The sequence below is a fragment of the Arachnia propionica genome, assembly GCF_003932785.1.
Classification (GTDB): Bacteria; Actinomycetota; Actinomycetes; order Propionibacteriales; family Propionibacteriaceae; genus Arachnia; species Arachnia propionica_B.
In genome coordinates, this window is record NZ_RQYT01000025.1 from 1 (window position 1) to 57,671 (window position 57,671).

At 69.0% G+C, this 57,671-nt stretch carries 45 protein-coding genes and 1 tRNA gene (1 of these 46 running past the window's edge); 14 read left to right on the plus strand and 32 right to left on the minus strand.

Annotated elements, in window-relative coordinates; genetic code table 11:
* The 4 genes from EII35_RS10150 to EII35_RS10165 all read left to right on the plus strand — a co-directional run.
* Positions 1-2,628 (plus strand): DUF4132 domain-containing protein (locus EII35_RS10150; protein WP_148098941.1); only part of this gene is annotated, 2,628 nt, incomplete at its 5' end.
* A gap of 408 nt (positions 2,629-3,036) precedes the next feature.
* Positions 3,037-4,098 (plus strand): DNA integrity scanning diadenylate cyclase DisA, encoded by a 1,062-nt coding sequence (gene disA / locus EII35_RS10155; RefSeq protein ID WP_260465093.1) that lies wholly within the window; start codon positions 3,037-3,039, stop codon positions 4,096-4,098.
* An 81-nt stretch (positions 4,099-4,179) separates the two neighbouring features.
* Positions 4,180-4,920, plus strand: coding sequence for an ABC transporter ATP-binding protein (locus tag EII35_RS10160; RefSeq protein WP_125228358.1), 741 nt, complete (start codon positions 4,180-4,182; stop codon positions 4,918-4,920).
* Positions 4,920-7,451 carry an FtsX-like permease family protein gene (locus tag EII35_RS10165; protein ID WP_125228359.1) on the plus strand — a complete coding sequence of 844 codons (2,532 nt, stop codon included), beginning with the start codon at positions 4,920-4,922 and terminating at the stop codon, positions 7,449-7,451. Before EII35_RS10160 ends, EII35_RS10165 begins: the two co-directional genes overlap by 1 nt.
* Positions 7,452-7,527: 76 nt before the next feature.
* On the opposite strand, the gene EII35_RS10170 is transcribed toward EII35_RS10165, so the two are convergent.
* The gene (locus tag EII35_RS10170) at positions 7,528-10,032 is read right to left on the minus strand and encodes an ATP-dependent Clp protease ATP-binding subunit (RefSeq protein WP_125228360.1); all 2,505 of its coding nucleotides are present in this window, start codon (positions 10,030-10,032) and stop codon (positions 7,528-7,530) included.
* Positions 10,033-10,226: 194 nt separating this feature from the next.
* Between EII35_RS10170 and EII35_RS15950 the strand changes: the two genes are divergently transcribed.
* Positions 10,227-11,543, plus strand: coding sequence for a hypothetical protein (locus tag EII35_RS15950; RefSeq protein WP_185744273.1), 1,317 nt, complete (start codon positions 10,227-10,229; stop codon positions 11,541-11,543).
* An 86-nt stretch (positions 11,544-11,629) separates the two neighbouring features.
* On the opposite strand, the gene EII35_RS10180 is transcribed toward EII35_RS15950, so the two are convergent.
* Positions 11,630-11,956 (minus strand): histone-like nucleoid-structuring protein Lsr2, encoded by a 327-nt coding sequence (locus tag EII35_RS10180; RefSeq protein WP_125228361.1) that lies wholly within the window; start codon positions 11,954-11,956, stop codon positions 11,630-11,632.
* 284 nt (positions 11,957-12,240) lie between these two features.
* Here EII35_RS10180 and EII35_RS10185 point away from each other — a divergent pair, with 284 nt between their 5' ends.
* Positions 12,241-13,143 carry an NADH-quinone oxidoreductase subunit D-related protein gene (locus tag EII35_RS10185; protein WP_185744274.1) on the plus strand — a complete coding sequence of 301 codons (903 nt, stop codon included), beginning with the start codon at positions 12,241-12,243 and terminating at the stop codon, positions 13,141-13,143.
* A 20-nt stretch (positions 13,144-13,163) separates the two neighbouring features.
* Here EII35_RS10185 and EII35_RS10190 read toward each other — a convergent pair whose 3' ends face one another.
* The 9 genes from EII35_RS10190 to EII35_RS10230 form a co-directional block, all read right to left on the minus strand.
* A complete protein-coding gene (locus EII35_RS10190; RefSeq protein WP_125228363.1) occupies positions 13,164-13,820 on the minus strand; it encodes a hypothetical protein in 657 nt (218 codons plus the stop codon).
* 77 nt (positions 13,821-13,897) lie between these two features.
* Positions 13,898-14,389 carry a DUF3180 domain-containing protein gene (locus EII35_RS10195; RefSeq protein WP_125228364.1) on the minus strand — a complete coding sequence of 164 codons (492 nt, stop codon included), beginning with the start codon at positions 14,387-14,389 and terminating at the stop codon, positions 13,898-13,900.
* Positions 14,386-14,949, minus strand: coding sequence for a 2-amino-4-hydroxy-6-hydroxymethyldihydropteridine diphosphokinase (gene folK / locus EII35_RS10200; RefSeq protein ID WP_125228365.1), 564 nt, complete (start codon positions 14,947-14,949; stop codon positions 14,386-14,388). The genes EII35_RS10195 and folK overlap by 4 nt, the downstream gene beginning before the upstream one ends.
* The gene (folB, locus tag EII35_RS10205; protein ID WP_260465094.1) at positions 14,946-15,308 is read right to left on the minus strand and encodes a dihydroneopterin aldolase; all 363 of its coding nucleotides are present in this window, start codon (positions 15,306-15,308) and stop codon (positions 14,946-14,948) included. Before folB ends, folK begins: the two co-directional genes overlap by 4 nt.
* Positions 15,309-15,402: 94 nt before the next feature.
* Positions 15,403-16,179, minus strand: coding sequence for a dihydropteroate synthase (gene folP / locus EII35_RS10210; protein WP_125228406.1), 777 nt, complete (start codon positions 16,177-16,179; stop codon positions 15,403-15,405).
* A gap of 8 nt (positions 16,180-16,187) precedes the next feature.
* Positions 16,188-16,760, minus strand: coding sequence for a GTP cyclohydrolase I FolE (folE, locus tag EII35_RS10215; protein ID WP_125228366.1), 573 nt, complete (start codon positions 16,758-16,760; stop codon positions 16,188-16,190).
* The gene (gene ftsH, locus EII35_RS10220; RefSeq protein ID WP_395858241.1) at positions 16,757-18,769 is read right to left on the minus strand and encodes an ATP-dependent zinc metalloprotease FtsH; all 2,013 of its coding nucleotides are present in this window, start codon (positions 18,767-18,769) and stop codon (positions 16,757-16,759) included. Before ftsH ends, folE begins: the two co-directional genes overlap by 4 nt.
* A 66-nt stretch (positions 18,770-18,835) precedes the next feature.
* A complete protein-coding gene (hpt, locus tag EII35_RS10225; RefSeq protein WP_125228368.1) occupies positions 18,836-19,387 on the minus strand; it encodes a hypoxanthine phosphoribosyltransferase in 552 nt (183 codons plus the stop codon).
* Positions 19,388-19,595: 208 nt separating this feature from the next.
* Entirely contained in the window at positions 19,596-20,744 is a 1,149-nt protein-coding gene (locus EII35_RS10230) for a glycoside hydrolase family 16 protein (RefSeq protein WP_125228369.1), read from the minus strand.
* Between the two features lie 274 nt (positions 20,745-21,018).
* Between EII35_RS10230 and EII35_RS10235 the strand changes: the two genes are divergently transcribed.
* Positions 21,019-21,867, plus strand: a complete 849-nt coding sequence (locus EII35_RS10235; protein WP_125228370.1) for a glycosyltransferase family 2 protein — start codon at positions 21,019-21,021, stop codon at positions 21,865-21,867.
* Here EII35_RS10235 and EII35_RS10240 read toward each other — a convergent pair.
* From EII35_RS10240 to EII35_RS10285, 10 genes are read right to left on the minus strand one after another with little or no spacing between them, the layout of a single operon-like run.
* The gene (locus EII35_RS10240) at positions 21,794-23,257 is read right to left on the minus strand and encodes a lipopolysaccharide biosynthesis protein (protein WP_260465096.1); all 1,464 of its coding nucleotides are present in this window, start codon (positions 23,255-23,257) and stop codon (positions 21,794-21,796) included. The two genes, EII35_RS10235 and EII35_RS10240, sit on opposite strands and share 74 nt — an antisense overlap.
* The gene (locus EII35_RS10245) at positions 23,254-24,114 is read right to left on the minus strand and encodes a beta-1,6-N-acetylglucosaminyltransferase (protein ID WP_125228371.1); all 861 of its coding nucleotides are present in this window, start codon (positions 24,112-24,114) and stop codon (positions 23,254-23,256) included. Before EII35_RS10245 ends, EII35_RS10240 begins: the two co-directional genes overlap by 4 nt.
* Complete coding sequence (locus EII35_RS10250) at positions 24,111-26,330, minus strand: hypothetical protein (protein ID WP_125228372.1); 2,220 nt, start codon at positions 26,328-26,330, stop codon at positions 24,111-24,113. The genes EII35_RS10245 and EII35_RS10250 overlap by 4 nt, the downstream gene beginning before the upstream one ends.
* Positions 26,327-27,391 carry a transferase gene (locus EII35_RS10255; protein ID WP_125228373.1) on the minus strand — a complete coding sequence of 355 codons (1,065 nt, stop codon included), beginning with the start codon at positions 27,389-27,391 and terminating at the stop codon, positions 26,327-26,329. The genes EII35_RS10250 and EII35_RS10255 overlap by 4 nt, the downstream gene beginning before the upstream one ends.
* Positions 27,392-27,420: 29 nt before the next feature.
* Positions 27,421-28,440 carry an NAD-dependent epimerase/dehydratase family protein gene (locus tag EII35_RS10260; RefSeq protein ID WP_125228374.1) on the minus strand — a complete coding sequence of 340 codons (1,020 nt, stop codon included), beginning with the start codon at positions 28,438-28,440 and terminating at the stop codon, positions 27,421-27,423.
* Positions 28,437-29,081: a PIG-L deacetylase family protein gene (locus EII35_RS10265; protein ID WP_125228375.1), complete on the minus strand. Its 645-nt coding sequence runs from the start codon at positions 29,079-29,081 to the stop codon at positions 28,437-28,439. Before EII35_RS10265 ends, EII35_RS10260 begins: the two co-directional genes overlap by 4 nt.
* Positions 29,078-29,815: a sugar phosphate nucleotidyltransferase gene (locus EII35_RS10270; RefSeq protein WP_125228376.1), complete on the minus strand. Its 738-nt coding sequence runs from the start codon at positions 29,813-29,815 to the stop codon at positions 29,078-29,080. Before EII35_RS10270 ends, EII35_RS10265 begins: the two co-directional genes overlap by 4 nt.
* A complete protein-coding gene (locus EII35_RS10275) occupies positions 29,812-31,056 on the minus strand; it encodes a class I SAM-dependent methyltransferase (RefSeq protein ID WP_125228377.1) in 1,245 nt (414 codons plus the stop codon). The genes EII35_RS10270 and EII35_RS10275 overlap by 4 nt, the downstream gene beginning before the upstream one ends.
* A complete protein-coding gene (locus EII35_RS10280) occupies positions 31,053-32,054 on the minus strand; it encodes a glycosyltransferase family 2 protein (protein ID WP_125228378.1) in 1,002 nt (333 codons plus the stop codon). Before EII35_RS10280 ends, EII35_RS10275 begins: the two co-directional genes overlap by 4 nt.
* Before the next feature lie 10 nt (positions 32,055-32,064).
* Positions 32,065-32,901 carry a glycosyltransferase family 2 protein gene (locus EII35_RS10285; protein ID WP_125228379.1) on the minus strand — a complete coding sequence of 279 codons (837 nt, stop codon included), beginning with the start codon at positions 32,899-32,901 and terminating at the stop codon, positions 32,065-32,067.
* A 316-nt stretch (positions 32,902-33,217) separates the two neighbouring features.
* On the opposite strand from EII35_RS10285, the gene EII35_RS10290 reads away from it, so the two are divergent.
* Both EII35_RS10290 and EII35_RS10295 read left to right on the plus strand, forming a co-directional pair.
* Positions 33,218-33,805 (plus strand): histidine phosphatase family protein, encoded by a 588-nt coding sequence (locus EII35_RS10290; protein WP_125228380.1) that lies wholly within the window; start codon positions 33,218-33,220, stop codon positions 33,803-33,805.
* A gap of 94 nt (positions 33,806-33,899) precedes the next feature.
* The gene (locus tag EII35_RS10295) at positions 33,900-35,171 is read left to right on the plus strand and encodes an ATP-binding protein (RefSeq protein ID WP_125228381.1); all 1,272 of its coding nucleotides are present in this window, start codon (positions 33,900-33,902) and stop codon (positions 35,169-35,171) included.
* Here EII35_RS10295 and EII35_RS10300 read toward each other — a convergent pair.
* Entirely contained in the window at positions 35,117-35,731 is a 615-nt protein-coding gene (locus EII35_RS10300; RefSeq protein WP_125228382.1) for a DUF4291 domain-containing protein, read from the minus strand. The genes EII35_RS10295 and EII35_RS10300 overlap by 55 nt on opposite strands.
* A 253-nt stretch (positions 35,732-35,984) precedes the next feature.
* Between EII35_RS10300 and mutA the strand changes: the two genes are divergently transcribed.
* Together mutA and scpA are read left to right on the plus strand one after the other, a co-directional pair.
* Positions 35,985-37,853 carry a methylmalonyl-CoA mutase small subunit gene (gene mutA, locus EII35_RS10305; RefSeq protein ID WP_125228383.1) on the plus strand — a complete coding sequence of 623 codons (1,869 nt, stop codon included), beginning with the start codon at positions 35,985-35,987 and terminating at the stop codon, positions 37,851-37,853.
* Positions 37,854-37,856: 3 nt separating this feature from the next.
* Positions 37,857-40,046 carry a methylmalonyl-CoA mutase gene (gene scpA / locus EII35_RS10310; RefSeq protein ID WP_125228384.1) on the plus strand — a complete coding sequence of 730 codons (2,190 nt, stop codon included), beginning with the start codon at positions 37,857-37,859 and terminating at the stop codon, positions 40,044-40,046.
* Between the two features lie 88 nt (positions 40,047-40,134).
* Here scpA and EII35_RS16640 read toward each other — a convergent pair whose 3' ends face one another.
* The 7 genes from EII35_RS16640 to EII35_RS10345 form a co-directional block, all read right to left on the minus strand.
* Positions 40,135-40,449 carry a hypothetical protein gene (locus EII35_RS16640; RefSeq protein ID WP_125228385.1) on the minus strand — a complete coding sequence of 105 codons (315 nt, stop codon included), beginning with the start codon at positions 40,447-40,449 and terminating at the stop codon, positions 40,135-40,137.
* Between the two features lie 40 nt (positions 40,450-40,489).
* On the minus strand, positions 40,490-40,795 hold the full coding sequence (locus EII35_RS10320; protein WP_125228386.1) for an Imm53 family immunity protein: 306 nt from the start codon (positions 40,793-40,795) through the stop codon (positions 40,490-40,492).
* The gene (locus EII35_RS10325) at positions 40,792-41,202 is read right to left on the minus strand and encodes a hypothetical protein (RefSeq protein WP_125228387.1); all 411 of its coding nucleotides are present in this window, start codon (positions 41,200-41,202) and stop codon (positions 40,792-40,794) included. Before EII35_RS10325 ends, EII35_RS10320 begins: the two co-directional genes overlap by 4 nt.
* Before the next feature lie 73 nt (positions 41,203-41,275).
* A complete protein-coding gene (locus EII35_RS10330; protein WP_125228388.1) occupies positions 41,276-43,843 on the minus strand; it encodes a DUF7926 domain-containing protein in 2,568 nt (855 codons plus the stop codon).
* Between the two features lie 312 nt (positions 43,844-44,155).
* Positions 44,156-48,865 carry an SdrD B-like domain-containing protein gene (locus EII35_RS10335; RefSeq protein ID WP_125228389.1) on the minus strand — a complete coding sequence of 1,570 codons (4,710 nt, stop codon included), beginning with the start codon at positions 48,863-48,865 and terminating at the stop codon, positions 44,156-44,158.
* 234 nt (positions 48,866-49,099) lie between these two features.
* A complete protein-coding gene (locus tag EII35_RS10340) occupies positions 49,100-50,047 on the minus strand; it encodes a hypothetical protein (RefSeq protein ID WP_125228390.1) in 948 nt (315 codons plus the stop codon).
* Positions 50,048-50,214: 167 nt separating this feature from the next.
* Positions 50,215-50,288, minus strand: a tRNA-Gly gene (locus tag EII35_RS10345).
* A 79-nt stretch (positions 50,289-50,367) separates the two neighbouring features.
* Between EII35_RS10345 and EII35_RS10350 the strand changes: the two genes are divergently transcribed.
* Entirely contained in the window at positions 50,368-51,666 is a 1,299-nt protein-coding gene (locus EII35_RS10350) for an FAD-binding oxidoreductase (protein WP_125228391.1), read from the plus strand.
* Between the two features lie 44 nt (positions 51,667-51,710).
* A complete protein-coding gene (gene ppgK / locus EII35_RS10355) occupies positions 51,711-52,478 on the plus strand; it encodes a polyphosphate--glucose phosphotransferase (RefSeq protein WP_125228392.1) in 768 nt (255 codons plus the stop codon).
* Positions 52,479-52,721: 243 nt separating this feature from the next.
* Here ppgK and argS read toward each other — a convergent pair whose 3' ends face one another.
* The 3 genes from argS to EII35_RS10370 all read right to left on the minus strand — a co-directional run bounded on the left by argS (position 52,722) and on the right by EII35_RS10370 (position 57,544).
* Entirely contained in the window at positions 52,722-54,356 is a 1,635-nt protein-coding gene (argS, locus tag EII35_RS10360) for an arginine--tRNA ligase (protein WP_125228393.1), read from the minus strand.
* A 60-nt stretch (positions 54,357-54,416) separates the two neighbouring features.
* On the minus strand, positions 54,417-56,168 hold the full coding sequence (locus EII35_RS10365; protein WP_125228394.1) for a BCCT family transporter: 1,752 nt from the start codon (positions 56,166-56,168) through the stop codon (positions 54,417-54,419).
* A 98-nt stretch (positions 56,169-56,266) separates the two neighbouring features.
* Positions 56,267-57,544, minus strand: a complete 1,278-nt coding sequence (locus EII35_RS10370; protein ID WP_185744276.1) for an ROK family protein — start codon at positions 57,542-57,544, stop codon at positions 56,267-56,269.
* A 72-nt stretch (positions 57,545-57,616) separates the two neighbouring features.
* On the opposite strand from EII35_RS10370, the gene EII35_RS10375 reads away from it, so the two are divergent.
* Positions 57,617-57,671, plus strand: the 5' portion of a protein-coding gene (locus EII35_RS10375; RefSeq protein WP_221739730.1) for an ABC transporter substrate-binding protein. The gene runs 1,265 nt beyond the window's last position; 55 of the gene's 1,320 nt are visible here — the first part of the coding sequence; its start codon is at positions 57,617-57,619; its stop codon lies beyond the right edge, outside the window.

The following is a 57,671-nucleotide window of genomic DNA, read 5'->3' on the forward strand; positions in this document are numbered from 1 at the left end:
GTGGTCTCGGATGCGGCGGCGGATGATCTGGGGCTGAGGGTGACGCCGTTCGAGTTGGCCTATGACCTGAGCCGGGAGGTCGTCGTCGAGGTGGATGAGGAGCCCTTCGACCCGGAGGCTGAGGCGGAACGCGCCGCCCGGATCCTCACCATCCGGAGTTTCTCCAACGGCTACTGGACCACGGAGTGGACCGTTTTCTCCGAGCCGCTGTTCACCACCGTCCCCCGCCCGGAGCGTCTGCAGTGGTGGCGGGAGCACTTCGCCGCCATGGATGACAAGCGTCGGGTCAAGGACAAGAGCGGATACCCGGAGGAACGCTACATCCAGCTGCCCGGATGGTTGCAGCTGCTGCTGGATGTTCCCTGGCAGGGACGGCTGCTGGAGCAGGCGGCTGGGCTCGGCAACCTCAAGGCCCACGCCCTGGCCGGGAGACCGCTCGTCACCACCCTCACGGCCGAGGAGCGTCAGACGCTTGACCAGCGGCTGACGTCCCCGTTGCTCATCCAGAACCGCTACGGCAACTGGGAGTTGAGCAGCCCGGACACCTACCTCAGGGCCACCTTCGGTCTGCTGGATCCGGAGGAGGCGCGACAGATCACGGCCCAGGTGCCTGCCGGGGCATTGGCCGAGACCTATGACTCCGTCAGCGCGCTCGTCGGCCTGATCCTGCCGACCCCCGAGGAGCGGGTGGCCTTCGCCCGGCGCACGAGCGCCAAGCTCCTGGACTGGGACGAAGCGGTGCCCTGGCTCATCGGCACGGGATCCCACGGCCTCGACCTGCTGCTGAGCTGGATCTCCACGCGGGGCAAGGGAGAGGCCGATGCGATGGCACGGCAGGTCGCTGCCGTGGCGCACGGTCCCGGCATGACGTGGTTCTTCCTCGACATGTTGGCCACGAAGGCGGCCCCGGTGGCCGAGGAATGGCTCTCCTCGCATGTCGGAGCCGCGCTGGCCGCGAACCTCTCCCCCGCCCGGGCCGAGGCCCTGGCGCCCACCCTCCGTCGACTCCCCGTCGCCGAGCTCCGCGCGCTGGCCCCGCAGGCCACCCCCAGCACCCGCAAGGTGATCGAGGGGATCCTCGCGGAGGCCGATGCCCCGGAGCTCCCCGCTGAGACCACCTGGTGGGTGGATGCGGCTGCGACGGTCCCCACCGGGGTGGAGGTGCCCATCGAGGCGGCGGGGCTGCCGCCGTTGGTGGTGGAGGGTCATCGGCTCTCGGTGGCGCAGGTGGGCGAGGTGTTGCGGGCGTTGAGTACCGAACAGGCCCATCCGCTGGTCGCGGCGGTGCGTCAGCGGGCCGAGGTGACCAGTCGGGATCGGTTCGCGGTGGCGGTGTTCCGGGCGTGGATCGCTTCGGGGGCGGCGGCGAAGCAGTCGTGGTGTCTCACGGGTGCGGGTTGGTTGGGGGACTCCCAGTTTGTGGCTGAGTTGACTCCGTTGATTCGGCAGTGGCCGGGGCAGAGTCAGCATCAGCGTGCGGTGAAGGGGTTGACGGCGCTGCGGAATGTGGCCACGGATGCGGCGTTGCAGGCGATCTCGGGGATCGCGGCGAAGGTGAAGTTCGCTGCGTTGAAGAAGCGGGCTGGGGAGGCGATGGATGAGATCGCCGCGCAGCGTGGCTTCTCCCGGGATGAGTTGGAGGACCGGATCCTGGCCGATGGCGGGTTGGATGAACGCGGCACGAGGATCTTCTCCTATGGGTCTCGTCGGTTCCTGGCCTTCGTGGCCCCGGATGGGAAGATCGCAGCCCGGTTGCTGGATGTGCAGGACCGCCCGACGGGGAAGGTGTTGACCAGTCTGCCGGCTCCGAACAAGAGCGACGACCAGGAGGTGGCGAAGACCGCGAAGGCCGCTTTTGCGGCGATGAAGAAGGATCTCACGGCGTTGGTGAAGGTCCAGACCAGTCGGTTTGAGCAGGCGATGATCCAGGATCGTCGTTGGGATCCGGCCGATCATGCCCGCTTCATTGCCCCGCATCCGGTGCTGCGTCGGCTGCTGGCCGGGGTCATCTGGGCCATCCGGGACGGCGACGGTACCTTGGTGGCCACCGCCCGGATTGATGAGGACGCCACCCTCATCGACGCCAGTGACGATCCCATCACCGTGCCCGAGGGAGGCAGCATCGGGATCGTTCATCGGCTCGATCTCACCGATGAGCAGGCCAGCCGATGGGGCGAGGTGTTGGCCGACTACGAGCTGACCACCCCGTTCAAACAACTCGACCGCCCCACTTTCACCCTGCCCACCAGCCAGGGCGAGAAGCTGGAATTGCAGGGCATCCCCGAAGGCAAGATCCCGGCGGCGAAACTCATCGGCGCCTTCACCAAGCACGGCTGGCAGCGCGGCGACGCCTACGACAGCGGGGTCTACTGCATCCACTACCTGCCGGTGGCGGCGGTGGGAGTGACGGTTGTGGCCCGGTACGACGGGATGTGGATGGGATCCCTGGCGGAGCAGGAGGACCAACAGCTCCACGAGGTCTACATCGTCGAGGGCATCCAGGACGGTGAGGCCCTGGGTTGGGGCGACTCCTGGCAGACCGAGAAGCTGACCAAGGTGCCCTGGAGGCGTCTGCCTGCCGGCGTCGCCAGCGAAGTGGTGGCCACCATCCAGCAGCTCAGCAGCTGACCGGGAGGCGGCACCGGCCGGGCCGCGCTCGCCCCGTCGCCCGGCCCTTCAACCCGCACCTCGCGGCCCCGGCCCCCTCCTCAGCACGCTGATTCGCCGCACCCAACACAGGCGAACCCGCGTCAAGGCAGGCGAGCCCCACCCCAGACAGGCGAAACCACCAAGGTCGCCGTCACGAACCGCCGTCCCGCTTTGCCTGAAACGTTTCAAACGACGTCTCACGGAAGCAGAGCGGCGGTTCGTGCACCCTCCCCGACCCGCCCTCGACGCCCCGCCCGTCGCACCACGCCCCCAAGCCCACCCCCGCCCCGTCAGCCCACCCCGGTCACGAATCGCCGTCCTGCTCGGGCTGGCTGGGCCTTGACAGGGATCCTCTAGGATTGCGTCGAACTCGTGAAGGAGACCGCCGTGAAATGGGAGCGCCTGCGCCAGTACCAGCGTCATCTTGCGCCCGGTACCCCGCTCCGCGCTGGACTCGACCGGATCCTCCACGGCCGCACCGGCGCCCTCGTAGTCCTCGGCAACAACGCCAAGGTGCAGCAGGTCTCCACCGGCGGGTTCCAGCTCGGTGTCGAGTTCACCCCGCAGGCCCTCCGCGAGCTCGCCAAGATGGATGGCGCCATCATCCTCTCCAACGACCTCAACCGGATCGTCGCCGCGGGGGTGCACCTGGTGCCCGCCGGTGAACTCCCCACCGCCGAGACCGGCACCCGTCACCGCTCCGCCGACCGCACCGCACAGGCCGCCGGGGTCCCCGTCGTCACGGTGTCCGCGTCGATGTCGACGATCTCCCTGTTCCTCGACGGCCACCGCCACGTGCTGGAATCCTCCAGCCAGATGATCAGCCGCGCCAACCAGACCCTCGCCACCCTGTCCCGGTTCGTGACCCGCCTCGACGACGTGCTCCACCAGTTCAACGCCCTCGAGGTCGGGGCCCAGGTCACGATCCGCGACCTCGTGCAGGTGGCGCAGCGCCTCGAGATGACCAAGCGGCTGTCGTCGGAGACCCAGTTCCTCATCGACATCCTCGGCGTCGAGGGCCGCCTCGTCTCCCTCCAGCACGCGGAACTCGTCACCGAGTTCAACGGCCTGCCCGCCCAGCTCGCCGAGGACTACGCCCACAACCTCGCCGAGCCCGAACGGTTCACCTTCGAGCCGCTGGCGAACTTCTCCACCGAGGAACTCCTCAGCACCCAGCTCGTCGCCGAGCGCATGGGATTCGGCGCCAACGCCTACCTGGAGACCCCCCTCACCACCCGCGGCTCGCGCCTGCTCGGCTCCGTCGGCCGACTCCCGGCCGGCACCGTCAGCAAACTGGTCAACCAGTTCTCCCTCCAGGAGCTGTTCGGGGCCTCCGTCGCCGAACTGCTGCAGATCGAGGGCATCGGCAGCGCCCGGGCGCGCCAGATCCGCGACGCGCTCGCCAGGATCACCGAGACCGCCTTCAGCCGGCCGCCGCTGCGAAGTTGAGCTGAAACGGCTTGGCGCGGCAGCCCCGGCTCCCGATACGGTGGATTCGCACAGGAACCGCAGTGGGAAGAGGGTGAAGCAATGGACGGACAGGCCATCGCAGCGCGCACACTGGAACTGACGAAGTCCTACCCCGTGGGACCCGGTCGCGTCATCGCGGTCAAGGACGTCACGATGCAGATCCGCAAGGGCCAGCTGACGGCCCTCTTCGGCCCCTCCGGTTCAGGCAAGACCCCCCTGGTGAACTGCATGGTCGGTCTCGAGGCCGCCACGTCCGGCTCCGCGTGGGTCGGGCAGCACAAGGTCACCGACATGAAGGAGCAGGAGCTGACGAAACTCCGGCGCCACAGCGTCGGTGTGGCGTTCCGGTTCCCGACGCTCGTGCCCACCCTGTCCGTGCGGGAGAACCTCAACCTGCCGATGTCCATCGCGGGCAGCACCCCCGACGAGGGCTGGTTCAAGGCGCTCGTCGACGCGGCCCAGCTCGGCAACCACCTCGACTCCCCCGCCGGCGAACTGCCCGCCTCCTACCAGCAGCGCGTCTCCGTGGCCCGGGCCCTCCTCCCCCGCCCCGACCTCGTGGTCTGCGACGAACCGACGGGCAACCTCGCCAACGAACCCAGCCAGGCGCTGCTCGACTTCATCCGACGCTGCGTCAACGACTTCCAGGTGACGATCCTGCTCGCCACCCACGACCCGGCCATCGCGGCCCGCGCCGACCGGGTGCTGGTCCTCTTCGACGGCCAGCTCGTCAACGACATCAAACGCCCCTCCAGCATGGGCCTCGCCCAGCGCCTGTCCGAACTGCGTGGGACGCGCTGATGAGACAACTCAGCTGGCACTCGTTCCCGCAACGGCTCGGCCGCGCCGGGCTGCTCGCCACCGTCGTCGCCGTGATGACGGCGATCCTCGGCCTGCTGCTGTCCCTGTTCCACAGCGTGTCCGTCACCGCCGAGGCCCTCGCCGCGCAGGCCCGAGCCGACGTCAAGGTCCAGCCGACCGCCTGGCTCGAGGTCGAGGACGAGACGGCCCTGCCCAACGTCGTGTTGACCGAGGCGATGGCCGTGCAGATGGGGCAGCTCCCCGGCGTCGAGGCCGCCACCGGCATGATGCTGGGGCGTGGCATCCAGGCCATGAGCGACGATGGCGAGGTCCACAGCCCCGGTCTCGCCCCCACGGTCTCGGGCAGTTTCGACGACTCCGAGCACAGCACCGTCGAGCTCACGGCCGGGCGCGCCCCGACGGGGCCCTCCGAGGTGGTGATGGACGCCCGCACCCTCGAGGCAACCGGCCACGGCCTCAACGAGGAGGTCAAGGTCGTGCAGGACTCCACGTCGACCATCCTCACCGTCAGGGTCGTCGGCACGGTGAAGGTCAAGGGGCACGACGCGGGCTCCGCGTCGTTCATCCTCTTCGGCCTCGACCAGGCGCGGCAGCTGTTCGGCAACGGCAAGGAGAACTGGAACGCCGTGGCGCTCCATCTCGCCGACGACGCGGACCGCGACCAGATCATCAAGGAGATCGAGAAGATCGTCCCCTTCGGCTATTCGGCGGTGAAGCCGTCCGGGCTCGAACGTTCCGTCCGCTACCTGCTGCACCCCCGCATCGCGACTGCCAGGGTGACGCTGCTCGTGGGGGGCGCCTTCATCGCGTTGGCCACCATCGCCCTGACGGCGACGACGTTCGGCCGTCTCGCCGGCCAGCAGCGGGAGGCCCTCGCCGCGATGCGGGCCATGGGCGCCAGCCGCCGCCAGACGTTCCTCATCGTCATGACGGAGGCCCTCCTCGTCGCTGCGGCGGGGGCCTTCGTCGGCGCCCTCCTGGCGTTGCTGTTCCAGGGCTGGGCCCACGGCACCGCCGGCGCGACGGGGCTGAGGATCGGCCCGCCGGCCGGGTTGGGGATCGGCGGCTTCCTCCTCACCATCGTCCTCGGCATCGTCTGCACCCTCGTCGGCGCCACCCACAACGCCACCAAGGTCACGAAGGGGCACCCCGTCACCCCGCGGCTGGCGGGGCAGCCGCCACGCTGGCTGGGCGATGGCGCCTGGACCGGGCTCGGCATGATGGCGGTCGGTTTCCTGCTGCTGGTGGTGCTCCGCCTGGTCCCCGGACTGCCGCTGCCCGTCCTGTGGGCGCTGTTCGCCTCCCTGGCGCTGGTCATCGGCGCGATCATGGGGTCGGCGCTCATCTGCCTGCCGCTCATCGCGCGCGTCGGCGACCTCCTGAGCCGCCCCTTCGGCGGCCTGGCGAAGGTCGCGGCCAGCCAGGGCGTGGGGCACCCGGCCCGTCTCACCCTGGGGGTGTCGGCGATGCTGCTCGGCACCGCCCTCATGACCGCGCCGGCCATCATCTCCCTGTCCGGCCAGCACACCGCGGAGAAGCGGGTGCCGCTCAGCTTCTCCGGCACCTACCTCATCCACAATGAGCGCGACCACCACTTCAGCACCGAGATCGCCGCGGCGGTCGCAGCGGTGCCCGGCGTGAGCGAGGTCGGCTCCGTCGGGATCCACGAGATCAACACCGACGACGGCCCGGTCGCCCTCGCAGGGGCGGCCCCCGGGCAGTTCGAGTCCGTCTTCGCCGCGACCCTCACCCAGGGCCGCATCCCGGAGAAACCGAACGAGGTGATGATCTCCGAGGACTACGCCGACGCCTCCGGCCTGCGCCTGTCGGACCTGTTCAGCTTCAAGGTGCAGTGGAAGCCCGCGGCCCTGCGGATCGTCGGCCTGTTCGACGTCGCGGGTGACGTCGACCCGGTCCAGGCGGTCGCCACCCGGGAGGCGACGGCGGCACGGGCCATGCCGGACTGGGACTCGTGGATCGCCTTCTCCGCGCCGGTGTCGTCGCTGAAGGAGGCCCGGAACCTCGTCGCCCCGGCCCTCGGCGACAACCCGCTCATGCAGGTGACCAACCCTGAGGAGATCGGCGCGCAGCGGGCCCAGGAACTCAAGGAGATCGGCGCCCCCTTCCAGGAGCTCGGCGGGTTCGCCCTGCTGGGTGGGGCGCTGGCCATCGCCCTGTTGCTGACGTTGAGCGTCATGGACCGTGAACGGGAGTACGGGTCGCTGCGCGTGATCGGCGCGGGTCGACAGCAGATCGCGTTCATGATCCTCGCCGAGGGTGTGGTCCTGTCCGTGCTCGGGGTGGGCTTCGGCATCATCGCGGGTGTGCTGAGCGGCTGGGGCATCCGTCATTCCCTGCTGGAGCAGGGTTACTCGGTGCTGACGATCCCGTGGGGCAGTTTCCTGCTCCTGCTGCTCCTGGCCGTGCCGATCGGGTTGCTGGCGGCCGTGCCCGCCGCGATGCTGGGGTCCCGCACCGAGTTCACCGACAGCACCCCGGCCAGCTCCTGAGCCCAAGGACCGGAAGGGCCCTGATCGCTTTCATCGCGATCAGGGCCCTTCCGGTGTCAGCTGCACGCCGTCGGGATCACTCCACGGCCTCGGTGGCCGGCTCGGCGGCGGGCACCGGCGACTCGGCCTTCGTCACCCCGGTGAAGCGGAACGGCAGGTCGGAACCCTCCTCCGCGACATCCACCTGGACGATCTGCCCGGAGGACAGCTCGCCGAACAGGATCTTCTCGGCCAGCACGTCCTCGATGTCCCGCTGGAGTGCACGACGCAGCGGCCGCGCCCCGAGCACCGGGTCGAAGCCACGGCGGGCGATGAGGGACTTCGCCGCCGGGGTCAGCTCGATACCCATGTCCTTGTCCGCGAGACGGGTCTCGATCTGCGCCACCATGAGGTCGACGATCCGCTCGATGTCGGCCTGCGTCAGCTGGTGGAAGACCACGACCTCGTCGACACGGTTGAGGAACTCCGGACGGAAATGCTGCTTCAGCTCGTCCGAGACCTTCGCCTTCATCTTCTCGTAGCTGGAGGCCTCATCCCCGGCCCGCGAGAAGCCGAGGTTGACGCCCTTGCTGATGTCCCGGGAACCGAGGTTCGTGGTCATCACGATGACGGTGTTCTTGAAATCGACGACCCGACCCTGCGCGTCGGTGAGACGCCCCTCGTCGAGGATCTGCAGCAGCGAGTTGAAGATGTCCGGATGGGCCTTCTCGATCTCGTCGAAGAGGACGACGGAGAACGGCTTGCGCCGCACCTTCTCGGTGAGCTGACCGCCCTCCTCGTAGCCGACGTATCCGGGCGGGGAACCGAACATCCGGGATGCGGTGTGCTTCTCCGAGTACTCCGACATGTCGAGGGTGATGAGGGCATCCTCGTCGCCGAACAGGAATTCGGTGAGTGCCTTGGTGAGTTCGGTCTTTCCGACGCCGGAGGGACCGGCGAAGATGAACGATCCGGAAGGCCGTTTCGGGTCCTTCAATCCGGCGCGGGTGCGACGGATGGAGCGGGCGAGTGCCTTGACGGCGTCCTCCTGCCCGATGTAGCGCTTCCCGAGCTCCTCCTCCATGCGGAGCAGCCGTGCGGACTCCTCCTCCGTGAGCTTGAACACGGGGATGCCCGTGGAGCCGGAGAGCACGACGGCGATCTCCTCCTCGCCGACCACCGCGGGGATGTCGGAGTCGCCCTGCTTCCAGGCCTCCTCCTTCTCCGCGCGCTGCGCCTGCAGCTGGGTGACGTCGTCGCGCAGCCGGGCCGCGGTCTCGAAGTCCTGCGCGTCGATGGCGGCGTCCTTCTCCATCTTGAGCTTGGCGATCTGCTCGTCGAACTCGCGCAGGTCCGGCGGCGCGGTCATGCGCTGGATCCTGAGCCGGGCACCGGCCTCGTCGATCAGGTCGATGGCCTTGTCGGGCAGGAACCGGTCCTGGATGTAACGGTCCGCCATGGTGGCCGCCGCGACCAGGGCCTCGTCGGTGATGGTGATGCGGTGGTGCGCCTCGTAGCGGTCCCGCAGCCCCTTGAGGATGTCGACGGTGAGGGCGACGGACGGCTCCTCGACCTGGATGGGCTGGAAGCGTCGCTCCAGGGCCGCGTCCTTCTCGATGTGCTTGCGGTACTCGTCGAGGGTGGTGGCGCCGATGGTCTGCAGCTCGCCGCGGGCGAGCATCGGCTTGAGGATGCTCGCGGCGTCGATGGCCCCCTCGGCGGCACCGGCCCCGACGAGGGTGTGGATCTCGTCGATGAAGAGCATGATGTCGCCGCGGGTCTTGATCTCCTTGAGCACCTTCTTCAGGCGTTCCTCGAAGTCACCGCGGTAGCGGGACCCGGCGACGAGGGCGCCGAGGTCCAGGGTGTAGATCTGCTTGTCGCGGAGGGTCTCCGGCACGTCGCCGCGGACGATGGCCTGGGAGAGGCCCTCGACGACGGCGGTCTTGCCCACGCCGGGTTCGCCGATGAGGACCGGGTTGTTCTTGGTACGCCGACTGAGCACCGTCATGACCCGCTCGATCTCCTTGACCCGGCCGATGACCGGGTCGAGGCGGTTCTCGCGGGCCGCCTGGGTGAGGTTGCGCCCGAACTGGTCGAGCACCTGGGAGCTGGACTTCTCCGGCCCGGCCTCGGGGGCCCCGGCCATGGAGGCCTCCTTGCCCTGGTAGCCGGCGAGGAGCTGGATCACGGTGGAACGGACGCGGTTGAGGTCCGCGCCGAGTTTGAGCAGCGCCTGCGCGGCCACGCCCTCACCCTCGCGGATGAGGCCGAGCAGGATGTGCTCGGTGCCGATGTAGTTGTGGTTCATCTGCAGGGCCTCGCGCAGGGACAGCTCGAGGACCCGCTTCGCGCGCGGCGAGAACGGGATGTGCCCCGAGGGGACCTGCTGGCCCTGCCCCATGATCTCGATGACCTGCTGGCGCACGGCCTCGAGCGAGATGCCCAGCGACTCGAGCGCCTTCGCGGCCACACCCTCACCCTCGTGGATCAGGCCCAGCAGCAGGTGCTCGGTGCCGATGTAGTTGTGGTTGAGCAGCTTGGCCTCGTCCTGCGCCAGCACGATGACCCGCCGTGCGCGGTCGGTGAACCGTTCGAACATTCTCTTCCCTCCTGGAACCCGACACACCTGTACGGACTCCACCCCTCCCAGCTTAGAGGGTGCATCAACAGATGATTCCATCACGATCACGCGGCGTGTGGGAGCCGACGGATCCCAGGCCGCAGCCCACCGAGTCGTCCATTCGGTCGGCAACACATATACTGACACCGATTCTCATTATCCAAGGAGGTTTCGTGTCCTTCGTCCCGACGATCTCGCGCCTGGCGCTCTGCAGCGCCGTGGCCGTCGCCCTGTCCACCGCCCTGCCCGCCGCATCCCATGCCGACGAGGCAGCCACCTCGGAGTACATCCTCACCCTGCTCCAGCCCGCCGACGGTCACCTCGTCGCCGCGGCCCAGGGCATCAACGACAACGGCGACATCACCGGTATCACCCGCCCCCAGACCGCTGCCCAACCCCAGCAGGCCGCTCTGTGGCCCACCGGGACCCAGCAGGCCATCGCCCTCCCTCAGCTGCCGGACTCCCGCTTCGGTCGCGGCTTCGACCTGTCGGCCAGCTCACTGGTGGCCGGCGAGGCCTTCGACGCCCAGGGCAGCAGCATTCCCGCGGCCTGGACGAGGGACAGCGTCACCCAACTCCCCTCCGTCTCGCCCAACGGGCGTGGGCTGGCCGTCGACATCGCCGAGGACGGACAGATCCTCGGCAACGCCAACAACGGGACGATGGGCGTGGCCTACCTCATCACCGGGGAGACCGTGACCACCCTCACGGCCCCAGCCACCGACGAGGGGACCCTGACCCGCTACCGGGCCGTGGCGATCTCACCCGACGGCGCCCGGGTGACGGGGATCAGCAACGTCGACGTCCCTCACGGCGACCACCACCACGCCGAGAGCCTGCTCACGGTCTGGCACAACGGGAAACCCACCATGTGGGAGCCCGAGGACCACGGCCCAGCCTTCACGCCGAGCAACATCGACAACTCCGGCCTCGTCGTCGGCTCGGTGAAGCCGCAGAAGCACGTCCAGGCCGCCACCTGGGTCGACGGCAGGCTCACCCTGCTGACCGATCCCAACCTCGGCGAGTACCCGCACGTCACCGCGAATGCGAGCAACGGCGCAGGCCTCATCATCGGCACGGCCACGAAGTACGCGGGCAACTCCAGCTTCGGAGGCGCGGCGGTTGCCTGGCGCGAGGGCGTCCCGGTGGACCTCAACACCCTCGTCGATCTGCCCGAGAACGTGACCCTTCAGGATGCCCGGGACATCAACGCATCCGGGCAGATCGTCGGCACCGCGCGGACCGACAAGGGCAGCGTGGGCTTTCTGCTGACGCCGCGGAAGGCTCCCAACCCGCAGCCGACCCCGACGCAGTCACCCTCGGCCGCTCCGTCGCCCAGCACGGCCCCGTCGGCCACGACGGCCCCGACCGCCGCCCCGACGACGGCCCCGACCGCGACCGCCACCGCGAGCACCCCGGCACCCTCGCAGGTCCCCAGCAAGCCCGTCGAGCAGCCCCGCCGCCCGGGTCTGCCGAGGACCGGCCACTGAGACCGGGTCACCCGAGACGACGAGGGGCCGGGAGCGAAAGCTCCCGGCCCCTCGTCGTCATTCCGGACGGGGTTGCTCCCCGCTCGTCAGTGGGCCGCCTCATAGGCCGCCAGGATGGCGGCGGGGATGCGGCCGCGGTCGCTGACCACGTGTCCTTGGTCGCGCGCCCATGCGCGGACGTCATTCGTCGCAGGGCCGCTGGCGGCACGGCGACGCACCCGGGACTTGGTGTTCCCGCCCCGCACCCGACGGGCCTTGGCGATCCAAGGCTCAAGGGAGGAGGTGAGCTTGGCAATGTTCTCCTTGCTCAGGTCAATCTCGTACTCGACACCATCCAACGAGAAGACCACGTTTCGGTCTGCCTCGGTGCCGTCGATATCATCCTTGAGCAGGATCTGGACCTCGCGAGCCATGTGGCACTCCTTATTCGTTCTGAAAACAACTTGTCATTGCCTGTGGCACGTAACGGGGCCAGCTTACATCGAATTCGAGATAAAGGAAGAATCGGATGAGTCATCCTTTGGAAGTCCAAGTCGGCGATATTCCTCTCCCCGGACGGACCCAACTCCCTCTTCCACCACGCCATCCCGCGACGACAGGCGTGGTGGCATTCAACCTCGACATATCCAACAATGTCATCCAAAAGGTCAGGATAGAGCCCGGTTGGTTGCATCGAGCAGCCGAGAAACTCTTCGAGGTGAGGGACTATCGCTCCCTCATCATGCTCGGCGACCGGCACGACTGGTTCTCCAGCACGTCGGGTGAACTGGTCATCACCCTCGCGGTCGAACGCGCCATGGGACTGCTCCCCCCGGCCCGCGCCACCTGGCTGCGCACCCTCCTCGCGGAGCTGGCACGGATCCACTCCCACCTCGCCTTCCTGAGCATCGTCGACGACGCCGTGTGGGACGAGGTGGGGGCGGTGCGGGAACTCCTCGTCGCCCTCTCCGGCAACCGCATCCACCCAATGCTCAACCGCGTCGGGGGGCTCTCCCAGGACGCCCCCGCCGCCTGGCTCGCCGACCTCGCCGCCGCCCTTCCCCGGCTCCAGGCGGGCGCAGAACGGGCCTCGCAGCGCCTCGAGGACAGCGGGGACCGCTTCCGCGGGCTCGCGGTCCTCGACGCCGAAACCTGCCGCCAGTACGGCGTCTCCGGCCCTGCGGCCCGCGCCTGCGGCCTCGACCTGGACCTTCGCGCCGACGGGATGCTCGCCTACGCGGGCGTCCTCGAACCCACCCCGCTGCGGCAGGAGGGGGACGCCCACGCCCGGCTGGCCGTGCTCGTCGACGAGGTCCGGACCGCCACGACGATGATCGGCAGGCTCCTCGACGCCGTCCCCGACGGCCCCGTCGCCACGCCCCTGTCGCGGCGGCTCAAGGTGCCGGAGGGCGAGCACATCGCCGAGATCGAGGCCCCGTGGGGACTCGCCAGCGCCTTGCTGGTCTCACGCGGCGGCCAGACCCCGTGGCGGCTCGCCCTGCGCACCCCCACCTTCCACAACGTCGCCGTCATGGAGAAGGTCCTCGTCGGCACCAGGACGCAACAGATCCCCGATGGGATCGCATCACTCGGATACGCCATCGGGGATCTGGACAAGTAGCAGCGGGGCGCCGCCCCAGGTCAAGCCCGCCTGCGGCGGCGACGGGGCTTCTGCTGCTGCTCCTCCTGCTTGATGATCTTCGCGACGCGGCTGAGGTCGACCATCGTCGGGTCCTCGCCCTCGGCCCACAACTCCTCCTCGGAGGTGGCGACGGGCGGCGTGGGAAGCTCCACCACGTTCTCCGTGGTCTCCTCCTCGATGGCGGCGGCCAGCTCCGCCTCGAGCTCCGCGATGCGCGCGGTGAGGCCGTCGATCCGGGCCTGCCGCTCCGAGACCTCGCTGCGCAGCCACGCCGCGTTGCCGCGCATGGAACTGAGCTCCGAGTTGGCGGCGCCCAGCTGGCGACGCAGGTGCTCGATGATCTGCTGGAGCTTCTCGGCGCGCCCGGTGAAACGCTCGATCATGGCGACGGAGTCGGCGCGGTGCCGCTCCGACTGCTCCTTGCGCAACGCCACCTGACGACGGACCTCGGCCTGGTGCTCGGCCCGCTCCCGATGGAGCTCACTCCACGCCACCATGACCGCGGCGAAGGCCATTCCGATCGCGAGGAGGGCACCCGCACGCACCACCCACACCCCGCCGAGCATCGAGGCGAGCACGATGAAGGTACCCACCCCCAGGATGGTCAGGGCAAGGTTGCGTTCCTTGGAGCTGCTTGCAGCATGTCGTCCAGCCATGGGGACAGGCTAGAACCTCGCCCCCGTCACTCGTCAATCGAAACGCCGAACGGATGGCGATTGACGAAAGAGGGGACTCACGCCGGATCCGCGGCAGGAGCGCCCGCCCCGCCCTCCTCGTCGTCGTCCCCGGCCACGCAGAGCCGTTCCAGGTACCAGCCCACCCAGGCGAAGGCACCGCACACCACGATCGTCACCAGCCCCCGTACAGTGCGGGCCAGGGGCGCCTGCGCCGCGACGTGCAGCAGGGAACGCCCCACGTAGACGGCGTGCGCGCCCGCCAGGATCGCCCCCGTCGAGATCATCGACTTCGCCACCACCAGCGCGATCACCGCCTCCCGGGCGCTGACGCGACGCTCCTCCAGGCGCGACGGCAACCGGCGGGCGTAGGTGAGGACCCCGACGCCGAGCGCCACGAGGATGCCGGGCAGGCTCCACGGCACAACCGGCGGATAGCTGTTGAACAGGGTGAACAGGTTCATCCCGATGAACCCGAGAAGTGCCCCTGCCAGCGCCGCCAACACGACGTCGCGTCCACTGGTCAGGGCGAGGCGGGGCTGCTTCGTCAACGCTGCGCCGGGTTCACGATCACGATGTCGTCGCGACGGGTCAGACCCGAGGTGTCGACATCCTCGACGAGCTCCGCGATCCTGCCGTGCCCCGCGATCTCCCCCATCGGGTCGATGTCCAGCCACGGCACCAGCACGAAGGCGCGCTCATGGGCCCGGGGGTGCGGCAGCTCGATCGCATCCTCCGAGATGCGCTTGCCGACCATGATGACGTCGATGTCGAGCGTGCGGGGACCGTTGCGGACGATCCGCTCCCGCCCGAAGTTCTCCTCGATGGCCTGGGCGCGATCCAGGATCGTCAACGGCTCCAGGGTCGTCTCCGCGACGACGACGAGGTTGAGGAAGTCCGGCTGCGCCGGCCCGTCGCCCTCCAGCTTCGTCTGGTAGACGGGCGAGATGTCGACGAGGATGAGTCCCGGGGTCTCACCCAGGAACTCGACGGCGTCATTGAGGATCGCGGCGGAATCACCCAGATTCGATCCGAGGGAGAACACCACCTTGGAGATGGGCCGCAGGTTGCCGAGGGTGTCGACATCAATGTCGAAGGGGCCATTGTTCATGATCTGCTCCTGGTGATCGAGACGGAGATGTCAGTGAACTCGTGGGGCACGGGCGCCTGCGGTTTGTGAACCGTCACGCGCACCTGCTGCACGAGTGGTTGGGCCAGGCACCGGTCGGCGATGCGCCCCGCCAGGGTCTCGATGAGTCGGCAGGGTTCCCCCTCGATCTCCGCACACACCTCCTCGGCGACCTCCGCGTAGTTCACGGTGTCGGCGAGGTCGTCGGTTCGGGTCTCGAGCTCCAACCCCAGCTCGACGTCAACCACGAAACGTTGACCATCCCTCCGCTCGTCGGGGAACACTCCGTGGAACCCGATGGCGGTCAACCCGGTGATGCTGATGAGGTCGATCTCCCTCACCTCCTGCCTCGCTCGCTGGCAATGTCCCCCGAGCTTACCCGGGCTCCCTCGTCGTGGCGACATCGCCCTTCACCATGGCTGCGCCGTCCAGAGGTCAGACGGACAGCCGCGCCGCGACCTTGATCGAGTCGAGCTGCGACGAGACCTCGTGGGTCCGCACCCCCCACACCCCGTGCAGGGCGCACCACGTCGTCACCGCGGCGGTGGCGGCGTCGCGCTGGAGCGGCTCCCTGCCGTCGAGAAGGTCGCCGAGGAAACTCTTGCGGCTCACCCCGACCAGCAGCCGGTGCCCCGTGCCCCGGAACCGGCTGAGGGCCCGCAGCAGCTCCCAGTTCTGCTCCCCCGTCTTCGAGAACCCGATCCCCGGGTCGAGGATGATCCGCTCGGAGGGGATCCCGGCGGCGACGGCGGCGTCGCGACGTTCGAGCAGCTCGCCCAACACGTCCGCGACGACGTCGTCGTAGTGGGTGTGCTGCTGCATCTCCACGGAGTGGGCGCGCCAGTGCATGAGGACGTAGTCGACGTCGAGCCCCGCGACCTCCTCGAACATCCCCGGATCGGCGAGACCCCCGGAGACGTCGTTGACGATGCTGGCCCCGGCGGCGGCCGCGGCCCGGGCGGTGGCGGCCCGCATCGTGTCGACCGAGCAGACCACCCCCTGCGAGGTGAGGGCCTGGATGACGGGGACGACGCGGGCTGTCTCCTCCTCCGGCGGCACCCGCAACGCCCCCGGGCGGGTCGACTCGCCGCCGACGTCGACGATGGCGGCACCCTGCCTCGCCATGAGGAGACCGTGGGTGACGGCCCCGTCGACGGTGGCGTGCTCCCCACCGTCGGAGAACGAGTCCGGCGTCACGTTGAGCACGCCCATGACCAGCGTCACGACGTCCCCCCTCCGTGGATGAGGCTCATCGCCTCGGCCCGGGTGGCGGGGTCGCGCAGCTGGCCGCGAACGGCGCTGGTGATGGTCCGGCTGCCGCGTTTCCTCACCCCGCGCATGGTCATGCACATGTGCTCGGCCTCGATGACGACGATGACCCCGCGAGCGCCGAGGTGCTCGACCAGGGCGTCGGCGACCTGGGAGGTCAGCCGCTCCTGCACCTGGGGTCGTCGGGCGTAGGCGTCGACGAGGCGCGCCAGCTTCGACAGCCCCGTCACCTGACCGCCCCCGGGGATGTATCCGACGTGGGCAACGCCGACGAACGGCAGCAGGTGGTGCTCGCAGCAGCTCGTCAGCTCGATGTCACGGACGAGCACGAGCTCCTCGTGATCGATGTCGAAGGTGGTGGCGAGGATCTCGGCGGGGTCCTGACGCAGCCCGACGAAGAGCTCCTCGTAGGCGCGGGCGACGCGGGCGGGGGTGTCGCGCAGCCCGTCGCGGTCGGGGTCCTCCCCCACCGCGAGGAGGATCTCCCTCACGGCGGACTCGATGCGGCCCCGGTCGACGCTCACCTACGGTCCCCGGGCGAGGGTGGGGCCCACTGTTGCGGATCCGGTCCCGGCCCCGCGTCGGGTCGGGGCGGCAGGGGCGGGGTCCTCGGCGGCAACATGGCCGGCGGCACCTCGACCGGGGGGACGGTGGACGGGACCCGCTCGTCGGAGCCCGTCCAGGCGGGACGCTGCGGGCGACGCTTCAACGACCTGAAGACCTCGGCCACCTCGGCCTTGTTGAGGGTCTCCTTGGCGAACAGCTGCCGCACCAACTCGTCGAGGACCTCGCGGTTCTCGACCAGGACGTCGAAGGCCTCCTGGTGGGCGGCGTGGATGAGCTTCGCGACCTCCTCGTCGATGACGGCCGCCGAGGCCTCCGAGACGTCCTTGCTGGGCTGGGCGCCCCGCATCCCCATGAAGGGCTCGGAGTCGCCGCCGCCGAGCTGGACCGCACCGACCCGCTCGCTCATCCCGTACTGGGTGACCATCGCCCGGGCGACCTTCGTCGCCTTCTCGATGTCGTTCTGGGCGCCGGTGGTGGGGTCGTGGAAGACGAGTTCCTCGGCGGCCCGGCCACCCATCATGTAGGCCATCTGGTCGAGGAGTTCGCCGCGGGTGCGGGAGTACTTGTCGTCGTCGGGCATCACCATGGTGTAGCCGAGGGCGCGGCCGCGGGGCAGGATGGTGACCTTCTGCACCGGGTCGTTGCCGGGCATCGCGGCGGCGACGAGGGCGTGGCCACCCTCGTGGTAGGCGGTGATGAGGCGTTCCCTGTCGTTCATGAGGCGGGTGCGCTTCTGCGGCCCGGCGATCACCCGGTCGATGGCCTCGTCCAGCTGGGGCTGGCTGATGACGTCGAGGTTGAGGCGGGCCGCGAGCAGGGCCGCCTCGTTGAGGACGTTCGCGAGGTCGGCGCCGGAGAACCCGGGGGTGCGGCGGGCGACGGAGTCGAGGTCGACGTCCGGCCCGAGCGGCTTGCCGGCCGCGTGGACCTGCAGGATGTGGGCGCGGCCCGTCAGGTCGGGCGCCTCGACGGAGATCTGCCGGTCGAAACGGCCGGGACGCAGCAGGGCCGGGTCGAGGACGTCGGGACGGTTGGTCGCGGCGATGAGGATGACGCCACCCCGCACGTCGAAGCCGTCCATCTCGACCAGGAGCTGGTTGAGGGTCTGCTCGCGCTCGTCGTGGCCGCCGCCCATGCCTGCGCCGCGGTGGCGACCGACGGCGTCGATCTCGTCGATGAAGATGATGGCGGGGGCGGCCTCCTTGGCCTGCTCGAAGAGGTCGCGGACGCGGGAGGCACCCACGCCGACGAACATCTCGACGAAGTCGGATCCGGAGATGGAGAAGAACGGCACCCCGGCCTCACCGGCGACGGCGCGCGCGAGGAGGGTCTTGCCGGTTCCGGGCGGCCCGTAGAGCAGCACGCCCTTGGGGATCTTCGCGCCCAGCCGCTGGAACTTCTTCGGCTCGGCGAGGAACTCCTTGATCTCCTCCAGTTCCTCGACGGCCTCGTCGACGCCCGCGACGTCGGCGAAGGTGGTCTTGGGCATGTCCTTGCTGGCGAGTTTCGCCTTCGACTTGCCGAAGCTGAGGGGGCCACCGGCGCCACCGCCGCCGACCATCCGCATCACGAAGAAGAAGCCGATGACCAGCAGCAGGATGGGCAGGAAGGTGTAGAGCAGCGACGACAGGAAGCTCGGCGTCGGGTTGCGCGACACCCACTTCTCCACCGTGCCCTTGGAGGTGCGGTCCTTGAGGATCTGGACGAACTCGTCGACCTGCCGCCCGACCCAGCTGGACTGCATCCGCTCGCCGGAGGCGGTGGTGATCTGGATCACCTGTTCCCCGTCGACGAGGACGACCTCCTTGAGCGCCTCGTCGCCGCTCAGGGTCGAGAGGATCTGGTTCATGGGGACGTCCTTGAACCCGAAGACCCCGGCCGCGAACTGCATCGCCATGGAGCTGATCAGGATGAGCAGGATGATCCAGGTGAGCCACCCCATGGGGCTCTTCATCATTTTCTGCAAGACGTTCAATCCCCTTGGAAAGGCTAAGGCTGGCCCTGAAAGCCTACCAGCGCCTGAGGATGGGCCCTACTGGTAGACGTGCGGGGACAGGATCGCGAGGTCGCGCAGGTTCCGGTAGCGCCCCGCGTGGTCGAGGCCGTATCCGACGACGAAGTCGTTGGGGATGTCGAAACCGACGTACTTCACCGGCACGTCCATGCGCGCGGCCCCGGGCTTGCGGAACATCGCCATGATCTCGAGGCTGGCGGGCTTCCGGCTGGCCAGGTTCGACATGAGATAGCTCAGCGTCAGACCGGTGTCGATGATGTCCTCGACGACGATGACGTGACGGCCCTCGATGTCGACGCCGAGGTCCTTGAGGATGCGGACGACGCCGCTGGACTGGGTGCCGGAGCCGTAGGAGGAGATGGCCATCCAGTCCATCTCGACGTGGGACCTCATCGCCCGCTGCAGGTCGGCGACGACCATGATGGCGCCGTTGAGGACGCCGACGAGGAGGATGTCCCTGCCCTCGTAGTCGCGGTCGATCTCGGCGGCGACCTCCGCAAGACGGGCGGCGATCTGATCGCTGGTGTAGAGGACTTCGGACAGGTCGGACTTCACATCGGCAGCATCCACGCCTCGAAGTCTAAACGCCGTCGCCCTGCCCCGTCGGCACCGCGCCGCCCCACCGGGCACGAACCGCAGCCTTGCTTCCACGAGACCCTGTTTGAGACGTTCCAAACGAAGCAGGACAGCGGTTCGTGACCAGGGCGGGCGCGGCACGGGGACGGGCCGGAGACGGGAAAGCGCCCGGAGGCGAACCTCCGGGCGCTTTCCCGACGGGTCAGGCCCAGTGGTAGTGGGCCACCCAGTCGATCTGGATGTCGGTGAGCGCCGGGGTCTGCGGCCCGGGGACACCGTTCGGGACCGTCTCGTACCGGGCCTCGGAGCCGTTGGGATCCATCGCGCCGGTCTGGACGCCGAAGAACATCTCCTTGTCGGTGATGCCCTCCTTCTCGATACGTCCCCACTCCTCACCGTCGAAGGTGAAGATGATCCGGTTGTCCTCGACGATCACACCGTAGGTGTGCCAGTCCGACATGGTCGGGTTGTCGAAGAAGCGGTGCTCCTGCTTGTTGTCCGGATCCCAGTGGTAGACACCCATGATCTCCGGACCGTTGACCCGGCCCTCCGCGAAATCGATCTCCGGCGGCCAGCCCTCGTCCTTCGGCCACAGCAGGAAGACGTACCCGATGCCAACACCCTGCGGGAACCTGGCCCGCACCTCCCAGCGACCACGCGAGGCCGCGAAGACGTGCTTCGTTGAGACACCACCGGCGCTCCACTGGCCGTTCTCGTACTTGGTGCGCACGAGCAGTTCCCCACCCGAGGTGAAGACGTTGTCCATCGAGCGGAAGCCCATGGCCCCGTGCCCGACGGGCGGGTTGCCCCAACCGTAACGCTCCCAGCCGATCTCCTCGACGGACCGGTCGAAGCCCTCGAAGTAGTCGATCCGCCAGCCCGGCAGTTCCGCTTCGGCCTGTTCGGCCTGGGAGCCGTTGTCGCCACCGCGGTTCGCCTGGCCCTGCCCGGTCGACAGATGCTGCTCCGCCGCCTGCGTGTTCGGCTGCTTGTGTGGCTGCGGATTGGCCTGCTCGGACGAGCGGGTCCGGTCGGAACGACTGGCCGTCGAACTGCTCTCCGACGACGGCGTCGCACTCGCGGCGCTCTCCTGTTCCTCGGGTGTCGCGCTGGCCAGCGTCGGCGTGGCGCTCGGCGCCTCACCCGGCGACTGCGGCAGCGGATCGGGGGCCACGGTTCCCGAGGCCGCCGCCGCAACCGACGATGACGGCCTCGACGACGGGACGAACTCCCTGCTCACGGCAGGGGCCGGTTCGGCCGTCGTCTCGGTCGGGCTCCCCCCGAGCCCAGCGGTCAGAACTATGGCGCCCACTCCCAGTGCGGCGGCCGCCGTCAGCTTTCTCGTGTCCATACCCCTCCTAGGTTCACGGAGTTTCGGTCGCCACCCTAGCTGACGATTCTGGGACCGCTATCACCATCGGCCAGGAGCCCCGCGGAGGAGCCACGACCGCTGTCATCCGAATGTCGTAGTCGGATGGGAAAAACCACGAAATCCGGCCGTTTTCCGACGCGCAGCCGAACTGCGTAGGTTTCCCTGAGTTGTGTCGTTCCCTTGGTGGACTCAGCCACTGGTAGCCTTCCTGACGAAGGTTTATCCCCCAACCGCGCCCGAGGAACCAGATCCCATGGCACGACAGCCTCACATTTCGGTCTGCATCCCTGTCCATCAGGGAGCCCCAACCCTGGCCGACACCCTGCGTTCCGTCCTGGCCAGCCGCTGCGACGACTTCGAGGTCGTGGTCCGCGACAACGGCTCCACCGACGGAACCTCCGAGATCGTCTCCTCCTTCGACGACCCACGCATCCGTCTCCTCCGCGTCGAGGAGGCCGTGCCGTTGGCCGAGAACTGGGCGGAGACGGTGGCCGCGGCCCGCGGCGAGCTCATCAAGCTCGTCTGCGCCGACGACCTCATCCACCCGGACTGCCTCACCAGCCAGGCCCAGGTCCTCGAGGACCCCACCGTCAGCCTCGTCGCCTCCCGACGCGACTTCATCGACGCCTCCGGCGCCGCGCTGGCCCACGCGGCCGGCCTCATGCACCTCCTGGGGCGCCGCACCCTGGCGGAGGTGGCGCGGGTGACGGTGCGTTACGGCATCAACCCCGTCGGCGAACCCGCCTGCACGATGTTCCGCCGCTCCGACTTCGAGGCGATCGGCGGCTTCGACGGCTCCAGAGTCGACGACCTCGACATCGACCTGTGGCTGCGGCTGCTCACCCGCGGCGACCTCGTCGGGCAGCGCGAGAGCCTCGCCGCGTTCCGGATGTGGCCGGAATCGTTGTCGGCCCATCACACGCGGGAGCAGTGCCGGGCCCACCTGCAGTTCCTGCGGGCCGTCGCCGCCACCCCGGAACATCGGGTCCCGTCGATCGAGCGCTGGCTGTCCCCGATGACGGCGCGCCTCACCTGGCGCGCCTGGGCGGTACGTCAGTGGTACTGGGCGAAGCGTCCTGACCGGCCCGCTGCAGCCCGATGAGGGCCCGGGCGAACGGCACGAGACACACGCAGGCGAAGGCGAACCGGCCGATGTTCCAGACCCCTGACTGAGGGGCCAGCACGGACGCGACGCACAGCAGCAGCGCCCCCACCATGAGGGCCCGCACCCCGTTCGACGGGGGGATCCTCGGATGGCGTCGCTCCACCGCCACCTTCAACACCGCCGCCTGGGTCACCAGGGCGAGGAACGTCGCGAGGGCCGCCCCGTCGATCCCCAGCACCCCGATCAGCGCGAAGGTGAGCACCACCTTCACCACCACGGCCAGGGCCGACGCCCACGCCAGCGGCGTCGACCACCTCATGGTGACGAGCATCTGGCTGCTCGCCGCCGCCGCCGCGACGGGGAACGCCGCCAACCCGATGATGGCCACGACCGCGACGAGACTCTCCTGCTCGAAGGTGGCGGGGGCGAACAACGCGAGCAGGGGCGGGGCGGCGACGGTGATGCCGACCACCGCCCACGACACCAGCTGGAACACCCCGTCGCGGGAGGCGACGATGACCCGCCACCGCTCCGCCTCGTCGATGAGGCTCCGCAGCCGGGGCAGCCACGCCCTGTTGGTGAAGGTGAGGATGAGGGTGACGACGTTGCCGACGGTGAACGCCACCTGGTAGCGCGCCACCTCGGTCTCGCCGAGCAGCCGCTGGATGATGAACCGGTCGCCCGCGGTGAGCAGGAACGACGACAGCGCCGCCAGGGCGAGTGGGACACCGAGCCGCAGCCCCCGCCGCAGCGTCTCCACGTCGCCGAGCCCCCGGAAACGTGGTCGCGCCCAGCACAGGGCCAGGATCAGCGCCGACACCTGCCCGATGACCCCGCCCAGGGCGTACACCTCGGGGGTGCGCTCCCACACGAACAGCAGCCCAATCCCCAGCACCTGCCCGCCGACGGTGGACAGCAGCGAGACGATCGAGAACCGCGCCAGCCGGTCCTCCGCCTGGAGGAGCGACAGGAGCAGCATGACGGCGGCGCCGGGCGCGGTCCAGCCGAGGGTCAGCATGACCAGGGTCAGGGAACTGAACCCCAGCGCGGGTGCCCACCAGGGGGCCGTCGCGGCGGCGGCCCCGACGACGACCAGGTCGATGACGATGCCCGCCGCGATGAGGTTGCGGGATCTCGTGTTGTCGGGGTCCTCGACGCGTTGGACGAGCAGCGCCTGGTCGAGGCCCAGCACCGTGACGACGATGAGCAGCTGGTACAGCGCGATCGCGGAGGCGAGGGCCCCGAAACCGGCGACGGAGAAGGTGCGGGTGAGGATCGGGGAGACCACCGTCGCCACGATCATCTGCATCGACCAGATGACGACGTAGAGCATGCCCCGGCCGAACAGGTCGGAGGTCTGCCCCACCTTGGATTCGGAGCGGCTCAAGGCAGCGGCCAGATCTCTGCTTCGATGCGGTCCAGCACGTGCCAGGAGGCCTCGCTGAACTTCCGGGCGAACAGTGCCGGGGCGACGGTGCGGGTCCTCGCCTCCTGCAACGCGGGCAGATCCGCGAGCCCCAGCTCCACCGGGTGCGGGCTCGGCGCCTGGCCCCAGTCGATGTACCAGGCGTGGCGGCCGCGAACGTGGCTGGATCCCCAGTCGTCGATGAAGGCCGGGGAGTTGAGCAGCGTGGGGATCATCACCTCGTCGGGGATCCACGTGGTGTGGAAGTACTCGACGAGGTCCCGCCGCCGCTCCACCAGCTCGAGGAGCCGCTCGGCGTGGTGCCGGGAGAGGATCTTCAGCTGCGACCCGCCTGCGGGTCGCACCCCGCGCGGCCAGCGTCGCGGCACGAGGTTCCACACCCGCTGCCGGTCCTTGACGCGGTTGCGGAAGATGAACCGGTCGTAGCCGCCCATCGGTCCCCAGAACTTCAGCGGCAGGGGCTTCACCTGCGCCCACGACACCCCGCGCAGCCGCGACAGCCGCTCGACGATCCGCTCCACCGGGGCCAGGGGGTAGCAGGCCCCCGTCATCATGACGATGTGCTCGGCATCGGTGTGCTCCAGGGCGGCCCGGTACCCGGACAGCTCCGCCTCCACCAGCTCGAAGGTGGCCCAGTCGGAGGGGTGCCGCTGCACGTGGCGGACGCGTTCCGGCAGCCCCTCGGTGAGGGAGTCGAAGACCCGGGGCCCGACCCGCGAGTCGACGTGGAGGAACACGGGCAGCCCCGCCATGGCATCGACGATGCGGCCCAGCAGCCGGGGCTTGTCGTGGGCCAGCAGGACGACGGCGACGCTCATGTTCCCTCCCTCGGTAGCTCGAACACTGTCACACCCTCACCCTCGTGGACGACGGTGACACCCGGGGTGGCCCGCAGTTCGTCCTCGAGACGGGCCTGGTCCGCGACGAGCTGCTGACCGTAGCGTTCGTCGAACAGCCTCATGGTGTCGCTGGACAGCACGAAGCGCCGCTCGGCCCGTTCCGCCATCCAGTACTGCATGAGCAGGGCCAGGTCGGCCTTCGGGTCGTACTCGGAGCCGATCCGCGCGGGATAGATGGGGCCGTCGTACTCGGCGAGCAGGAGGTCGCGGGAGGTGTAGTACTGCTGCCTTCCCGTGATCTGGAGCGGCTCGGCCAGCTGCGAGCCGAGCGTGAAGGCCCGGTCCTCGGCCGTGATGTTGCTCTCCAGCCACTGGACGGCGGCGACGTGGTCCCGGTCGATGACCCGGGTCCGGTCCATGCCCGTGGTGCCGATGACGAACACGATCGTCAGCACCGTGATGAGCGAGTTGCGGACGGGATGCCACGGCGACAGCCAGAACCGGCGCCCCGTCTTCGGCATGTTGATCGACCCGAGGATGGCCAGCCACGGCAGGCTGAACAGCGTCACCCGGAAGATGCCCTCCGAGCCGTAGGAGGAGGCGAAGAACAGGCCGATGGGGCTGGCCGCCGCGATCGCGAGGCCCAGGGTCATGCGGTTGCGGTAGCGCAGCAGCGCCACGATCGCCGCGATCCCGATCCCGACGAGGGCCGCCGACGGCACCAGGAAGGTGATGCGGTTGACCAGGTCGGGGCTGAGCGCCGACGACGTCGGGCGCGACGGCGACCGGAAGTTCGACAGGATGTTGAACAGTTCGCCCGCGTCGACGTAGGAGGTGAGCACCCCCCGGTTCAGCAGCGCCCACACCACGGCGGGGGCCGCCAGCAGGACCGGCGTCCACCAGCCCTTGATGAACCGGGCGAACACCAGCGCCGCGCACACCAGCGCCCCGAGGAACGGGCTCAGCTGATGCGTCGGCGCGACGACGGCGGCCAGCAGCAGCGCCGCCCCGTAGCGGGACCACTTGATCCCGGTGGTGTTCCGCAGCAGGGCGATGAGGGCGAGGATGACGAAGGAGAAGCCGATCACCTGCGGGGCGTAGAAACTCGTGGTGAGGCTGGAGCCGAGGGCGAAGACGAGGGCGGCCCACCAGGAGCGTTCCTCGTCGACGAAGTACCGGGCCAGCGCCGCCACGACGAGGCAGTTGACGCCCGCCCAGGCCGCGCCGAAGAAGGCGGCGTAGCCGAGGAGGTCCGGCCAGCCCGACGCCTGCTGGACCAGGGCGCCGGAGGCGAAGAGCCCCGCGTAGGCCTGGTAGATGCCCTGGGTGCGGTCGACGCCGCCGTCACCGATGATGAGTTCGGTGATGCCGATGTGACGGGCCGCGACCTGCACCGTCGGCGTGCCGTACATGAACGCCTGGCTGATGGGGGCCAGCATCGACAGGAGCACGACGGACCAGCCGAGGCCCCGCGTGTGGGCGAAGGCCAGGCACACCGCGACCACCACGGCCGCCAGGCCGACGAACCAGAGTGGTCCCGCCGCGATGGCGGCCCCGAGGGGCGCCGGGTCCTGCCGGTGCGCGACGGCGGCGAGGACGGCGAGGAGGAACCCGCCCGTGGCGAGACCGACGGGACCGAGCAGCGCCTTCGCGGCGCGCCCGACCCATTTCGGGTCGACCGTACGGTCCTCCTTGCGGGCCGTCCACACCGCCAGGCCGGACGAGGCCAGCAGGATCAGGGCCGCGATGAGGCGGGGATGCCACAGGTGGAGCAGGGCGAACGGCAGGCTCACCCCGATGAGGACGGCGCCGCTGCCGACCAGCCACGCCAGGGCCAGGTCGACGCCACGGAACCGGACGGCCAGCCCGGCGGCGAGCCCCGGCACGCTGTGCAGCGCCAGCGTCACGATGAGCCCCAGGAAACCACCGTTCGGCCCGATGAGGGTGATGAGGGCCGCCAGGACCCCGAGGCCGGCGACCACCATCGCCAGCCAGAACCGGTTGACCCGCATCTCGTCGCCCCCCGTGGGGTTCGAGATGGCCTCCGGGTGCATCTCCGGTTCCGGCTCCTCCAGCGCTCGCAGCGGCGTACCGGGGGCCTTGTCCAGCCGGTCGGCCCTCGGCCCCGGTCGCGTGCCGATGGGCCCCGCCAACCTGGTGCGTCGGGTCACGTGACCCCGTTTGCCTCGACTCATGACCGCATTCCCTCCGCCACCGCGTCGTCCAGTCCGATGAGACGGCCCGCCACCTGCGGCAGGTCCGCCCGCAGCTCCTCCGCCAGGTCAGGCAGCATGAGGAGCACCTCGTCGGGATCGGCCGCCACCAGATCGGCGGGGCTGACGACGAGGATACGTGAGCCGGGAAGACACCTTCCCTGTTTCGCACGGGCGGCATCCCCCACCGCCCGGATGACGTCGGCGCTGTCCCCCATCATCGCCAACTCCGCAACCGCCTTCGACGCGGCCGGGTAGGCGTACAGCCGGGTCCCGGCGGCGCGTCGCGACTCCAGGAACCGCCGCAGCCCCGTGGTGGTCCGCTCGACGGCCTCGACGAGCGGCCGCAGCCCGGCCGGGGTGTTGAGGCCCGTCTCGGCGTCGAGGGCGGCGAGCAGTCCCGCGTCGGGTGTGCCGCCGGCGCGGGCCAGCAGGACGGCCACCCCGCCGTAGAGGGGGTAGCGCAGCACGGAGAACGCGCCCAGCCCGATCGACCCCAGGGCCGCCGACAACCACGACAGGGAGAAGTAGCCGGGATGCCCGTGACGGACCGTCGTCCACTGCCCGGTCCGCACGATGTCGCCGAGCGGCTGGATGAGGAACACGGCCAGGCCGCCGTCGGCGAGCGCCGCGGCCCGGCGGTCGAGGGCGGCGCGGAGGTCGTCGTCGTGCATGAGTCCGAAGTTGTCCACCACCAGGTCCGCCGGGGCGTTCGTCTCCTCCAACCCCAGGTGCGGCAGCCAGCTGCCGCCGTGCGGGGACGCGAACTCGTGGACGGTGCGGCGCCCGGCCAGGTGGCCCAGCCGCGCGAGATCGGCGACGGCCTGCCGTGCCTGCGCCGTCACGGCCTCCGGTTCCGGCACCGGCAGCTCCGGGCCGGACGTGTCGTCCTGGTCCAGCTGCACCAGGCCGCAGCCGTGGCACAGGCTGAGCGCCAGCGGGTGCGACGGGTCGGGGGTCGGGTCCGAGGGCTCGGGCCAGTGCCGGACCGAGGGCTGTCGCCCCAGGTCCAGCACGATCTCCGTGTCGGCTCCGCGGCACATCCTGCACCACGTGGAGCCCCGCTCCCCGATCACGCGGCGCCGCGCAGGTCGTCATCGAGGCGGGCGCCCTCCCGGAGGGCACGGATCCTGGCCAGGCGCACGAACTCGCGTTCGAAGCGTTCCCTGGTCATCCCGTGCTCGCGGTAGGCGCGGGCCAGCTCCCTGGCCCCGTCGGTCACGCTCCGGTGGACCGTCACCTGGGGCAGGAGCCGCCGCAGCAGCGAGAAGTCCACCCGGTAGGAGCGGGGGTCGTTGCCGGTGCTGCCCGTGATCCGCACGCTCGCCCCGGTCTCCTCCGCCACCACCTGCGCGATCTCCGCGACCGTGACGTTGTTGGCCTCGCAGCCCACGTTGATCCGCGCCCCGCGCACCTCGGCGGCGGGGGCGACGAGGGCGGCGGTGAACACGTCGGCGATGTCCGCCGCGTGGACGAGCGGACGCCAGGGGGTCCCGTCGGAGAGCACCAGCACCTCGCCCGTCAGCAGGGCGTGACCGACGAGGTTGTTGAGCACGATGTCCGTGCGCAGCCTCGGCGAGAAGCCGAACGCGGTGGCGTTGCGCAGCGACACCGGGCAGAAGTCGTCGTCGGCGAGGCCGTCGAGCTCCCGCTCCACCCTCACCTTGCTCACCGCGTAGGGGGTGACGGGGGCCAGCTCCGCGTCCTCCCCCACCAGCCGGTCGCCGGCCGCGCCGTAGACGCTGCACGTCGACGAGTACAGGAACCGCCCCACCCCGGCCCGCTTCGCCTCGGTCGCGAGCCTCACGCTCGCCGCGTGGTTGATGTCGTGGGTGATCTCGGGCGCGAGATCACCGAGGGGATCGTTCGACAACGCCGCCAGGTGGATCACCGCGTCGAACCCGGCGAGGTCGTCGGCGGTGACGTCGCGGATGTCCTTCCGCAGCGTCGGCGGGTCCTTCGGCGTCGGCCCCAGCACGCAGTCAGCGAACCACCCGATGTCCAACCCGACGACCTCATGACCGGCCCGTTCGAGGACGGGGGCCATGACGGTGCCGAGGTAACCCTGGTGACCGGTGAGGAGGACTTTCATGCTGGGGCTCCAATCTGGACGAGGGTCTTGGGGACGACGAAGGCCTCGGCGTAGCGCTCATTGCACTGCACCCCACGCACCCGCATCAGCGAGGTGAACGCCTCCGCGTCGAACCAGGGATGGTCCGCCTGGCTGGGGTAGCTCCGGGTGATGACGTCCACCTTCACCCGCGCCACCCGTTCCGGCACCGGCACGAAGGTGGCCATCACCGGCAGGTCGGACTCATACTTGGCGATCTCGTACCCCCACACCGGCTGCCGCCGGAACACCTGGCCGAGCAACTCGGCCACCAGTGCGTGATCCTGGTGTGCGTCCCCCGGCTGGGGACCGATCACCAGGTCCGGTTCCCCCGTCGCGCGCAGCCCCACCACCTGCGCCTTGGCCTCCCCCCAGTGGGCGGGGAGCCGATTGTCCGGCAACCCCGCGACGACGACGTCGAGGTCCGCGCCGACGCACAGCTCCCGCAACGCGGCCCGTTCCTCCAGCTCCCGGCACGTTCCGGCCCCCGTCAGCACGAGAGCGGAGACCCTGAGTCCCGGATGGGTCTCGCACAGCAACCGGACGGTGGCGCCCGCCCCGATCGTGATGTCGTCGCAGTGCGCCCCGACGAGGGCGAGGTGACGGATGGCGGGGAGAATCATCGGCCGACCTCCCGGTTCCCGAGCCACGGGGCGTTGCCGCGGGCCCACTCCTCGTCGAGGGCCGCCCGGTCCTTGAACGTGTCGACGGGCGCCCAGAAACCGTCGTGGAGGTGTGCGACGGCCCGACCGGCCGCCGAGACGCGGGCGAACGCGTCGAGCAGGTCCTCGCCACGGCTGAGATGGGCGAGGAACGGGGGCCGCAGGATGAGATAGCCGCCGTTGATCCGGATCTGGACGTCGTCGGCCTCCCGCAGGCGCTGGATCCTGCCGTCGGGGGCGTGCTCGATGACGTGGAACGACGCCCTCGGCCTGACCGCCAGCATCATCGCCAAAGCCTGGGGGCGGGCGGTCATCCGCGCCACCATCTGGTCGAGGTCGACGTCGCACAGCACGTCGGAGTAGTTGACGAAGAACAGCTGCTCGTCCCCGATGAAATGGCGCACCAGCCACAGCCGCTGGCCGATGGTGGTCTCCACCCCGGTGTCGATGTAGCGGATCCGCCACTCGGCCATCTCCTCGTGGCTGGCGCGGACCTCCTCGACCGCGTGCATCACCTGCCGGGCCGCGTAGCCGAGGCACAGCACGAACTCGGTGTGCCCGTATCGGGCGTAGTGGTTCATGACGTGCACCACCAGCGGCAGCTCCCCGACGAGCTGCAGCGGCTTGGGCAGGCCGTCGCCGTCCCAGCCGCGCATCCGCATGCCGTGGCCACCGCAGAACAGCACGACCTTCATCGCGCCACCACCTCCTCGACCTCCAGGCGGGGCACCGGGAACACCAGCCGGGTTCCCGGACGCAGCGTCGCGGACAGCTGGTCGGTGATCTCGCGGCGCAGGTTCCATGGCAGCACCAGCACCTCGTCGGGTGCGTCGGCGACGAGGTGCTCCGGGGAGACCACGGGGATCCGGGAGCCCGGCGCGTACCGGCCGTGCTTGAAGGTGTTGCGGTCCGCGCCGTACGCGACGAGGTCGGGGCGGATGCCGCAGTAGTTGAGCAGCGTGTTGCCCTTGCCCGGCATCCCGTAGGCGACGACCCGCCGTCCCGCCCGTCTGGCCTCGATGAGGTGGGCCACAAGATCGTCGCGGATGCGGGAGACCCGCTCCCCCAGCCCGAGGTACCCCTCAGGGGAGTCCAGACCGGCGACCCGCTCCAGCGCCTCGACCTCCGCCACCCCGGGCCGCTCCTCGACGTCGGAGTCCTCGGGGACCGCCCACAGCCGGATGGAGCCGCCGTGGGTGGGGATCCGTTCCACGTCGATGAGCCGCAGCCCGCCCCGGGCCAGCGCGCCCCGGGCGGCGAGCACCGTCCAGTACTGGAAGTGCTCGTGGTAGATGGTGTCGAACTGGGCCTGGGTGATGAGCGACCAGGCGTGGTGGACCTCGATGGAGACGAATCCGTCACGGGCCACCAGCCCTGCCAGCGCCCGTGTGAACCCGAGGATGTCCGGGATGTGGGCCCACACGTTGTTCGCGACGACCAGCCGGGCGGGACCGTGCTCCGCCCGCACCCGGGCCGCGACCTCCTCGTCGAGAAAGGCACGCAGCATCGGCACCCCCTTGGTGCGGGCGGCCTCGCTGCAGTTGGCGCTCGGCTCGATGCCGAGGCACGGCAGCCCCTGCGCGACGACGTGCTGCAGCAGGTAGCCGTCGTTCGCGGCGACCTCCACCACCAGGTCCTCACCGCCGAGGGCGAGCCGATCGACGGCGTCGACGACGAAGCGTCGCGCGTGCTCCACCCACGACGTCGAGAAGGACGAGTAGTAGGCGTAGTCGCCGCCGAAGGTCTCCTCCGGGGTGATGAGCGCCGGGATCTGCAGCAGCAGGCAGGCGGGGCAGAGCCTCAGGTGGAGCGGGTAGGTCGGCTCGGGCAGATCGAGTTGTTCCTCGGTGAGGAAGGACTCGCAGGGCGGGCTGGCTCCGAGGTCGAGCACGGAGATCAGGTCTGACCCGCCACACAGTCGGCAGGTGGGGTTCACGACGTCCCTTCTGGCACGACGGCGACGTAGGCGTCGCGGTTGCGCCGGATCGCGATGAGACCCACGGCATAGCCGAGGCAGGTGGCAAGGAGCGCGGAGACGATGGCGAACGCGCCGCCCAGGCCTCGGAATCCGGTGCGGGGAATCGACGCCAGTTCTCGCAACACACCCTTCGGCAGGATGCGGGTGGTGTAGCTGAGCTCGGAGGAGAGCGCGCGTTCCCGGGAGGTGCGTTCCGTGACGGCGGCCTTCGAGATCCCCTCCGCGTAGGAGCGACGCCACAGGTAGTTCCAGCGGAGCCGGTCGGGGCTGACGCTGTGCCTGACGACGCTGCGGGGCTCGAACAGGATCCGTCCCCCGGGGCGGGCGGCGACGGCGCGGATGCACAGTTCCGTCTCCTCGCAGCCATAGGGGACCTTCCCGACCCGGCCGAGATCCTCGCCGAAGAGCCCGGCGACGGCGAAGACCTCCGACCGGAAGGCCATGGAGCAGCCCATCACGTTGCGGATGGGGGCGAGGGTGGTCGGCATGCCCCGGTAGGAGCAGCCGACGACCCAGTCGAGTTCACCGCGCTGCCCGCGGGCGGCGGGCAGGGAGACGGGACGCTCCCCTCCCGCCGGCCAGCGCGGGGAGGCGGCTCCTCCCGTGACCATGACGGAGTCGTCGTCGAACGGGGCCAGGAGCGTCTCGAGCCAACCGGGCTCCGGGGTGGCGTCGTCATCGAGGAACACCACCAGGTCGGTGTCCAGGGTCTCGATGACGGTGTTCCTGGCACCTGACAGGCCACGGCGACGAGCGTTCGCCACGACCTGCACCAAGGGGTCCTCCAACTCGGAGGCCCTGGCGAACAACTCGTCGTTGTGGTCGACCACGAGCAGCACCTTGCCGTCGCGCCCGGAGGCCCGCAACTGCGCGGCAGCGGCGCTGACCCCGTCGGTGATGTCGGCCCAGCGTTCGAGGGTGTAGGCACAGACCACGATGGTCACGCTGTGGTTCATGCCCTCGACCTCAGGCGGCCAGTCGGGTGGTGTCGAGCTCCCAGTCCCGGGTGCGCAGTCGGCACTCGGGCGAGTGGTGCCGGGCAGGGGCGGTGACGAGCCGGGCCGGCTTGGCGCGGCCGCCACGGTGGGTCTCGACGGCGATGGTGCGCAGCACCCGCTGCCCGTCGGCGAAGGTGCGGAGGTTGCTCTCACCGTGGATGCGATCCAGCTCGTAGCTGGGCACCTCGGTGACGGCGAGTCCTGCCTGGGCGACCCGCACGGCGACGAGGGTCTCGATCTCGAAACCGTCACCCCACACGCCCTGACCATTGAGCGGAACGGGACGGTTGGGGTCGGGCAGGTTCAACGCCGGCATGATGTCGCGCCAGAAGGCGTTGTAGCCGTAGCAGAGATCGGTGAAGTGGGTGCCGAGGAGCGTGTTGCTGATCCGGTTGAGCCAGCGGTTGCCGGTGGAGCGCAGGCGGGTGAGGTCGACGGAGCCGCCCCCGGCCAGGTAGCGGGATCCCTTGGCGAAGTCCGCGCCGTCGACGAGGGCCTGGACGAAGGAGTGGATCTCGCAGGGGTCGGCGGAGCCGTCGGCGTCGAGGGTGACGACGATGTCCCCCGTCGCCGCATGCATGCCGCAGACGAGAGCGTTGCCCTTGCCCTTGCGGGTCTGCTGGACGACGGTCACGTTGTTGAGCAAGTCGCGGGCGACGGCCACGGTGCCGTCGGTGGAGTTGGCGTCGACGAGAACCACCTCGTGGACGTCGGGTAGATCGGGAATGAGAACCTCAAGGTTCCGTGCCTCATTCTTGGTGGGAATGACGACGGAAACCCTCGGGCTGCTGGTGCGGTGTGTCATGGCCGGAGCCCCCCTGACCTTTCCAAGTGCGCAGGAGAAATGCGCGAGTTGACGAAAGTGTGATGGGAGCAAGCTAGACCACCGGAGGGGTCAAAATCGCGCTGGCAACCAAACGGATGACGCCGCCATGCCGGAGTGAAACCCCAAGCAGACCCTAACTTTCGCAGGTTCTCCTTCGTTGCACGACGACCTCGGCCCGGCCGGAATCGAGCCACCCGGCGAGGCGACGGCTTGACAAATCCGGCAGGACCATGCTCAAACCAGCCGTTCGGTGGACAGCCTCTCCCCGACAGGGGTGCCGCCTAGAATTCGGGCCATGAGACTCATCCTGATCCGGCACGGCGAGACCCGGAGCAATGTCGAACACCTCCTCGACACCGCCTTCCCCGGGGCCCCACTGAACGAGACCGGGCTCGCCCAGGCGCAGACGCTGCCCGAACGGCTGGCACACGAGCCCATCGAGGCCGTCTACGCCTCCACCCTGACCCGCGCGCAGCAGACCGCCGCCCCGCTCGCCGAGGCCCGGGGCCTGGAGGTCGAGGTGATCGACGGGGTGCAGGAGATCAGCGCCGGGGTGGAGGAGCTCAACCCGGACTGGACCACCTACATCGCCGAGCTCAACTCATGGAGCCCGACGAATGCCGACTCCAAGCTCGAGGGCGGCGAGACCGCCCGGGAGTTCATGACCCGGTTCACCCGGGCCGTCGCAGCGGTGGAGGGCCGGGGCCGCGCCTGCGCCGCGATCGTGAGCCACGGCGCGGCCCTGCGGGTGTGGGGACTCGCCCAGCAGCCGGAGTTCGGCATGGAGAACGCCCCGCCACTGGCCAACACCGCCTGGATCGTCCTCAACGGCTCCACCCGCGACGGCTGGACCATCGAGGACTGGGGTCAGCAGGGCCGCTGACCCCCGCGGGAACCCGGCCATTTTCCTGATGGGAACCCGGCCATTTTCCTGATAGGAACCCGGCCATTTTCCTGATAGCGGGTACCCTCAAGGCATGACCTACCGCCGTCGCATCATCGACGACACGCTCGACGACCTGTTCCCCCACCTGGCCGCCATCGCGTTGGAGGGCGCCAAGGGCGTTGGCAAGACAGCGACCGCGGGACAGCGCGCACAGACGGTGTTCTCCTTGAATCGCTCGGAACAACGCGACCTCCTCCTCGCCGACCTCGACTCCCTGACCCGCGCCCCCCGCCCCGTCTTCGTGGACGAGTGGCAGTTGGTACCGGAGACCTGGGATCGCGTCCGCAGCGCGGTCGACGAGGACCCATCAGGTGGCCGCTTCCTACTCGCAGGCTCAGCCGGGGTCGCACCACAGGCGCGCATTCACTCGGGCGCCGGAAGGATCGTTCGACTCCTGCTGCGCCCGTTGTCCCTGGCCGAGAGACAGCTGACCGAACCAACGGTCTCCTTGAAGGCCCTGCTGACCGATCCAGCCACGGACATCACCGGGCACACCCCAGTCAACCTTCCCATCTACGTCGACGAGATTCTCTCCTCGGGGTTCCCCGGGATCCGCCCGCTACCGGAACGCGCCCGAGCCGCCCAACTCGACAGCTACATCGCACGAATCGTCGACCGAGAACTCCCTGACAACGGCGTTGTGGTTCGGAAACCAGCGACCCTGACGGCCTGGCTCGCGGCATACGCCGCTGCAACCTCGACCGATGCCACGTACACCGCGATCCTCGACGCAGCCACTCCGGGCGAGAGCGACAAACCCTCACGATCCACCGTCGACAGCTATCGGGACCATCTCACGAGGTTGTTCATACTCGACCCGGTACCTGCCTGGATCCCGGTGTTCAATCCGCTCGCCCGGCTGACACGGACTCCCAAGCACCAGTTGGTCGACCCAGCTCTGGCCGCCCGCTTGGTGGGTGTGGACCGGGAGGCCCTGCTCCAGGGCACGGGCGGCGGGGTCGGCAAAGCCACTGGCACCTGGCTGGGCTCACTTTTCGAGTCCTTGGCCACACAGAGTCTTCGGATCTATGCCGAGGCCGTCGACGCACGGATCGGGCACCTGCGCACCAAGGACACGGCCCGCGAGATCGATCTCATCATCGAGGGACAGGACAGGCGCGTGGTTGCCATCGAGGTGAAGCTCGCGAGCAGCGTGAGCGACAACGATGTCCGGCATCTCAACTGGCTGCGGTCACAGCTCGGCGACCGGCTGGTCAATCGAGTGGTGGTGACCACTGGCCCTTACGCCTATCGTCGACCGGACGGCGTGGTCGTGGCCCCCTTGGCGCTCCTGGGACCCTGACCGGGGGTGACGCGTCGGAGGATGTCGTCGGGCACGGGGTAGGGCTTCTCGGGCGGCAGGAGCCGTTTGGCCTGCGCCGCGCGACCCGACTGGACGAGGTCGGCGATCCGACGTGCCCGCTCCGTGAGGTCGGTGATCCCGACGATCCAGTCGTCGACGAGGGTGCGGATGAGGTGACGACTGACGCCGACCTGGATGCTGTAGTGGTTGAGGGCGGCGCCCCGCAGGGACCGTTCGGGATCCCACTGGACGTGGACCTCGGCCGCCGCCAGGCGGTCCGGGTGGGCGTCGGTCAGCACCGCCCTCGAAAGGGCCTCCTCCCATCCGCTGCGGGTGATCCGAACCGCCAGGATCCGTTCCTGGCCGGATTTCCGCCCCCAGTTGCTGCGGTGCATGAGCCAGAGGAACGACGGCTTGATCCAGGTCATCCGGTGGAAGCTGAACGGGGCGACGAACCTGCCGGCCCTGAGCGCCGCGTCGGCGATCGCCGGGGAGTAGGCCTGATACATGACGATGGAGTCGCGGTCGTGGTCGGCGCGCACCTCGTAGAGCCCGTTCATCTCACCCTCCCAACATTTTCCGTCACTGCGACACAATACACGCGCCCGCCCCGCCGGTCGACCCCACGCATCCACGAACGCCCCACTCCTTCGGACGAAGAAGCCCCTAATGGTTGGACCATTCATCCGCCGCGGTCCCCGTAACCGCACCCCGCGATGAGGTCCCGACGTCGCTGGGCTAGGGTTGAGCCATTGGGACCCGGTGTCGCGGAGCGCCCTCCGGGGCTCGTCACACCAAGATGGATGGAGAGCGATGAGCGCAGAAGAACCGAGTGCGGCTGATCTCAGCCTGGCCGCCGACTTCGCCACCCCCACGCTCGAGGCGTGGGAGAAGGAGGTGCTGAAGGTCCTCAACCGGAAGCGCCCCGAGGGCAAGGAGTTGAGCATCGAGCAGGCGTACAAACGGCTGACCAGCACCACCGTCGATGGCCTTGTCATCAAGCCCCTCTACACGGTTGATGACGGGGTCGAGGAGATCGGCTACCCGGGCGTCGCGCCCTACACGCGCGGCACGACCGTCCGCACGGGTGAGATGGACGAGGGATGGTTCATCGCCCAGCTCGTCGAGGACCCCGACCCGGCCGCGGCACGCAGGGCCATCGACGAGGACCTCGAACGCGGCACCTCCGCCGTGTGGGTCCGCGTCGACCCCGACGCCGTTCCCGCCGAGAAGCTGCCCGATGTCCTCGGCGACGTCCTGTTCGACCTCGCCCCCGTCCACGTCTCGTCCAACACCGACGAACTCGCCGCGGCCGAGGCCCTGGTGAAGGTACTGGCGACCTCCGGCAAGGACAACATCCGCGGCACCCTCGGCATCGATCCGATCGGCTTCGCCGCCCTCAACGGCGGCCTGCCCGATCAGTCGGTGGTTGCCAGGGCCGTGGAGCTCGCGAAGCCCTTCCCCGGGCTGCGTCCCCTCGTGGTGGACGCCTCCCGCTACGACTCGATGGGGGCCGGCGACGTCCAGCAGCTCGCCTACGCGCTGGCGACCGGCGTCGAGTACGTCCGGGCGCTGACCGAGACCGGCCTCACCGTGGACGAGGCCTTCGACAACATCGCATTCCGCGTCTCGGCGAACACCGACCAGTTCATCACCATCGCCCGGCTCCGGGCCCTGCGCACCCTGTGGTCGCGTGTCGGTGAGGTGCTCGGCGTCGCCCCGGAGCATCGTGGCGCCGTCCAGCACGCGGTCACCTCACTGCGGGAGATCTCCCGCGACGACGCCTACGTCAACGTGCTCCGCGGCACCATCTCCGCCTTCGCCGCCTCCGTCGGCCAGGCCGAGACCATCACGGTGCTGCCCCTCGACGCGGCGATCGGCCTGCCGAACGACCTCAGCCGCCGGATCGCCCGCAACACGCAGATCCTGCTCGCGGAGGAGTCGAACATCGGCCGGGTCAACGACCCCGCGGGCGGAGCCTGGTACGTCGAGTCCATGACGCAGCAGCTGTCGGAGAAGGCCTGGGAGCTGTTCGGCCAGCTCGACGAGGCGGGCATGGCCAAGGCCGTCGCCGACGGCACCGTCGCCCAGCAGCTCGCCGCGACGAACGAGGCCCGAGCGCAGCTGCTCGCCACCCGCAAGCTGCCGCTGACCGGCGTCTCGATGTTCCCGAACCACACGGAGGAGGCCCTGGAGCGCACCCCGCGTCCCGAGGCCCCGAAGCTGGGCGGGATCCCGCTGGTGCGCGACTCCGAGGTCTTCGAGGCGCTGCGTGACCGCTCAGCGGCCGCGTCGAAGCGCCCGACGGTGCTGCTGGCCTGCCTCGGCACCCGCCGCGACTTCGGCGGCCGCGAGGGCTTCACCTCGAACCTGTACCACGTCGGCGGCATCGACACCGTCATCGCGGAGGGCACCGACCCGCAGGTCTTCGTGGACGCCCTCAAGCAGGCCGACACATCGATCGCGGTGCTGTGCTCCAGCGCCAAGGTGTACGCGGAGCACGGACTCACCGTGGCGAGGGCACTCAAGGAGGCGGGAGCCGCCGAGGTCCGCGTCGCCGGCCAGTTCAAGGAGCTGGGTGCCGACGAGGCCGCAATCAAGGAGGTCGTGGACGGCAACGTCTTCGACGGCATGAACGTGGTGGAACTCCTGACCGCCACCCTGGACAAGCTGGAGGCCTGAGCGATGACCACCATTCCCCGTTTCAACGAGGTCCCGCTGGGCGGTGAGGGCATCCCCGCCGATGCCAGGACCCAGTTCGACGACCACTTCCACCACGTCGGCCACTCCGCCGGGTGGCAGACCCCCGAGCACATCCTCGTGCCGCCGCTGTACGGCTCCGAGGACCTGGCGGGCCTGGACTTCCTGCAGACCCGACCGGGCATCGCGCCGTTCCTGCGCGGCCCCTACGCCACGATGTACGTCAACCAGCCGTGGACCATCCGCCAGTACGCGGGCTTCTCCACCGCTGAGGAGTCGAACGCCTTCTACCGTCGCAACCTCGCAGCCGGTCAGAAGGGCCTGTCCATCGCCTTCGATCTGGCCACCCACCGCGGCTACGACTCGGATCACCCGCGGGTCAGCGGTGACGTCGGCATGGCCGGTGTGGCCGTCGACTCGATCCTCGACATGCGACAGCTCTTCGACGGCATCCCGCTCGACCAGATGTCGGTGTCGATGACCATGAACGGCGCGGTGCTGCCGGTGCTGGCTCTCTACGTCGTCGCGGCGGAGGAGCAGGGGGTCAAGCCCGAGCAGCTGGCCGGGACCATCCAGAACGACATCCTCAAGGAGTTCATGGTCCGCAACACCTACATCTACCCGCCGCAGCCGTCGATGAAGATCATCGCCGACATCTTCGCCTACACCAGCGCGAACATGCCCCGGTTCAACTCGATCTCCATCTCCGGCTACCACATGCAGGAGGCCGGGGCGACGGCGGACATCGAGATGGCCTACACGCTGGCCGACGGCGTGGAGTACATCCGGGCGGGCGAGTCCGTCGGGCTCACCGTCGACGCCTTCGCGCCACGGCTGTCGTTCTTCTGGGCCATCGGCATGAACTTCTTCATGGAGGTCGCGAAGATGCGCGCCGCCCGCATGCTGTGGGCGCGTCTCGTGCGTGGTTTCGACCCGAAGAACCCGAAGTCGATGAGCCTGCGAACCCACTCGCAGACCTCCGGCTGGTCGCTGACCGCGCAGGACGTCTACAACAACGTCGTGCGGACCTGCATCGAGGCCATGGGCGCCACCCAGGGCCACACGCAGTCGCTGCACACGAACGCCCTCGACGAGGCCATCGCGCTGCCGACGGACTTCTCCGCCCGCATCGCCCGCAACACCCAGCTGTTCATCCAGCAGGAGTCGGGGACGACGAAGACGGTGGATCCGTGGGCCGGGTCGGCGTACGTGGAGAAGCTCACCGAGCAGCTCGCCCGCAAGGCGTGGGAGCGGATCCAGGAGGTCGAGCAGGCCGGCGGCATGGCGAAGGCCATCGAGCAGGGCATCCCGAAGATGCGCATCGAGGAGGCCGCGGCCCGCACCCAGGCCCGCATCGACTCCGGCCGTCAGCCCGTCATCGGTGTCAACAAGTTCCAGCTGGAGCACGAGGACGAGCTGGAGGTCCTCAAGGTCGACAACCGCGCGGTGCGTGCGTCGCAGATCGCGAAGCTGGAGCGGCTGCGTGCCGAGCGCGACGAGGCCGTCACCCAGGAGATGCTGGAGCGGGTGTCGTGGGCGGCCGCCAACCCCGATCCGACCGATCCGGACCGGAACCTGCTGAAGGTGTCGATCGACGCGGCCCGCGCGAAGGCCTCCGTCGGCGAGATCTCCGATGCCCTGGAGAAGGTCTTCGGGCGCTACACCGCCCAGATCCGTACCATCTCTGGTGTGTACAACAAGGAATCCGGTAGCTCCGAGAGCGTGAAGCGGGCCCGGGAGCTCGTCGAGGCCTTCGAGAAGGAGGAGGGGCGTCGTCCCCGCATCCTCATCGCGAAGATGGGCCAGGACGGCCACGACCGAGGCCAGAAGGTCATCGCGACGGCCTACGCCGACCTCGGCATGGACGTCGACGTCGGCCCCCTGTTCCAGACCCCGGAGGAGGTCGCGCGGCAGGCCGTCGAGTCCGACGTCCATGTCGTGGGCGCCTCCTCGCTGGCGGCCGGTCACCTCACCCTGGTGCCCGAGCTGCGTCGTGAGCTGGACAAGCTCGGCCGCGAGGACATCATGGTGGTCGTGGGCGGGGTCATCCCGAGCCAGGACTTCCAGGAGCTCCGGGAGAACGGCGCCGACGCGATCTACCCGCCCGGCACCAACATCCCGGAGGCGGCGATCGACCTCCTCGAGGTCCTCAACAAGCGCCTGCAGAACGCCTGATCCGTTCACTCAGGTCGACGAGGGTGGGTCCCATCGGGGCCCACCCTCTCTCGTTCCCGTCGGCTTCTCCCCCATCCTCCGGGTCCGGTCACCCCAGCAGTGGCACGTCCAGGTCGTAGGCCAGGACGATCGCCCGTGCCAGGGCGACCTCCTGCGTGGCGGTGAGGACTCCGATGGTCCGGCCCAGCAGTGCGGTCGAGACGGTGACGACGTTGTCGAGGTCATCCTCGGCGCCCTGCTCCCGCAGTATGACTGCGTCCCGTTCGGCGCTGCGACGCCGCATCTCCCGCTCCAGGGTGCGGGTCACCAAGGCGGCACGACTGGGGACGTCACCCGAGGCCACCGCCTGGTCGAGAAAGGCCACCATGTCCTCGGGGAGACGAAGCGCGATCTGAACGGACACACTCCGTGTACACCGTTTCGAATCCCGCGATGGGATGCATTCACTCCAGCCATTCGAGGGCGATCTCGATGACCTCCATCAGGTTGAGCGGGCCGCACGTGGCCAGGAGGGAGAGGTTCCCGCGATCATCCTCCTGCACCCAGATCCGGTACCAGTGGTCGTCGTCATCGTCGCGGTCGAGACTGATCTCCCGCCCCACCTCCAGCTTCGCCGACGTGCCCGTCAGTTCGATCTCGAGGCTCCAGCCCGGATTGTCCAAGGTTTCGATGCTGATGCCGTAGCCGTGCTCCCATTCGCCGTCGCACTGGTCCAGGTACCACTGCTGGAGCCGAGCCAGCTCACTCATCGGCCCTCCCGGTGGAAGACGTCGGCGGCCGCGACATCGTCCTCATGGTAGATCCGCTGCTCCCAGCGGCCCGGGCCGCAGGCCGTCACGAGTTCCTCCCACGTCCACTCCACCGAGTCGAGACCGTCCTCGCCGCCGGAGAGCAGGGAGACGACGGTCCCCTCGGGGCCCTCCCGACGCCACACCGCCACTCCCCCGGTGAGGGCGAGGGTGGTCGGCGGCGCCGCCCCCTCCGGGTCCGGGGTCATGCTGCACATCCACCGGTCCACCGTCCCCTCGGTGGCCTCCTCCAGCCGAATCTCGACAACGACGAGCATGTCCTGGTCCCAGCGGATGACCTCGGGGACCGCGGCCCAGCCGGGACGGAGCCCCGGGAAGCGCGGATCGGGTCCGGTGACGGAGTTCATGCACCCATTGTGACGGCACGGAAAAGGACCGTGGGTCCAGGAGTGCTCCTGGACCCACGGCCTCGTTGTGCGGTCAGCGACCGGTCTTCGGCAGACCCGGCTTCACCGACGGCATCACCGGCTTGGTCGGCGTCGCAGGCTTGCTCGGGGCAGGCGCGCTTGGAGCCGGGGCGCTGGGCGCCGGAACGCTCGGAGCGGGCGAGCTCGGAGCCGGGGCGCTGGGCGCCGGAACGCTCGGGGCAGGCGAGCTCGGAGCCGGGGTGCTGGGCGCCGGAACGCTCGGGGCAGGCGTACTCGGGGTCTCCACCTTCACCAGGCCGCCGTCCAGGGTCGGATCATCGGCCTTGTCGGCTCCCAGTTCGTTGCGACCCTCGAGCGGGGCGATGAACTCGATGGTCCCGAGGGTGGCCTTGGCGGCGTCCCGGACCACATCGGAGTCCTTGGCATCGGCGGCGTTCGAGTCAGCGTCCTTGACGGTCCACTCGTGTCCCTCCGGGGCCTCGAGGATCAGCTTGTACCCGGCACCGGCCGCGAGGTCCTTGAACCCGTAGTATCCCTTCGCATCGGTCACGGTCTCGCCGACAGTCTTGCCCTGCTCGTCGACCAGCATCACCTTGACGCCGGGAACCGGGGACTCGCCGTCGTCCTGCTTACCGTCACGGTTGGCATCGAGCCACACGAAGTCGCCGATGGAGACGAGGTTGCGGGTGTAGGTGTTGGTGGCAACGATCTCGATGTCCACGTTGGCGGAGACGACCACCGTCTGGGGCGCAGCCGGGGTCAACCGGTGTCCCGCCACCTCGGTCCCGTCCAGCTTCTCGGTCACGGTGCACTCAGTGCCGCTGGGGAACTCGGGGGACTCCACGGGGGTGCCGTTGGCAGGGACCTTGAGGTCACCCTCGGTGGCAGCAGGGTCCTTGCAGACGTAGTGGAAGGTGAACTCGGCGGGAGCCGTGGCTCCACCGTCGAGCCCCTCGACCTTCTTGATGATGGAGAACGTGCCGACCGGGGCCTTCTTCAGACGGTTGGTCAGGTCGACGGACGTGACCTCACCCTTGCCCAGGGTCAGCGTGGAGACCTCCTGATCCTTGACGGTGAAGGTGAAGCTCTCCCAGAGGTAGCCCTCCGGGGCGGCAGCGGGGTTCTCGACCTCGGCCAGCTTCACGACGGTTCCTGCCGGGAAGGGCTTGCCCGCCGTCGGGCCGGTGAAGGTGACCTTCTCCCCCACCTTCGCGGTCAGGGTGACCTCACCGCCGGTCTTCGCCGCATTCACGGTGCCGGGGGCCTGCCACCCGGGGTAGGAGGTCACGGTCTGCTGGGCGCCGCCCACCGTGGGGAGCTGGTAGGAGGCCTTGACCGTGAACTCGGTCCCCTGCGCGATGAGGGAGGAGCCGGGGCCACCCACGTATTTCGTGACGGCGAAGGAGGCGAAGGCCGGGTCCATCCTCACCTCAGCGGTGAAGGCGGCGGCGAAGGAACGCGAGTACTTCGCGGAGACGTCAGCGTCGTCGTAGGTGAGGACGTTCTCGTACTTGAAGCCGGGCTTCAGCTTGCCCCCATCGACCGGGAGACCCTTGTAGGCGAGCACGTAGTTGGCATCCGCCTCGAACGGCCCGGTGATGGCGAGCTTGGCGACCTGACCGTCGGGGCCCTCCGGCCCGGGCTTCACCGAGAGGGTCCAGGTGCCCTTGTCGGACTTGGTGGGCACGCCGTCGCCGGAGGCCAGCGGCACGTCGGGGGCGTCGGTGTCCGTGGCCCTGGAATCAGCGAAGAAGAGCTTCCAGTCGGCGGGGTCCCCGAACTTCAGCCCCGAACCGATGGTGTCGGTGAACTCCAGGGTCTGCTCCCGACCGTCGAAGGTCAGGGCCTTTCCGGCCTGCTTGGCCCGGAAGGCCAGCGAGTGGCTGGAGGCCTCACTCGTCGACAGGCCGATCACGAAGCTGATCTCGGTGCTGGCGGAGCCGATGCCCCTGGCACCCTTGGCGAAGTGCGCGGGCACGAACTCATAGGGCTTCTTCGGCTTGGCCGCCCCGATGCCTCCCTCACCCGGCAGGTCGAGGTTCATCACCTCCGGCTGCCCGCTGAAACGGAACGGGAGTTCCTCCGATGTGGTGGTGGCCTGTGCCCTGAGCTGGATGCCGATGCTTCCGGAGAAGTTCTCGAAGGCACCACCCTGGCCGACGAGCTTCGCGGCCTCCTCGGTGAAGGTACAGGTGAAGCTTGAGGTCTCGATGGCACAGCTTCCGACGACCGTCTCAGGGGTTCCGTCGCCGTCGAGATCGACCGTGAGCTCGGGGGTGCCGAGCCCGCCCGCCGTGGTCTGGAGGGAGCGGAGCTCCTTGGGCAGCGTCACGGTGAAGGAGTCGCCACCGTTGAGCGGGGCCCCCTTCGGCAGTGCCCAGGAGACGCCGAAACGGACGCGGTCATTGCCGTCGTCCAGGGTGAGGTTGGAGCCGTCGGTGACGGGGTTGCCGGAGGCGTCGATCTTGGTCAGCGACGCGTCGGAGAACTGGATGTGGGGGTTGTCGGCGGCCTGGGCCGGGAGCGCGACACCCGCGAGTGAAACCGCTGCGGCTCCCAGGATGACGGCCGCCCTGGCGACCATCCTCCTCACACCGCGCGCATGAGAGATCAATCTCATTGAGAGACCTTCCGAGTCGGGGATGGCCTGGCCACTCGTCAGGTGCGGGCACGCCGAAAGCCACCGTCGTGATGACCGAAAGTTACCTGACCTCACTCACCAAAAGCCAATCGGCTGACATCCTTTCGTCGGACGGGGCCGAGTTGGGCCATGAGACAGGGATGGCCCGATCACCGCAGGGTGGGCCTCCAGCGCACGAGAAAGGACCGTGGGTCCGGGAATGACCCCGGACCCACGGTCCTTCTGTACTCGACTCAGCTACCGGTCCCCGGCAGCCCCGGCCTGACCGGCGGCTTCACCGGCGGCTTGGGCTTACCCGGCTTGACCGGCTTGACCGGCTTGACCGGCTGTCCCGGATCCGTCGGTGCAGGGGTCGGGCTGGGCGAGACCACCGGCGGCGTGGGAGCCGGGGTCGTCGGGTCCACCGTCGGAGCCGGGGTCGTCGGGTCCACCGTCGGAGCCGGGGTCGTCGGGAGCCGGGGTCGTCGGGTCCACCGTCGGAGCCGGGGTCGTCGGGTCCACCGTCGGAGCCGGAGTGGGTGTGGGTCCCACCGGCGGCGTCGGAGTCGGTGCCGGCGGCGTCGGAGATGGGGTCGGGCTCGGTGGGGTCGGCGCCTCGACCTTCACCAGACCGGCATCCAGCCAGGGGACATCCGTGATCTCCGGTCCACCCTCGTTGACACCCTTCGCAGGGGTGGTGAACTCCACCACGCCCCGGGCGTCGACATCGGAGTCCGTGATGTCGTCCCCCTCATCCTTGACGGTCCATTCGAAGCCCTCCGGCTTGTCGAACCTCAGGGAGTAGGTCGTCCCGGGGACCAGGTTGTTGAACCAGTAGTAGCCTTCCGCATTGGTCCTGGTCACCGCCACCTCGTCACCGTTGGCATCGATGAGGGTCACATCGACCCCGGCCACGGGAGCCTCCCCGGCGTCCTGCAGCCCGTTGCGGTTGGCGTCCAACCAGACGTAGTCACCCACCGAGATCCGCGCCTCCACGGTGACATCGGCGTGGGCGTCGTTGTCGGTGACCGTGGCGGCGGTGTCCAGCCTCAGGTTGTCCGGGTCGCCGGGATTCGGGGTCGGGACCACCAGAACATTGGTCTCCGGGAGCCAGTCCGTCTCCAGCGGCAGCACATAGGCCACGTTGCGGGCCGTACCGGCGAAGTTGCCCCTGGCCAGCGCGGTCACCCGGATCGGCTTGGCGGTCTCACCGGGCCCCAGGGCCACGTTGCTGACACACACGAGCGTGGGGGTGTCACAGGTGTAGCCCTCACCCGACAGATTCGTGACGAGCAGCCCGAGGGGGGGAAGCTCCTGCACGGACCACCCGGCCAGCGCGGCCACCGGCCCCTCGTTGCGCGGGGTCAGCTCGAAGATCACCTCGCCACCCGGGCGGACCGTGCCCGTCGTGGTGAGGCTCTTGGTCAGCACGAGGTTGTACTGGAGCAGACCACCGTCCAGCGACGGATCGTCCGCTCGATCTGCGCCGAGTTCGTTCCGACCCGCTGCCGGGGCGGTGAAATCGATGGTGCCGGCATTGCCCCGGGCGGGGTCCTGCACCACGTCGGAGTCCTTGTCATTGGACGCGTTGCCTCCGGCATCACCGGTGGTCCACATGGCGCCGTCCGGCCCCTCGAGAACCAGCTTGTAGGCGGCCCCGGCCACCAGGTCCTTGAACCCGTAGTGGCCCTGGGCATCGGTCGCGGTCACGGCGACGGTGCGGCCATCGCGGTCGACCAGGGTCACCTTCACGTCCTTGACCGGGGGCTCATCGGCACCCTGCAGGCCGTCACGGTCCGCGTCGAACCACACGAGGTCCCCGACGGAGACCAGCCTCACCAGACCGGCGTCGAGCTTCGGCTCATCGGCCTCGCCCGGGCCGACCCGGTTCTCCCCCGTGGCGGGAGCGGTGAACCTGATGACGCCATCCGCGTCGACATCGGAATCCTTCGCCTCGTCGTCACCGGCGTCCCGCAGGGTCCAGGCGGTGTTCTCCGGCTGGGTGAACTCGATGATGTACTCCTTGCCGGGAATCAGGTCCGAGAAGGTGTAGGAGCCATCCGTGCCGGACTCGGTCCCGACCAGCTCGGCGCCATCGGTGTCCTTGAGCACCACGCGGACCCCGACCGCCGGTTCCTCACCGTCGTCCTGGATGCCGTTGTGGTTGGTGTCGTACCAGACGTGATCGCCCACGGAGACCAGCGTCCTGGCATAGGTGTTGACGAAGGCGGCCTCGACGACCGCCGGATCCTTCTGGATGGTGACGGTCTGCGGCGCGGGCGCCTGGAGGCCATGCCCATCGACCGCCGCGGAGGCGGCGTCCTCGGTGATGGTGCACTCGGTACCGACGGGGAAGGTCCGGTCCGCCTTCACGGCGACCTCATCACCCTTCGCGGTCACGGTGCCCTCGACCGGTGCCCCGTCGACCTGGCAGGAGTAGGTGAACGTGAAGCTCTTCTCCGTCACGCCGGGGGCGCCGGTGGCGGTCTTCTTCACCTGGAAGGTCCCCACCTGCCGGGTGTAGGTGTTGACGAAGTCGGCACGCACCGGATCCAGGGCGATGGTCACGGTCCTCGCCTCAGGCTGGACCAGGTCATAGCCCTCGATCGCGGCGGAGGCGGCGTCCTCGGTGATGACGCACTGGGTGCCGACCGGGAAGGTCGCCCCGACCTCGACGGGGTTCCCGTCGCCCTTGACCTGCAGGCTTCCCTGCTCAGCGCCACAGGTGTAGTTGAAGGTGTAGTCCTTGGCCTCCGCGCCCAGAGCCCCGGTTGCGGTCTTCGCGACGCGGAACGCCCCGACCTGCTGGCTGTAGGTGTTGGTGGCCACGACCTCGGCGGTCTGGCCCGCGACGATCCGGACCGGGCTGGTCGCGACCTCGGACACCAGTGCGTACCCCGGCACCTCGGCAGCTGCGGTGTCCTCGACCACGGTGCACTCGGTCCCGTCGGCCAGGGCCTTCGAGGTCCACGTGCCGTCGGCGGCGAGCTTCACGGTCTCAGGCGCCTCGGCACCACAGGTGACGGTGAAGGTGAAGTCCGCGGGCAGCGTGGCGCCGTCGTCGTTCACCACCTTCTTGGTGAGGGTGAAAGTGCCGGTGGTGGCCGCATAGGTGTTGGTGGCCGTCACGGCGACGGTCCGACCGGCCTCGATGGTGACGGACTGCTCCGGGGCGGGGGTCAGCCGATGCCCGGCCACCTCGGTGCCGTCGAGCTTCTCGGTCACGGTGCACTGGGCGCCGCCCGGAAGCTCCGGGGATTCCACGACGTCACCGTTGGACGGCACCTCGAGGTCCCCCTCGGTCGCCGCCGGGTCGTTGCAGACGTAGTGGAAGGTGAATCGCTCAGGAGCCGCCGCACCGCCGGTGAGGCCCTCCACCGTCTTGGTGACGGAGAACTTACCGGTGGTCTGCCTGGTCAACCGGTTGGTCAGGTCGACGGAGGCCACCTGCCGATTGCCGATGACCACCTCGCTGACGGGCTGGTCCTTGACCGTGAACGCGAAGCTCTCCCATGCGTAGCCCGCGGGGGCGGCCGCCGGGTTGGCCAGTTCGGCGAAGGTGACCGTGGTTCCCGTCGGGAAGGTGGTGGCGGCGGTGGGGCCGTAGAAGGTGACCTTCTCCCCCACCTTGGCGGTCAGGGTGACCTCACCACCGGTCCTGGCCGCGTTGACGGTGCCGGGCGCGGTCCAGCCCGGGTAGGCGTCGACGGTGCGCTGCTCCGGCAGGACGTAGCTGGCGGTGACGGTGAAGGGGGTTCCCTGCTCCACCAGAGCGGAGCCGGGACCGCCGACGAACTTGGTGATCGCGAAGCTGCCGAAGTCCGGACTCATCGCCACATCGGAGGTGAAGGCGGACCCGAAGGAACGGGTGTAGTTCGCCTGGACGTCGGCGGCGTCAAAGGCGAAGGTGTTCTCGTACTTGAAGCCGGGCTTCAGCTTGCCAGGGGTCAGCGGGAGCCCCTTGTAGGTCAGGCTGTAGTTGGTGTTCTCAGCGAACGGACCGGTGATGGCGACCTTCGCCACCTGGCCGTCCGGGGTGGATGCTTCGGGCGTGACTTGAAGCGTCCAGGTCCCCTTCTCCGTCGTGCTGGGGGTTCCGTTGCCGAGGGCGAGCACGACGTCGGGCGCATCGGTGTCGGTGTCCGCCGAGTCCAGGAAGGAGAGCTTCCAGTTCGCCGGATCGTCGAACTTCAGCCCCGAGCCGATGGTGTCGGTGAACTCCAGGGTCTGCTCACGACCATCGAAGGTGAGGGTCGTACCGGCCTGTCGGGCCAGGAAGGCGAGGGTCTTGCTGGTGGCGAAGCTGGTGGAGATGCCCAGGTTGAAGGAGATGTCGTTGCTGGCGGGGCCGATACCGCTGGACCCCTTGGCGAACTGTCCGGGGCTGAACTTGTAGGGGTTCTTCGGCTTGGCGGCGCCGATCCCTCCGGTACCCGGCAGGTCGACATTGACGGCACCCGTCGGTCCGCTGAAGGTGAACGGCAGCACCTCGGCGGTGGTCGCCGCCTGCGCCTGGAGCTGAACGCCGATGTTGCCGCGGAAGTTCTTGAAGTCGGCCGCGACCAGTTCGGCCGCCTTCTCGTTGAAGGTGCAGGTGAACTTGGCGGCCTGGATCTCGCAGGAACCCACCGTGGTGTCGGCCTGGCTGTCACCGGTGGTGTCGATCCTCAGTTCCGGCCTGCCGAGACCACCCGCGGTGGTCAGGGCGGCCCGGATCTCCGGGGGCAGGGTCACCGTGAAGGACTCCCCCTGGCTGAGCGGGGAACCGTCCGGAAGGGCCCAGGCGACGTCCAGCTTGACGCGATCCTGACCACTGTCGAGGGTCAGTTTCGACCCGTCGTTGATCGGGTCGCCGCTGGTGTCGATCTTGGTCAACGTGGGGTTGGAGAACTGGATGTGTGGGTTGTCCGCGGCGTGGGCGGGAAGCGTGACCCCTGTCAGGGCCACGGCCACCGTCGAGATGACGGCCGCTGCTCTGGCGATCGTCCCCCTGCCTCCGCGTGCCGGCGACCTCAATCTCATGCCTGCACCTTCCGAAGTCGATTCGCGTTGGCTGCTCCGGTTCCCAGAGCATGCCGACCTTGAATCACCGAAGCTACCTCACAAAGCCTTGGAGAACTATTCGGCCGACACAGTAACCGACTTTTGTCAAGGTGTTGGGGCGACGGCGCACTCACCTTTGGTCCAGCCTTTCGGCCAGCCGGGAACGACGACGGGGGGCCGCTTCGACAGCGACCCCCCGAGATCATGACGGCATCAGTTCAGCGGCGGCGGGTTCTTCCGCAGCTCAGCTGCATCGATGCCCTTGTTCGGGGCGACCTCGGCCTTCGCCTCGTTGAGGGTGACGAAGTTGAAGGTGCGCCACTCGTTGGTCACCAGCTTCGCCCGGGAGAGACCGACACCCGGCAGGTAGGAGTAGTAACTCTCCTTGTTGGTGGGGTCCTCGGGGTCGAACAGCTGCAACTTGGCGTCACCGACGCGGGCATCCTTGTTCGGGTAGTAGTCGGCACCGACCTGGATGAGGTACTGCGCCTGGTCGCGATCGTCCGGCAGCGACGCCTCGCCGACGACCAGCTTGGCGTCGACCTTCACGTGCACGGCCTTGATGTCCCACGTCGGGTAGCCGACCAGCTGACCCCAACCGTGGTAGAGGCCTCCCTCGGACTTGCTCGGGGGCAGCACCTCGATGGCGTTGCCAACTCGGCGCAGGCTCGGGACCTCCACCTGGTTACCCATGAGGTGCACGGGGTAGAGGGCGCCGTCGAGGGTCTGGATCTGCACGGTGTGCCAACGGTTGGTGGACTTGCGCAGGATGTTGAGCCGGATCTGGCCGATGTGGACCCGGGTGTTGACGGCGTTGTTGTCGTCCGTGGGCTCGATGAACATCCACGGGGAGATGGCGGTCCACAGGTCCGCATCACCGTAGTCCGGGTCGACGAGGACGTCGCGCCAGTAACCGGGGGTGTTGGTGCCGCGCGGGTCGTTGCCCATGGAGTTGACGCCACGGTACTGACGTCCCGGACTCGTGCCATTCGGATTGCCGAGGACCACTTCGTTCTCGAGGGTCATGTCCTCGATGAGGGTCTCAACGGTGTTGGTCCCGGCGGGCGGGGCGTCCTGATCCGCCTGGGCGGGCAGCGCGGCCATTCCGACAGCAAGGGCGCTGACGAGCGCGATGGCCGTCTTCTTGAATCGATGAAGCACCTTTGCTCCTTTCCTGTGAGTAGAGCTCCATTCAACGTGACATGGAGCGAGTCTGCAGGTCCCCCCTGAAAGCTGTGGGAGCGCTCCCATGAATCGCTCAGTCATTCTGGCCATTTCTATCAGGAACTCGCAGTCAGCGCCACATCGCGCACAGTCATGGTGATCCGTGGAGCGGGCGACGGGAGTCGAACCCGCCTCTGAAGCTTGGGAAGCTTCCGTTCTACCGATGAACTACGCCCGCACTCGTCGTAGGACTCCTGAAGTCTAGCCGATCCACCGCGCCTCCTCGCAACCGGCGACGGGAACGCTACGGTGATCCCGTGAGGACAGGGCTGCCCCGACGCATCGCAGAACGACTGCGCCGCCCCGCGCGCCGTGGCGTCTCACCCTTCCGCATCACCCCGTCGGAGATCGTTCGCCCGCGCTCCCTCGACCAGATCCTCCACCTCTTCGCCTGGGCCACCGAACACCGTGGGCGACTCACGTTCCGTGGCGGCGGCAGCAGCCTGTCAGGTCAGGCGGAGAGCCCTCACGTCATCGTCGACCTCTCCCGCTCCTTCCGGCAGATCGAGGTCCTCGACGACGGGGAGCGGGTCCACGCGGGGGCCGGAGCCACTCTCGCCGAGGTCAACTCGCGTCTGGCCCGTCACGGACGTCGTCTCGGCCCGACGATGGCGAGCGCCACGGTGGCCACGGTGGGTGGCCTCGTCGCCACCGATGCGGCGGGCCCCGCCCCGGCAGAGGGGCAGCAGCTGCGGGACACCCTCGAGGACGTCGTCGTGGCCCTGCCCACCGGCGCCATCCTCGACACCCGGCAACGCAACGCCGAGATCTCACTGCGGCTCACCGACCCACACCTCGTCCAGGGCCTCCTCACGCTCCGCCACCGCCTGGAACGCCCCGACACCACCGCCGAGGTTCGGCGCCAGTTCGCCATTCCGAACACCATGGGCTACCGGGTGGCCGCCCTCCTCGACCACGACTCCCCCGTCGAGATGGCCAAGCACCTCATCGTCGGCAGCGAGGGCACCCTCGGCTTCGTCGCCGAGGTGACGCTGCGCACCGTACCCCTGCGGCCACGGCCCCGACCTCGCGACCTCGAGGCCCCCTACACCAGCCTTGCCCGCCGCCTGCCCGGGCACGTCCTGCTGGAGGACTTCGCCGTTCCGGCCACGGCCATTGACGAGACCGTGGCCGGGCTGCGCGGGCTGCTCGTCAAGCATTCCTTCACCACCGAGGGGATCACCACCACCCCCGATGGCTGCATCCGGTACGCGCTGACCGTGGATCTCGACGATGCCGCCACCCAGCGCCGTTTCCGCCGGTACCGGCGTGACGTCGTGGCCCTCATCCGCGCACACGGCGGCAGTCTGCGGGCCCATCACGGCACCGGCAGGGCGATGTCCCCGTTCATGCTGGACCAGTTCGGTGACGAATTGTTCGAGGTGATGCGGGAGGTCAAGCACACCTTCGACCCTGCGATGATCCTCGGCCCCGGCATCCTCCTCACCGACGACCCCCTCACCCACACCCGCGACCTCAGACCGGGACGTTCCCGCAGCCTGCTGTCCCGACTGGGGTCCCGGCTGGGCCCGCGCAACGGGAGCCCCACGTCGTGACCCTCCCCCGAACCCCGACGGCACGAGGCCCTATGCTTGACCACATGAACATCCTCGGCATCGACGTTGGCGGATCGGGCATCAAGGGCGCACCGGTGGATCTCGACAAGGGCGACTTCGCCATGGATCGGCTCCGCATCCCCACGCCGACCAAGTCGAGCCCGGCAAACGTCGCGGAGGTCGTCGGCCAGATCTGTGACCACTTCAAGGACCACATCGGCACTGATTCCCGGATCGGTCTCACCATCCCCGCCCCGGTGGTCCACGGCCGGGTGCCGTTCATCGCGAACCTCCACAAGTCGTGGACGGGGCTCCAGGCCGACGCGTTCTTCGAGGAGGCGCTGGGCCGCCCGGTGACCCTCGTCAACGACGCCGACGGCGCGGGCCTGGCCGAGGTGCACTTCGGCGCCGCGAAGGGCAACGACGGCGTGGTCATCATGACGACGCTCGGCACCGGGATCGGCACCGCCATCATCCACCGCGGCGTTCTGGTGCCGAACGCAGAGCTGGGCCACCTCGAGCTGGCCGGCCACGACGCGGAGACGCGTGCGGCGTCGTCGGTGAAGGAGAACGAGAAGCTCAGCTACAAGGTCTGGGCGAAGGAACGTCTCCAGCCGTACTACGCGCACCTCGAGATGTTGTTCTCCCCCGACCTGTTCGTCGTCGGCGGTGGCGTGAGCAAGGACTCGGAGAAGTTCCTGCCGCTCCTGGAGCTGCGGACCCCGATCGTCCCGGCGGCGATGCGCAACCGTGCGGGGATCATCGGTGCGGCCCTCGCGGCAGCCGACGCCAACGATCACCCGGGGCACTGAGCAAGCGAAACCAGCAGCAACCCCCCACTCCTGATTCGCCTGCCTTGGGTCGGAAACGCCTGCCCAATTCCAAAACGCCTTTCCAGTTGGACAGGCGAACCACGAAAATGACAGGCGAACCGAGGTCAAGACAGGCGAATCCAGTGGCAACGCGAATCGCGGGATGGATCGGAGCTGGATCTGGGCGGAGCCAGCAGACGAGCCGAATGGGACGCACGGCGCGGGTCGGAGACCCACCCGGCCTCACATCCGTTCGGGTGCCTCGATCCCAAGCAGGTGGAGACCCGTGGCCAGAACCGCTCGGGTCGCGGCCACCAGCGCCAGCCGTGACGAGCGGACCTCGCCCTCCGACTTCAGCACCGGGCAGGCCTCGTAGAAGGCCGACAGGGCCGTGGCCAGCTCGTAGAGGTAGCCACACAGCTTGTGCGGGGTCAGCTTGAGCGCCACCTCGTCGACGATCTCGCCGAAGCGGCTGAGCAGCAGCGCCAGGTTCTGTTCAGCCGGTTCGTCCAGGACCACGACCGCCCCCCAGCCGTGGCCCTGCGCCTCGGCCTTGCGCAGGATCTGGCAGGTGCGGGCGTGGGCGTACTGGAGGTAGGGGCCGGTGTCCCCGGTGGTCTGGACCATGCGCTCCGCGTCGAAGACGTAGTCCTTGTGCAGGGCCCCCGAGAGGTCGGCGTACTTGATGGCTGCCAGCGCGATGTCCGGGGCGGCCTCCTCCTCCGCGAGATCGAGCAGGGAGGTCAGGGACACGGTGCCGCCGTCACGGGTCTTGAACGGCTTGCCGTCCTTGCCCAGCACCATGCCGTAGCCGACGTGCTGCGCCTGGACGTCCTCAGGCAGGTAACCGGCCTTCCGGGCAGCGCCGAACACCTGCTGGAAGTGCTGCGACTGGCGGACGTCGGTGACGTAGATGATGCGATCCACCTTCAGCTGTGAGGTCCGGTAACGGATGGCGGCGATGTCGGTGGCGTCGTAGCCGTAGCCGCCATCCGACTTGCGGATGATGATGGGGGCGTCGTAGCCCTCCACCCACACCACCAGGGCCCCGTCGTCGACGACGGCGATTCCCCGCTGTTCGAGATCCGCCGCAACCTCCGGGAGGGCGTCGTTGTAGGTGGACTCCCCGGCCAGGTGCTCATCGGTCAGCAGCACGCCGAGCCGCTCGTAGGCGGCATTGAACCCGGCGAGGGAGACGTCGATGAGCTGCTTCCAGATGGCGCGGGTCTCCTCGTCACCTCCCTGGAGCTTGACGACGCGGGCCCGGGCGCGGGTGGCGAACTCGGGATCGTCGTCGAAGTGCTTCTTCGAGTCCTTGTACAGCTGCTCGGCACCGGCCAGGTCGAGGGAGGTGACGTCGACGCCGTTTTCCAGGATGTGTTCCACCAGCATCCCGAACTGGGTGCCCCAGTCACCGATGTGGTTCTGCGGGATGACCTCGTGCCCGAGCGCGGTGAGCAGCCGGTTGAAGGCGTCACCGATGATCGTGGTCCGCAGATGCCCGACATGCATCTGTTTCGCGACGTTCGGGGCCGAGTAGTCGATGACGATCCGCTGCGGGTGGGAGGTGAGGTTCAACCCGTGGTTCGGGTCCTCCAGCACCGTCGTCGCGGCCTGCGCCAGGACATCCGTGCGGATGCGGAAGTTGATGAACCCCGGACCCGCGATCTCCAGCGGCTCGCAGATGTCGCCGACGTCCAGCTGCTCGACGATCGACGCGGCCACCTCGCGCGGGGGTCGGCCCTGCTCCTTCGCCAGGCGCAGCGCCACGTTGGACTGGAAGTGGCCGAACTGTGGCTTGGTGGCCGGACGCATCTCCGGGTCGACACCGGTGAGAGCGCGCAGCCGCGAGTCGAGAAGGGCAGGCAGGGATTGCATGGGAGCCATTCTTCCACCAGCGGCACGGAGCCGCATCCACCCGTCCGACCCGAGGCCGGCTCAGCCTCTCTCCTCGTTCTCCTCGGGTTCGGGTTCCGGCGTGGCGACGAGGGAACCGACTCCCTGTCCCGGAGCGGTCCGGCCGACGGCGAGGGCGAAGTCGTCACCGTGGGCACTGACCCCCTCGACGACCGCCTGGTCGATCGCCATGTCGGCATATCGACCCCGTACGATCCGCGGGTCGTGCTGCAGGTCCTTCATGAGGGCGACGACCATCGCCAGCATCACGACGAGGAAGGGCAGTCCGGCCACGATGGTGACGGCCTGCAGCCCCGACAGCGCATCCTTGCCTCCGGCGACGAGCATGATCGCGGCGACGGCCCCCGTCACGACACCCCAGAAGATGACGGTGGTGCGGCGAGGCTCCATCGTGCCGTTCTCGCTCAGGGTCCCCATGACGATGGAGGCCGAGTCGGCCCCTGAGACGAAGAAGATGCCCACCAACACCATGACCAGCACCGAGGTCACCGACTCCCACGGCATCGTGTGGAGCAGGGCGAACAGCGTCGACTCGGCGTCACCGGTCTCGGAGAGGGCGGCTCCCTGCTGCTCGGCGTGGATGGCGGCCCCTCCGAAGGTGCAGAACCAGACCAACGACACCATGCTCGGCAGCAGCAGGACCCCGGAGACGAACTGGCGGATGGTCCGCCCTCTCGAGATGCGCGCGATGAACATGCCGACGAACGGCGTCCACGACACCCACCAGGCCCAGTAGAAGATGGTCCACGAGCCCAGCCATGCGTCCGCCTCCGCCCCGAGCGCCCCCGTCGTCGACGACATCATCATGATGCGCTGGAAGTAGGTGCCGAGCGTGGTGGGCAGCAGATTGAGGATGAGCACCGTCGGCCCCACGACGAAGACGAACAGGGCCAGCACCACGGCGAGACCCATGTTGACATTGGACAGCCACTGGATGCCCTTGGCGATCCCGGACACCGCGGACAGGATGAAACAGATGGTCAGGCCGCAGATGAGCAGGATGAGGACGACGTTTCCGACCTCCCCCACCCAGCCGAGGATCTCGGCACCATGGGCGATCTGCAGCACTCCCAGGCCGAGCGAGGTGGCGGACCCGAAGAGGGTCGCGAAGATGGCGAAGATGTCGATGACCTTGCCGCCGGGGCCATAGGTCTGCCGTTTCCCGAGGAGCGGCTCGAAGACCGCGGAGATCGTGAGGGGACGCCCCTTGCGGAAGACGCTGTAGGCGATGGCCACCCCCGCCACGGCGTAGATCGCCCACGGGTGCAGTCCCCAATGGAACAACGTCGTGGCCATGGCGTTGCGCACCGCATCCGCTTGGCCGGCCGAGGGCTGCCCCGGTGGCGGGCTGAGGAAGTGCGCGAGCGGCTCGGCGGCGCCGTAGAACATCAACCCGATGCCCATCCCGGCGCTGAACATCATGGCCACCCAGGAGACGGTCGAGAACTCGGGACCCTCCCCGTCCCGGGCCAGCGGGATCGCGCCGTAGCGACTCGCCGCCAGCCACAGGATGAAGAAGACGAACCCCGTCGCGGCCAGGGCGAACAGCCAGCCCGCGTTGCCGACCACCCAGGTGAGTCCCGCCCCTGAGGCCCTGCCGAGACTGCCGGGGGACAGCACCCCCCACAGCACGAAGGCAAGGGACATCACGGCGGTGAAGCCGAAGACCACCTTGTCCAACCTGCCGGGCTGCTCGTCGCCGTACTCCTCGACGGTGGGTTCCAGGGCCGGATGGTTGATCGTCTCCCCCCGCGACCTCCGCAACCCTGCCATCCCTGCCCACGACAGCCTCGGTCCGCTCCTGCGTTCCCCCCGCTTGCCTTGGACTCGCACGTCCTCACTCCCTACTGGTCGGTTTCCTTGTCGATTCCTCAAGGCACGCTACCCGCCCGAGGGGGCGTTGCCGCCTCATCCTGTGTGGGCCGTTGGGTCAGATTTCGCCGGATCAGCGCCCATTCGATGACCTCCGACATGGCCAGTTCCCTGGCTGCGGCAGCCGCCCCGAGCGGGACGACGTCGTGGCCCAGCGAGGAGGCGACGATCTCCGGCGCAGGCATGCCCGTGTCCCGGCGTCGCCGTTGACGTGCGGCCTCAAGAATGGCCCCGATGTCCCCGGCGACGGGACCTGCGACGATGATCCTCGCGGGGTCATAGACCGTGGCGAGGAGGGTGAAGAGGTTGGCGAACCTGTCCGCCAGAGCGTGGAACAACGGGGCCGTGACGGGGTCGTCGGCATTCAGGTCCGCCAGGAGGCTCTCCCTGGGACGCCTGTCCTCAAGAAACTCCCGCCATGGATGCCCTTCGGCCAGCTGATCGGCCCGCCAGTGGGAGCGGATGAACTTCTCGACCACCTCGTGCACCCCCTGGGACCCACCCACCCCGGGCACCCGATCGAGGAACCCCAGTTCGCCGACCCCGCCCCGGGCACCCCGCACCAGGTGTCCGTCGAGCACGACTCCCGCCCCGAGCCCCCAGGCCGCCAGCAGCGTCACGAAGTTCCGTTGCTCCTTGGCGGCGCCGAAGTGACGCTCCGCGAGGGCGGCGAGGGCGGCATCGTTCTCCATGCGAACGCAGCGGTAGTCCTGACGGAAGGACTCGAGCAGGTCGGCATGCATGACCCGCCAGAAACCGCGCTGTCCCTCGGGCGAGCACCCCTGGTCATCGACGGGGGCGGGGACACCGATGCCGAGTCCGACGACATCACCCGGCCCCAACTCGAGTCCGCGCAGGGCATCGGCGACCGCGGCCATGGCGAGGCGACGGCGGACGGTGGTGTCCTGCCGGAAGGATGGTTCCGGGTCGGGGATGCCGACGGACCGCCGGGCCCGGACCTCGCCGACGAGGTCCGTGACGACCACGGACATCGAACGATGCCCGGCCTCGAGTCCGACGAGGACCCCGGCCTCGGCCCGGATCCTGAACCAGCGGGCTGGCCGCCCCGTGCCGCGGTTGCCCGCCTCACCCGTCGCCGTGGACTCCTCCATGAGCCCCAGATCAATGAGCGCGCCGAGGGCCTGCAGCGTCGTGGAGCGGGTGAAGCCGGTGTGTTCCATGACGTCGTCGGCGCAGAGGGTGCCCCCGTGCCAGGCGACGCCGAGCACCTGGCTGGTGCTGGCCCGCCGAACCAGCCGGACCGGAATCGAATCCACCGCACCCCCTTGGGAAGTCCTGCATCGTTGCTGTACACTAACACCATCCATTTGATTCAACGAGTGAATCAAATGCCTTCCACGGTCGACGGCGACGAGGAGAAGCGCATGACCACCACACCTCGCG

Coding starts and splice junctions, on each gene's coding strand:
- EII35_RS10285 (WP_125228379.1), bottom strand. CDS start 32,901: ATGACACACCGCACCAGCAGCCCGAGGGTTTCCGTCGTCATTCCCACC.
- EII35_RS10300 (WP_125228382.1), bottom strand. CDS start 35,731: ATGAACGGGCTCTACGAGGTGCGCGCCGACCACGACCGCGACTCCATC.
- folK (WP_125228365.1), bottom strand. CDS start 14,949: ATGAACAATGGCCCCTTCGACATTGATGTCGACACCCTCGGCAACCTG.
- EII35_RS10290 (WP_125228380.1), top strand. CDS start 33,218: ATGAGACTCATCCTGATCCGGCACGGCGAGACCCGGAGCAATGTCGAA.
- ppgK (WP_125228392.1), top strand. CDS start 51,711: ATGAACATCCTCGGCATCGACGTTGGCGGATCGGGCATCAAGGGCGCA.
- EII35_RS10265 (WP_125228375.1), bottom strand. CDS start 29,081: ATGATTCTCCCCGCCATCCGTCACCTCGCCCTCGTCGGGGCGCACTGC.
- EII35_RS10260 (WP_125228374.1), bottom strand. CDS start 28,440: ATGAAAGTCCTCCTCACCGGTCACCAGGGTTACCTCGGCACCGTCATG.
- EII35_RS10245 (WP_125228371.1), bottom strand. CDS start 24,114: ATGAGCGTCGCCGTCGTCCTGCTGGCCCACGACAAGCCCCGGCTGCTG.
- EII35_RS10280 (WP_125228378.1), bottom strand. CDS start 32,054: ATGAACCACAGCGTGACCATCGTGGTCTGTGCCTACACCCTCGAACGC.
- EII35_RS10160 (WP_125228358.1), top strand. CDS start 4,180: ATGGACGGACAGGCCATCGCAGCGCGCACACTGGAACTGACGAAGTCC.
- EII35_RS10230 (WP_125228369.1), bottom strand. CDS start 20,744: ATGGACACGAGAAAGCTGACGGCGGCCGCCGCACTGGGAGTGGGCGCC.
- EII35_RS10270 (WP_125228376.1), bottom strand. CDS start 29,815: ATGAAGGTCGTGCTGTTCTGCGGTGGCCACGGCATGCGGATGCGCGGC.
- mutA (WP_125228383.1), top strand. CDS start 35,985: ATGAGCGCAGAAGAACCGAGTGCGGCTGATCTCAGCCTGGCCGCCGAC.
- scpA (WP_125228384.1), top strand. CDS start 37,857: ATGACCACCATTCCCCGTTTCAACGAGGTCCCGCTGGGCGGTGAGGGC.
- argS (WP_125228393.1), bottom strand. CDS start 54,356: ATGCAATCCCTGCCTGCCCTTCTCGACTCGCGGCTGCGCGCTCTCACC.
- EII35_RS10335 (WP_125228389.1), bottom strand. CDS start 48,865: ATGAGATTGAGGTCGCCGGCACGCGGAGGCAGGGGGACGATCGCCAGA.
- EII35_RS10325 (WP_125228387.1), bottom strand. CDS start 41,202: ATGAACTCCGTCACCGGACCCGATCCGCGCTTCCCGGGGCTCCGTCCC.
- EII35_RS10180 (WP_125228361.1), bottom strand. CDS start 11,956: ATGGCTCGCGAGGTCCAGATCCTGCTCAAGGATGATATCGACGGCACC.
- EII35_RS10365 (WP_125228394.1), bottom strand. CDS start 56,168: ATGGCAGGGTTGCGGAGGTCGCGGGGGGAGACGATCAACCATCCGGCC.
- EII35_RS10190 (WP_125228363.1), bottom strand. CDS start 13,820: ATGGCTGGACGACATGCTGCAAGCAGCTCCAAGGAACGCAACCTTGCC.
- EII35_RS10250 (WP_125228372.1), bottom strand. CDS start 26,330: ATGAGTCGAGGCAAACGGGGTCACGTGACCCGACGCACCAGGTTGGCG.
- EII35_RS10235 (WP_125228370.1), top strand. CDS start 21,019: ATGGCACGACAGCCTCACATTTCGGTCTGCATCCCTGTCCATCAGGGA.
- folP (WP_125228406.1), bottom strand. CDS start 16,179: ATGGGCGTGCTCAACGTGACGCCGGACTCGTTCTCCGACGGTGGGGAG.
- EII35_RS10295 (WP_125228381.1), top strand. CDS start 33,900: ATGACCTACCGCCGTCGCATCATCGACGACACGCTCGACGACCTGTTC.
- EII35_RS10320 (WP_125228386.1), bottom strand. CDS start 40,795: ATGAGTGAGCTGGCTCGGCTCCAGCAGTGGTACCTGGACCAGTGCGAC.
- EII35_RS10255 (WP_125228373.1), bottom strand. CDS start 27,391: ATGTGCCGCGGAGCCGACACGGAGATCGTGCTGGACCTGGGGCGACAG.
- EII35_RS10170 (WP_125228360.1), bottom strand. CDS start 10,032: ATGTTCGAACGGTTCACCGACCGCGCACGGCGGGTCATCGTGCTGGCG.
- EII35_RS10165 (WP_125228359.1), top strand. CDS start 4,920: ATGAGACAACTCAGCTGGCACTCGTTCCCGCAACGGCTCGGCCGCGCC.
- EII35_RS10330 (WP_125228388.1), bottom strand. CDS start 43,843: ATGAGATTGATCTCTCATGCGCGCGGTGTGAGGAGGATGGTCGCCAGG.